This is a genomic window from Mycobacterium sp. E802 (assembly GCF_001666875.1).
GTDB lineage: Bacteria > Actinomycetota > Actinomycetes > Mycobacteriales > Mycobacteriaceae > Mycobacterium.
Map to the genome: position 1 here is coordinate 1 of NZ_LZJD01000118.1, position 45,585 is coordinate 45,585.

The 45,585-nt window shown below is 68.0% G+C and carries 45 protein-coding genes and 2 pseudogenes; 16 read left to right on the top strand and 31 right to left on the bottom strand.

Going from position 1 to position 45,585, the window contains the following annotated elements; all coding sequences use genetic code 11:
- The 3 genes and pseudogenes from A5699_RS17770 to serA form a co-directional block, all read right to left on the bottom strand.
- A pseudogene (locus A5699_RS17770) lies at positions 1-381 on the bottom strand (hypothetical protein); the annotation flags it as partial.
- A gap of 65 nt (positions 382-446) precedes the next feature.
- The gene (locus A5699_RS17775; RefSeq protein WP_067771513.1) at positions 447-1,457 is read right to left on the bottom strand and encodes a 3-isopropylmalate dehydrogenase; all 1,011 of its coding nucleotides are present in this window, start codon (positions 1,455-1,457) and stop codon (positions 447-449) included.
- Positions 1,454-3,040 carry a phosphoglycerate dehydrogenase gene (gene serA / locus A5699_RS17780; protein WP_067771515.1) on the bottom strand — a complete coding sequence of 529 codons (1,587 nt, stop codon included), beginning with the start codon at positions 3,038-3,040 and terminating at the stop codon, positions 1,454-1,456. Before serA ends, A5699_RS17775 begins: the two co-directional genes overlap by 4 nt.
- A 60-nt stretch (positions 3,041-3,100) precedes the next feature.
- Between serA and A5699_RS17785 the strand changes: the two genes are divergently transcribed.
- The 3 genes from A5699_RS17785 to A5699_RS17795 all read left to right on the top strand — a co-directional run bounded on the left by A5699_RS17785 (position 3,101) and on the right by A5699_RS17795 (position 5,580).
- Complete coding sequence (locus A5699_RS17785; protein ID WP_067771618.1) at positions 3,101-4,531, top strand: NAD(P)/FAD-dependent oxidoreductase; 1,431 nt, start codon at positions 3,101-3,103, stop codon at positions 4,529-4,531.
- A complete protein-coding gene (wrbA, locus tag A5699_RS17790; protein WP_067771518.1) occupies positions 4,528-5,139 on the top strand; it encodes an NAD(P)H:quinone oxidoreductase in 612 nt (203 codons plus the stop codon). The genes A5699_RS17785 and wrbA overlap by 4 nt, the downstream gene beginning before the upstream one ends.
- A 69-nt stretch (positions 5,140-5,208) precedes the next feature.
- Positions 5,209-5,580, top strand: coding sequence for a hypothetical protein (locus A5699_RS17795; protein WP_157561317.1), 372 nt, complete (start codon positions 5,209-5,211; stop codon positions 5,578-5,580).
- A 77-nt stretch (positions 5,581-5,657) separates the two neighbouring features.
- Here the strand turns inward: A5699_RS17795 and ilvC are convergent, their stop codons facing one another.
- The 3 genes from ilvC to A5699_RS17810 form a co-directional block, all read right to left on the bottom strand.
- Positions 5,658-6,659 carry a ketol-acid reductoisomerase gene (ilvC, locus tag A5699_RS17800; RefSeq protein WP_197508326.1) on the bottom strand — a complete coding sequence of 334 codons (1,002 nt, stop codon included), beginning with the start codon at positions 6,657-6,659 and terminating at the stop codon, positions 5,658-5,660.
- Between the two features lie 65 nt (positions 6,660-6,724).
- Positions 6,725-7,240 (bottom strand): acetolactate synthase small subunit, encoded by a 516-nt coding sequence (ilvN, locus tag A5699_RS17805; RefSeq protein WP_067771528.1) that lies wholly within the window; start codon positions 7,238-7,240, stop codon positions 6,725-6,727.
- Positions 7,240-9,102, bottom strand: coding sequence for an acetolactate synthase large subunit (locus tag A5699_RS17810; protein ID WP_067771532.1), 1,863 nt, complete (start codon positions 9,100-9,102; stop codon positions 7,240-7,242). The genes ilvN and A5699_RS17810 overlap by 1 nt, the downstream gene beginning before the upstream one ends.
- Before the next feature lie 370 nt (positions 9,103-9,472).
- On the opposite strand from A5699_RS17810, the gene A5699_RS17815 reads away from it, so the two are divergent.
- The gene (locus A5699_RS17815; protein ID WP_142253831.1) at positions 9,473-9,814 is read left to right on the top strand and encodes a PH domain-containing protein; all 342 of its coding nucleotides are present in this window, start codon (positions 9,473-9,475) and stop codon (positions 9,812-9,814) included.
- A gap of 3 nt (positions 9,815-9,817) precedes the next feature.
- On the opposite strand, the gene A5699_RS17820 is transcribed toward A5699_RS17815, so the two are convergent.
- Entirely contained in the window at positions 9,818-10,663 is an 846-nt protein-coding gene (locus A5699_RS17820; protein ID WP_067771535.1) for a DoxX family protein, read from the bottom strand.
- 134 nt (positions 10,664-10,797) lie between these two features.
- On the opposite strand from A5699_RS17820, the gene A5699_RS17825 reads away from it, so the two are divergent.
- Both A5699_RS17825 and A5699_RS17830 read left to right on the top strand, forming a co-directional pair.
- A complete protein-coding gene (locus A5699_RS17825) occupies positions 10,798-11,919 on the top strand; it encodes a PQQ-dependent sugar dehydrogenase (RefSeq protein ID WP_197508324.1) in 1,122 nt (373 codons plus the stop codon).
- Positions 11,920-12,050: 131 nt separating this feature from the next.
- On the top strand, positions 12,051-12,680 hold the full coding sequence (locus tag A5699_RS17830; RefSeq protein WP_067771537.1) for a TetR/AcrR family transcriptional regulator: 630 nt from the start codon (positions 12,051-12,053) through the stop codon (positions 12,678-12,680).
- Between the two features lie 18 nt (positions 12,681-12,698).
- On the opposite strand, the gene gatB is transcribed toward A5699_RS17830, so the two are convergent.
- The 4 genes from gatB to gatC all read right to left on the bottom strand — a co-directional run bounded on the left by gatB (position 12,699) and on the right by gatC (position 17,185).
- Entirely contained in the window at positions 12,699-14,210 is a 1,512-nt protein-coding gene (gene gatB, locus A5699_RS17835; RefSeq protein WP_067771539.1) for an Asp-tRNA(Asn)/Glu-tRNA(Gln) amidotransferase subunit GatB, read from the bottom strand.
- A gap of 103 nt (positions 14,211-14,313) precedes the next feature.
- Positions 14,314-15,345 (bottom strand): ATP-dependent 6-phosphofructokinase, encoded by a 1,032-nt coding sequence (locus A5699_RS17840; RefSeq protein WP_067771626.1) that lies wholly within the window; start codon positions 15,343-15,345, stop codon positions 14,314-14,316.
- A gap of 54 nt (positions 15,346-15,399) precedes the next feature.
- A complete protein-coding gene (gatA, locus tag A5699_RS17845) occupies positions 15,400-16,881 on the bottom strand; it encodes an Asp-tRNA(Asn)/Glu-tRNA(Gln) amidotransferase subunit GatA (protein ID WP_067771542.1) in 1,482 nt (493 codons plus the stop codon).
- Between the two features lie 4 nt (positions 16,882-16,885).
- The gene (gene gatC / locus A5699_RS17850) at positions 16,886-17,185 is read right to left on the bottom strand and encodes an Asp-tRNA(Asn)/Glu-tRNA(Gln) amidotransferase subunit GatC (protein ID WP_067771544.1); all 300 of its coding nucleotides are present in this window, start codon (positions 17,183-17,185) and stop codon (positions 16,886-16,888) included.
- Positions 17,186-17,313: 128 nt separating this feature from the next.
- Between gatC and A5699_RS17855 the strand changes: the two genes are divergently transcribed.
- Positions 17,314-17,973 (top strand): amino acid-binding protein, encoded by a 660-nt coding sequence (locus tag A5699_RS17855; protein WP_067771629.1) that lies wholly within the window; start codon positions 17,314-17,316, stop codon positions 17,971-17,973.
- 7 nt (positions 17,974-17,980) lie between these two features.
- Here the strand turns inward: A5699_RS17855 and ligA are convergent, their stop codons facing one another.
- A complete protein-coding gene (gene ligA, locus A5699_RS17860; RefSeq protein ID WP_197508327.1) occupies positions 17,981-20,056 on the bottom strand; it encodes an NAD-dependent DNA ligase LigA in 2,076 nt (691 codons plus the stop codon).
- Positions 20,057-20,140: 84 nt separating this feature from the next.
- Between ligA and A5699_RS17865 the strand changes: the two genes are divergently transcribed.
- The gene (locus A5699_RS17865) at positions 20,141-20,542 is read left to right on the top strand and encodes an MmcQ/YjbR family DNA-binding protein (RefSeq protein ID WP_067771550.1); all 402 of its coding nucleotides are present in this window, start codon (positions 20,141-20,143) and stop codon (positions 20,540-20,542) included.
- 12 nt (positions 20,543-20,554) lie between these two features.
- Positions 20,555-22,132 carry a 4-coumarate--CoA ligase family protein gene (locus A5699_RS17870; RefSeq protein ID WP_067771554.1) on the top strand — a complete coding sequence of 526 codons (1,578 nt, stop codon included), beginning with the start codon at positions 20,555-20,557 and terminating at the stop codon, positions 22,130-22,132.
- 19 nt (positions 22,133-22,151) lie between these two features.
- Here A5699_RS17870 and A5699_RS17875 read toward each other — a convergent pair whose 3' ends face one another.
- The 10 genes from A5699_RS17875 to A5699_RS17920 all read right to left on the bottom strand — a co-directional run bounded on the left by A5699_RS17875 (position 22,152) and on the right by A5699_RS17920 (position 31,106).
- On the bottom strand, positions 22,152-23,162 hold the full coding sequence (locus tag A5699_RS17875; RefSeq protein WP_067771557.1) for a methionine synthase: 1,011 nt from the start codon (positions 23,160-23,162) through the stop codon (positions 22,152-22,154).
- 24 nt (positions 23,163-23,186) lie between these two features.
- Positions 23,187-24,257: a tRNA 2-thiouridine(34) synthase MnmA gene (mnmA, locus tag A5699_RS17880; RefSeq protein WP_067771560.1), complete on the bottom strand. Its 1,071-nt coding sequence runs from the start codon at positions 24,255-24,257 to the stop codon at positions 23,187-23,189.
- Complete coding sequence (locus A5699_RS17885) at positions 24,254-25,480, bottom strand: cysteine desulfurase family protein (RefSeq protein WP_067771563.1); 1,227 nt, start codon at positions 25,478-25,480, stop codon at positions 24,254-24,256. The genes mnmA and A5699_RS17885 overlap by 4 nt, the downstream gene beginning before the upstream one ends.
- 47 nt (positions 25,481-25,527) lie before the next feature.
- Positions 25,528-26,379: a 1-acyl-sn-glycerol-3-phosphate acyltransferase gene (locus A5699_RS17890; RefSeq protein ID WP_067771566.1), complete on the bottom strand. Its 852-nt coding sequence runs from the start codon at positions 26,377-26,379 to the stop codon at positions 25,528-25,530.
- On the bottom strand, positions 26,376-27,239 hold the full coding sequence (locus A5699_RS17895) for a GNAT family N-acetyltransferase (RefSeq protein WP_067771569.1): 864 nt from the start codon (positions 27,237-27,239) through the stop codon (positions 26,376-26,378). The genes A5699_RS17890 and A5699_RS17895 overlap by 4 nt, the downstream gene beginning before the upstream one ends.
- Before the next feature lie 88 nt (positions 27,240-27,327).
- The gene (locus A5699_RS17900; RefSeq protein ID WP_067771572.1) at positions 27,328-27,987 is read right to left on the bottom strand and encodes a nitroreductase; all 660 of its coding nucleotides are present in this window, start codon (positions 27,985-27,987) and stop codon (positions 27,328-27,330) included.
- A complete protein-coding gene (locus A5699_RS17905) occupies positions 27,987-28,397 on the bottom strand; it encodes a cupin domain-containing protein (protein WP_067771575.1) in 411 nt (136 codons plus the stop codon). The genes A5699_RS17900 and A5699_RS17905 overlap by 1 nt, the downstream gene beginning before the upstream one ends.
- On the bottom strand, positions 28,397-29,140 hold the full coding sequence (locus A5699_RS17910; RefSeq protein ID WP_067771578.1) for an SDR family oxidoreductase: 744 nt from the start codon (positions 29,138-29,140) through the stop codon (positions 28,397-28,399). Before A5699_RS17910 ends, A5699_RS17905 begins: the two co-directional genes overlap by 1 nt.
- 177 nt (positions 29,141-29,317) lie before the next feature.
- Positions 29,318-30,274: an electron transfer flavoprotein subunit alpha/FixB family protein gene (locus A5699_RS17915; protein WP_067771581.1), complete on the bottom strand. Its 957-nt coding sequence runs from the start codon at positions 30,272-30,274 to the stop codon at positions 29,318-29,320.
- A gap of 40 nt (positions 30,275-30,314) precedes the next feature.
- Complete coding sequence (locus A5699_RS17920) at positions 30,315-31,106, bottom strand: electron transfer flavoprotein subunit beta/FixA family protein (protein WP_067771584.1); 792 nt, start codon at positions 31,104-31,106, stop codon at positions 30,315-30,317.
- A 227-nt stretch (positions 31,107-31,333) separates the two neighbouring features.
- On the opposite strand from A5699_RS17920, the gene A5699_RS17925 reads away from it, so the two are divergent.
- From A5699_RS17925 to A5699_RS17945, 5 genes are all read left to right on the top strand, one after another.
- The gene (locus A5699_RS17925) at positions 31,334-32,119 is read left to right on the top strand and encodes a bifunctional 2-polyprenyl-6-hydroxyphenol methylase/3-demethylubiquinol 3-O-methyltransferase UbiG (RefSeq protein WP_067771587.1); all 786 of its coding nucleotides are present in this window, start codon (positions 31,334-31,336) and stop codon (positions 32,117-32,119) included.
- Positions 32,116-33,666, top strand: coding sequence for a glycoside hydrolase family 57 protein (locus tag A5699_RS17930; protein ID WP_067771589.1), 1,551 nt, complete (start codon positions 32,116-32,118; stop codon positions 33,664-33,666). Before A5699_RS17925 ends, A5699_RS17930 begins: the two co-directional genes overlap by 4 nt.
- A 91-nt stretch (positions 33,667-33,757) precedes the next feature.
- A complete protein-coding gene (locus tag A5699_RS17935; RefSeq protein WP_067771591.1) occupies positions 33,758-34,999 on the top strand; it encodes a glycosyltransferase family 4 protein in 1,242 nt (413 codons plus the stop codon).
- A 210-nt stretch (positions 35,000-35,209) separates the two neighbouring features.
- Positions 35,210-35,968: a helix-turn-helix transcriptional regulator gene (locus tag A5699_RS17940; protein ID WP_067771594.1), complete on the top strand. Its 759-nt coding sequence runs from the start codon at positions 35,210-35,212 to the stop codon at positions 35,966-35,968.
- Positions 35,969-36,097: 129 nt separating this feature from the next.
- Entirely contained in the window at positions 36,098-36,634 is a 537-nt protein-coding gene (locus A5699_RS17945; RefSeq protein ID WP_157561318.1) for a hypothetical protein, read from the top strand.
- Positions 36,635-36,640: 6 nt separating this feature from the next.
- Here A5699_RS17945 and A5699_RS17950 read toward each other — a convergent pair whose 3' ends face one another.
- The gene (locus tag A5699_RS17950) at positions 36,641-37,384 is read right to left on the bottom strand and encodes an acetyltransferase (RefSeq protein WP_067771597.1); all 744 of its coding nucleotides are present in this window, start codon (positions 37,382-37,384) and stop codon (positions 36,641-36,643) included.
- Between the two features lie 130 nt (positions 37,385-37,514).
- On the opposite strand from A5699_RS17950, the gene A5699_RS17955 reads away from it, so the two are divergent.
- Positions 37,515-38,798, top strand: a complete 1,284-nt coding sequence (locus A5699_RS17955; RefSeq protein WP_067771635.1) for a PQQ-binding-like beta-propeller repeat protein — start codon at positions 37,515-37,517, stop codon at positions 38,796-38,798.
- 3 nt (positions 38,799-38,801) lie between these two features.
- Here the strand turns inward: A5699_RS17955 and A5699_RS17960 are convergent, their stop codons facing one another.
- From A5699_RS17960 to A5699_RS29645, 8 genes are all read right to left on the bottom strand, one after another.
- A complete protein-coding gene (locus A5699_RS17960) occupies positions 38,802-39,491 on the bottom strand; it encodes an esterase (protein WP_067771600.1) in 690 nt (229 codons plus the stop codon).
- A 75-nt stretch (positions 39,492-39,566) separates the two neighbouring features.
- Complete coding sequence (locus tag A5699_RS17965; protein ID WP_197508328.1) at positions 39,567-40,817, bottom strand: class I SAM-dependent methyltransferase; 1,251 nt, start codon at positions 40,815-40,817, stop codon at positions 39,567-39,569.
- Positions 40,751-41,707 (bottom strand): class I SAM-dependent methyltransferase, encoded by a 957-nt coding sequence (locus A5699_RS17970; RefSeq protein WP_142253840.1) that lies wholly within the window; start codon positions 41,705-41,707, stop codon positions 40,751-40,753. The genes A5699_RS17965 and A5699_RS17970 overlap by 67 nt, the downstream gene beginning before the upstream one ends.
- A gap of 91 nt (positions 41,708-41,798) precedes the next feature.
- On the bottom strand, positions 41,799-42,470 hold the full coding sequence (locus tag A5699_RS17975) for an enoyl-CoA hydratase (protein ID WP_067771606.1): 672 nt from the start codon (positions 42,468-42,470) through the stop codon (positions 41,799-41,801).
- A complete protein-coding gene (locus A5699_RS17980; RefSeq protein ID WP_067771607.1) occupies positions 42,467-43,324 on the bottom strand; it encodes an NUDIX hydrolase in 858 nt (285 codons plus the stop codon). The genes A5699_RS17975 and A5699_RS17980 overlap by 4 nt, the downstream gene beginning before the upstream one ends.
- A gap of 2 nt (positions 43,325-43,326) precedes the next feature.
- Complete coding sequence (locus tag A5699_RS17985; RefSeq protein WP_067771641.1) at positions 43,327-44,166, bottom strand: ABC transporter ATP-binding protein; 840 nt, start codon at positions 44,164-44,166, stop codon at positions 43,327-43,329.
- Complete coding sequence (locus A5699_RS17990) at positions 44,127-44,843, bottom strand: YitT family protein (RefSeq protein WP_067771610.1); 717 nt, start codon at positions 44,841-44,843, stop codon at positions 44,127-44,129. The genes A5699_RS17985 and A5699_RS17990 overlap by 40 nt, the downstream gene beginning before the upstream one ends.
- Positions 44,840-44,986: a hypothetical protein gene (locus A5699_RS29645; RefSeq protein WP_197508325.1), complete on the bottom strand. Its 147-nt coding sequence runs from the start codon at positions 44,984-44,986 to the stop codon at positions 44,840-44,842. Before A5699_RS29645 ends, A5699_RS17990 begins: the two co-directional genes overlap by 4 nt.
- Before the next feature lie 64 nt (positions 44,987-45,050).
- Between A5699_RS29645 and A5699_RS29270 the strand changes: the two are divergent.
- A pseudogene (locus tag A5699_RS29270) lies at positions 45,051-45,334 on the top strand (GntR family transcriptional regulator); the annotation flags it as partial.
- Positions 45,335-45,585 lie beyond the last annotated feature (251 nt).

The window sequence follows — 45,585 nt, forward strand, 5'->3', positions numbered from 1 at the left end:
TTTCGGTGACCACAGGCCCACGGCAGCCACCGCCAGCACCCCACTGATCAGAAACGCCAAGGACCCGGTGGCGTCGGGTACCCACACGAACCGACGCTCGGCCAGAACGGCGTGCGCCCACACCGACGCCCCGGTACTCACGTTGAACAGCAGGGTGCCGGCGAATTGAGTGGCGGCCGACCACCATCCGGCCCCGCGGTCGGCCAACACCAGCTGCATCCACGCCGCCGTCGTGAAGAACCAGGAGCCGAGGAAGCACAGCACATTTGTCGTACCTGCGCCGGCCACCATCGGGAACCCGGGCATGGTGGCGACCGCGAAGAACGCCGACCCGATCGCGAACAGCCAGCACTGACGGGTCAGCGTGGCGAACCGGTCAATCACGGCGAACCTCGCTGGGCACTCGGCTGGTAGGCGATCGAGTCGGCGCGCAGACTCACAAAGAACTACAGCAGCGACAGGATCCGCTCGCCGACCTGCGAGGTGGACAGTTTGGCGTCCCCACGGGTCGCGAGGTGCTCGGACACCGCCTTGTCGACCCGGGCCGCCGCATCGGTCTCACCGATGTGGCCGAGCAGCAGCGCCACGCTCATCACGGCGGCGGTCGGATCGGCGATCCCCTGCCCCGCGATGTCGGGTGCACTGCCGTGGACGGGTTCGAACATCGACGGATTGGTCCGGGTGGCGTCGATATTGCCGCTGGCCGCCAGCCCGATGCCGCCGCACACCGCGGCCGACAGATCGGTGATGATGTCGCCGAACAGGTTGTCGGTGACGATCACATCGAACCGGCCGGGATCGGTGACCATGTGGATGGTCGCGGCGTCGATGTGCTGATAGGCCACCTCGACGTCGGGATACTCCGCGCCCACCTCGGCCACAACACGCGACCACAGCGAGCCGGCGAAGGTCAGCACGTTGGTCTTGTGCACCAGGGTCAGATGCTTGCGGCGGGACTGCGCGCGAGCGAACGCATCGCGCACCACCCGCTCGACACCGAACGCGGTGTTGACGCTGACCTCGGTGGCCACCTCGTGCGGCGTGCCGACACGCAACGCGCCACCATTGCCGGTGTAGGGACCCTCGGTACCTTCACGCACCACGACGAAGTCGATGTCGGTGACACCCGAGAGTGGGCTGCTGACACCGGGATACAGCCGACCCGGCCGCAGGTTCACATGGTGATCGAGGGCGAACCGCAGCTTGAGGAGCAGGCCGCGCTCGAGGACACCACTGGGCACCGACGGGTCACCGATGGCGCCGAGCAGGATCGCGTCGTACCCGCGCAGTTCCTCGATGGTCTCGGTGGTGAGCAGTTCGCCGGTCGCGTGGTAGCGCCGCGCGCCCAGGTCATATTCGGTGCGGTCAACGCCGGGCAGCACCGCATCGAGCACCTTGAGCGCCTCGGCGATGACCTCGGGTCCGATGCCGTCACCGGCAATTACGGCGAGTTTCATGACAGGTCAACCACTTCCAGCGTCGTGGCGTCGACCGCGGCGGCGAGCGCGGAACGCACATCCTCGGGCACATCGGTATCCAGGCGCAGCATCACGATGGCGCTGTCACCCTCGACATCCTGACTCAATTGTGCGGCCAGGATGTTGACGTTCGCCCCACCCAGCAGGGTGCCGATCTTGCCGAGGGCGCCCGGCTGATCGTTGTAGTGGACGATGAGGTTGTACCCTTCGGCGCGCAGATCGAAGTTGCGACCGTTGATCTGGACGATCTTCTCCACCAACTGCGGCCCGGACAGCGTGCCGGCCACGTTGATCGCGGAGCCATCGGCGTGCACCACGCGCACGTCGACCACGCTGCGGTGGTTGGGGCTCTCGGTGGCGGTGCTGATCTCGGCGGTCACGCCACGCTCGGCGGCCAACGTCGGAGCGTTGACGAACGTCACCTGCTCGTCGACCACGGCGGAGAACAACCCGCGCAGCGCCGACAGCTTCAGGATCTCCACGTCCTCGGAGGCCAGCTCGCCACGCGCCTGCACGCTCAGCGACACCGGAGCGGCATCCGACAGCGCACCGGCCAGCAGGCCGAGCTTGCGCACCAGGTCCAGCCAAGGCGCGACCTCTTCACCGACGGCTCCGCCGCCCACGTTGACGGCGTCCGGCACGAACTCGCCGGCCAGGGCCAGCTTCACGCTCGCGGCCACGTCGGTGCCGGCCCGATCCTGCGCCTCGGCGGTCGACGCGCCCAGATGCGGGGTGACGACGACCTGGGGCAGCTCGAACAGCGGGCTGTCGGTGCACGGTTCTGTGGCGAACACGTCAAGGCCGGCGGCGCGCACATGGCCGCTGGTGATCGCGTCGGCCAGCGCCTGTTCATCGATCAGGCCACCGCGGGCAGCGTTGACGATGACAACGCCCGGCTTGGTCTTGGCCAGGTTCTCCTTGCCGAGCAGACCGGCGGTCTCCTTGGTCTTGGGCAGGTGCACCGAAATGAAGTCGGCGCGGCCGAGCAGCTCGTCCAGCGGCAGCAGTTCGATGCCCAGCTGGGCCGCGCGGGCCTGGGACACGTAGGGGTCGTACGCCACGATGTGGGCGCCGAAGGCAGCGAGACGCTGGGCGACCAGCTGGCCGATGCGACCGAGGCCGACGACGCCGACGGTCTTGTCGAAGATCTCGACGCCGGAGAACGACGACCGCTTCCAGGTGTGCTCACGCAGGGTGGCATCGGCGGCCGGGATCTGGCGGGCCGCAGACAGCAGCAGCGCCAGCGCGTGCTCGGCGGCGCTGTGAATGTTCGAGGTCGGCGCGTTGACGACGAGTACGCCGCGGGCGGTCGCAGCGTCGACGTCGACGTTGTCCAGGCCGACGCCGGCGCGGGCGACGATCTTGAGTTTGGGGGCCGCGGCGATGACCTCGGCGTCCACCGTCGTCGCGGAACGCACCAGCAGCGCGTCGGCGTCCGGTACCGCAGCGAGCAGCTTTTCGCGGTCCGGGCCGTCGACCCATCTGACCTCTACCTGGTCACCGAGGGCGGCAACGGTCGATTCCGCGAGCTTGTCGGCAATCAAAACAACGGGAAGACTCACGCGGACAGCCTAGTGTGTGGGCCTTACCACAGCCGAACCGCGTGCGGTGTACTGGTGGGCGTGGACGTCACAATCGTCGGCAGCGGGCCCAACGGTCTGTCCGCCGCTGTCATCTGCGCCAGGGCCGGACTTGCCGTACGTGTGATCGAAGCCCAGTCGACGGCGGGGGGCGGCGCCCGTACGTTGCCCGACCCGGAGTTCGCCGGGGTCAGCCATGACATCTGTTCTGCGGTGCATCCGTTGGCGTTGGCGTCCCCGTTTTTCGCCGCCTACGACCTGACCGCCCGCGGTGTGCAACTGGCCGTGCCCGAGATCGCCTATGCCAACCCGTTGCCGGAGCGGCCGGCGGCCATCGGGTACCGCGATATCGAGCGGACCTGTGCGGAACTGGAGTTCGGCGACTCATGGCGACGGCTGTTGGGGCCGTTGGCCGCCGATTGCGATGGCGTTGTCGGGCTCATCCTCGGGGACAAACGGTCGATACCCCCATCGCTGGGTGCGGCGGCACGCGTCGCGCCACGGCTCCTGGCCCAAGGCACACCGTTGTGGCGCTCCCTGGCGGGCGACGACGCCCGTGCGTTGTTCAGCGGCGTTGCCGCCCATACGATTTCCACGATGCCGTCGTTGGTCTCGGGCGGGGCAGGGTTGATGCTGGCGACGTTGGGACATGCGGTGGGGTGGCCGATTCCGGTCGGCGGCTCCCAGGCGATCCCAGATGCGCTGATCGCCGATCTTCTCGCCCACGGCGGCGAACTGATACTCGGACAGGAAGTCACCGAGCCGCCCGCCGGCGTCGTGCTCTACGACACCGCACCCACCGCCCTGTTGTCGATCTATGGCAAGTCTCTGCCCGCCCGCTACGCGCGAGCCTTGAGCCGATACACCTATGGCCCCGGCGTGGCGAAGGTCGACTTTGTGTTGAGCGACGAAATCCCTTGGGGGGATGGACGTCTGGCTCAGGCACCGACGCTGCATCTCGGTGGTGGACGCGCCCAGATGGCCTTGGCCGAGCGCGAGATCGCCGCGGGACGCCACGCTGAGTGGCCCATGGTCTTGGCGGCGCTCCCACACCTTGCCGACCCGTCGCGCATCGACGAGGCCGGGCGGCGGCCGCTGTGGGCCTACGTTCACGTGCCCAACAACTCCACGGTGGACATGGCCGAGACCGTCACCGAGATCTTCGAGCGATTTGCCCCGGGTTTCCGTGACATCGTCGTCGCGGTGCGCAGCGTGCCCGCGTCCCGGATGGACGAGCACAACGCAAATCTGGTCGGTGGCGACATCGGCGTCGGCGGCAACAACATGGCCAGTGCACTGTTGGGGCCCACTCCCCGACTCGACCCGTGGACCACGCCGATACCGCGGGCCTACCTGTGCTCGTCGGCCGCCCCACCCGGCGGCGGGGTGCACGGGATGGCCGGGTTCTACGCCGCCCGTACCATGCTCAAACGCGAGTTCGGGATCCGTGATCTACCTAAGCTGGCACCATGACCAACTCTGCCCCCAAGGTCGCCGTCATCTACTACTCCGCCACCGGCCACGGCACCACCATGGCCAGGCGCGTCACCGCCGCCGCGGAATCGGCCGGAGCCGAGGTGCGACTGCGCCACATCGCCGAAACCCAGGATCCGGAGTCCTTCGCCCACAACCCGGCTTGGACCGCCAATTATCAAGCGACCAAAGACCTTCCGACCGCCACTGGTGAGGACATCGTGTGGGCCGACGCGGTCATCTTCGGCTCCCCCACCCGTTTCGGGTCTCCGACCGCCCAGTTCCGCGCGTTCATGGATTCACTGGGCGGTCTGTGGGCAGAGGGCAAGCTCGCCGACAAGGTGTACGCGGCGTTCACCTCGGCGCAGACCGCGCACGGCGGTCAGGAGGCGACGCTGCTGAACCTGTATGTGTCGCTGATGCACTTCGGCGGGATCATCGTGCCGCCCGGCTACACCGATCAGGTGAAATTCGCCGACGGCAATCCCTACGGCGTGAGCCTGACTGCCAACCGCGAGAACATCGAGCACCTCGACGACACGACGAACGACGCGTTGGATCACCTGGCCCGGCGCGTGGTCAGTGTGGCCACGCGGTTGAACGCATAGCTGGCCGATGTGACGCACGCCACTTAAAATGGGGGCTTGACCATTCGGGCCAGGCTCAGGGGGCTGACGATGAGGCACCGAAAGACGACGCAACTGAAGATGCTGTTCGGTGGAATCGCTGCGGCGGGGGCGCTCGCATTCACCGGGCTGTCGCTACCGGCCCAGGCATTCGCCGCACCGGGCGATCCGGGCGGCGGGGGCTACATCAACAACCACGCCGGCGGGGCATTCTCGCGCGGCGACGCCGGTGGCGGTTATGCCACGGGCAGCGCCGGTGGGGCGTTCTCACGCGAAGGCGCGGCCGGTGGCGGCTACGCGCGCGGTATCGCCGGTGGCGGGTACTTGACCGGGGACGCGGGCGGCGCCTGGTTCAGAGAAGCGTGTGCGAATGCCAAGGCCTCGAACGGGCAGATCCCCATCCCCATCGGTTGCGCCAGCTGATCTGAAACGCCGAAAGGCCAGTTATCGCACGCCTTTTCGAAGCTTGCGTGCAATAACTGGCCAGTCGTCGTCAGAAACTAAGCCGTTTCGGTGATCGGCCGGTCGACCCAGCTCATCAGGTCGCGCAGCTTCTTGCCGGTGACCTCGATCGGGTGCTCGGCGTTGGCCTTGCGCAGGCCTTCGAGCTCCTTGTTGCCACCCTCGACGTTGGCGACGAGGCGCTTGACGAAGGTGCCGTCCTGGATGTCGGTCAGGATGTCCTTCATGCGCTTCTTGGTGTCGGCGTCGATGACCCGCGGGCCCGACAGGTAGCCGCCGAACTCCGCGGTGTCGGACACCGAGTAGTTCATGCGGGCGATACCGCCCTCGTACATGAGGTCGACGATCAGCTTGAGCTCGTGCAGCACCTCGAAGTAGGCCATCTCCGGGGCGTAGCCCGCCTCGACCATGACCTCGAAACCGGCCTTGACCAGCTCCTCGGTGCCACCGCACAGCACGGCCTGCTCACCGAACAGGTCGGTCTCGGTCTCTTCCTTGAAGGTGGTCTTGATGACGCCGGCGCGGGCACCACCGATGGCCGCCGCGTACGACAGCGCCAGGGCCTGGCCCTCACCCTTGGGGTCCTGGTCGATGGCGATCAGGCACGGCACACCCTTGCCGTCGACGAACTGACGGCGCACCAGGTGGCCGGGGCCCTTGGGGGCGACCATGCCGACGGTGACGTTGGCCGGCGGCTTGATCAGACCGAAGTGGATGTTCAGCCCGTGGCCGAAGAACAGCGCGTTGCCGTCTTCGAGGTTGGGCTCGATGTCGTTCTTGAAGATCTCGGCCTGCGCGGTGTCAGGTGCGAGCACCATGATCACGTCGGCCCACTTGGCCACCTCGGCCGGGGTGTCGACCTCAAGGCCCTGCTCCTCGACCTTGACGCGGCTCTTCGAGCCCTCCTTCAGGCCGACCTTGACCTGCACGCCCGAGTCGCGCAGCGAAAGCGAATGCGCGTGCCCCTGGCTGCCGTAGCCGATGACGGCGACCTTGCGACCCTGAATGATCGACAGGTCCGCGTCGGCGTCGTAAAACATCTCAACTGCCATGCGAAACTTCTTCCTTCTCTTCCTAGCTGTTCAGCGCTATGCGGCGAATAACGCTACTTGACGGCACTGATGCCACGCGGACCGCGGGACACCGAGACCATGCCCGACTGTGCGATCTCGCGGATACCGTACGGCTCCAGGACCCGCAACAGGGCCTCGAGTTTCTCCGGCGTACCGGTCGCCTCGACCGTGAGGGACTCGGTCGACACGTCCACGACCTTGGCGCGGAACAGGTTCACCGCTTCGATGACCTGTCCCCGGTTGCTCGCGTCGGCGCGCACCTTGATCAGGGCGAGCTCACGGGAGACGGAGTTGTCCTCCTCCTGCTCGACGATCTTGATCACGTTGATCAGCTTGTTGAGCTGCTTGGTGATCTGCTCGAGCGGTGATTCCTCGACGCTGACCACGATCGTCATACGTGACATGTGCTTGTGCTCGGTGGCACCGACCGCCAGCGACTGGATGTTGTAGCCGCGGCGAGAGAACAGCGAGGCCACCCGGGCCAGCACGCCGGGTTTGTCCTCGACCAGCACCGACAGGGTGTGGGTGGGGGTGGTGTTGCTGCTCATCAGGCATGCCCCTCGTCGTCGTCCTCATCGAACAGCGGCCGGATATCGCGCGCTGCCATGATCTCGTCGTTGCTGGTACCGGCGGCCACCATCGGCCACACCTGGGCGTCCGCACCGACGATGAAGTCAATGACCACCGGGCGGTCGTTGATCGCGCGGGCCTGGTTGATGACATCCTCGACGTCCTCGGCCCGCTCGCAGCGCAGCCCCACACAGCCCAGCGCCTCGGCCAGCTTGACGAAGTCGGGAATCCGACGCGAGTGCGTGGCCAGATCGGTCTGGCTGTAGCGCTGGTCGTAGAACAGTGTCTGCCACTGCCGCACCATGCCGAGGTTGCCGTTGTTGATCAACGCCACCTTGATGGGCGCACCCTCGATGGCGCAGGTGGCCAGCTCCTGATTGGTCATCTGGAAGCAGCCGTCGCCGTCGATGGCCCACACCTCGGCCTCGGGCCGGGCGAACTTGGCACCCATGGCCGCCGGAACGGCGAAGCCCATGGTGCCCAGGCCACCCGAGTTCAGCCAAGTCTTGGGATTCTCGTACTTGACGAACTGTGCGGCCCACATCTGGTGCTGGCCCACCCCGGCCACGTACACCGCGTCCGGACCGGCGATCTGTCCCAGCTTCTCGATCACATATTCGGGGCTCAGGCTGCCGTCACTCTGCGGGCCGTAGCTCAACGGGTAGGTCGCCTTGAGACCGGACAGGTACTCCCACCAGCTGTCCAATTTCAATGTGGCACTGGTGGTGTCGTCACGGCGCAGCACCTCGATGAGGTCGGCGATGACGGCCTTGACGTCACCGACGATCGGCACGTCGGCGTGCCGGTTCTTACCGATCTCGGCGGGGTCGATGTCGGCGTGGATCACCTTGGCCTCGGGCGCGAAGGACGACAGCTGACCCGTCACCCGGTCGTCGAAGCGGGTGCCCAGGGCGATCAGCAGGTCGCTGCGCTGCAGGGCGCCCACCGCGGCCACGGTGCCGTGCATACCCGGCATCCCGAGGTTCTGCTGGTGGCTGTCGGGGAACGCGCCGCGCGCCATCAGCGTGGTGACGACGGGGATGCCGGTCAGCTCGGCCAACTCGAGCAGTTCGGCACTGGCCTCACCGCGGATGACGCCGCCGCCGACGTAGAGCACCGGCTTGCGTGCCGCGGCGATCAGCTTGGCCGCCTCGCGCACCTGACGGCTGTGCGGTTTGGTGTTCGGCTTGTAGCCGGGCAGGTCCAGCTGCGGCGGCCAGGAGAACGTGCACTGACCCTGCAGGATGTCCTTCGGGACGTCGACCAGCACGGCGCCCGGGCGGCCCGAACGTGCGATATGGAACGCCTCGGCCATCACCTGCGCGATGTCGTCACCGGTGCGCACGAGGAAGTTGTGCTTGGTGATCGGCATGGTCATGCCGGTGATGTCGGCTTCCTGGAAGGCGTCGGTGCCGATCAGGCTGCGGCCCACCTGCCCGGTGATGGCCACCACGGGAATGGAGTCCATCTGGGCGTCGGCCAGCGGGGTGATCAGGTTGGTGGCGCCGGGACCCGAGGTCGCCATCATCACGCCGACCTTGCCGGTGGCGTGGGCGTAGCCGCTGGCCGCGTGGCCGGCACCCTGCTCATGGCGGACCAACACGTGGCGCAGCTTCTGTGAATCGAAAAGCGGATCGTAGACCGGCAGGACCGCGCCGCCGGGGATGCCGAAGACGACGTCCACGCCGAGCTCTTCCAGCGACCGCACGACGGCCTGCGCCCCGGTGAGTTGCTGGGGCGCAACCCGATTGGGCTGTCCCGAATCTGATCTGGTCTTTGCCGCGCCGTTGGCGGGCGCGCTTGCCGACCGGGTTGTCGGTCGCGTTGTCGGTGCGCTCACGATGTCCTCTTCACGGTCTTCGTCACATTCCTATTCAGAAAGTCTTCAACTTTTTCACTGGTGGCGACGTGCTTTGTGGCAAATAAAAAACCCCCGACAGCCGGTAGCTGTTCGAGGGTGGCGCGTCGATGCGGTTGGCTATGCCCGGCAGAGGGCCAGCGCGGCATCAACGCGCCAACCAATTACTACGAGCATTCCGGGGGTCTGCATAGCACCCGACGGTAGCTGCCGTACAGGTTAAAGGTCAAATTGCCCCTGCCCCGGCACGGCTATCGCGGTGACGCCGGCAGGTCCGATGCCTGCGGTGGTGCAGGATGAAAGGGTGAGCGCACGATCGGCAACCGCCCCTGTCGTAGTCCGGATATCGCCCATGGCGCACCTGGCAGTCGGCTTCCTGACCCTCGGCCTGCTGACACTGGTGCTCAGCAACCCGGCCTGGTTCGGAATTCTTCTGGTGATCCCAATTGCCTTGTCCACCGCGATCATCCGCTATCGCACCACCGCCGACGCCGACACCGTGACCGCACGGACGCTCACCGGCGCCCGCACCGTGGCGTGGGGCGACATCAAGGGCTTGCGATTCGACCGGTCGTCGTGGGCGCTCGCCGAACTCGTCGACGGGACCGGCCTGCGATTGCCCGCGGTGACATTCGCGACATTGCCGCGGCTCACCGAGGTGAGCAATGGTCGCGTGCCGAATCCGTACGCCTGAGCGTCAGCCGAGTGGGTTGCCGCCGTTGAGCAACACCCAGATTGCGATGCCGCCGCCGATGCCGAGCAGCAGAGCCACGAACGATCCGACGAAAGGCCGCCGGGCCCAGCCTCGGCCGGCGTCGAATCCATAGCGGCCCGGGCCGGTCAGGATGAGCGCGGCGGCAGCCGCGACGACGATGAGCCGGTATTCGGTTCCGTCGGTGAGCAGCTCCGAGAGCCGGGCCTCTTCGTGGGCGGCCATCGCCGCGGCGAGCACCCCGTTGATCAGGTAGGCCAGTGCACCGGCCGCCGCGATGGGCGTGAACAGCCCCAGCACCAGCAGCACCCCGGCGGCGATCTGTCCACCGGTGGCCGCGTAGGTGAGGATGTCGGCGTTCTTGTAACCCATCTCGCCCAGTGAGGCGTTGAACCCGTCCAGTCCCGGCCCGCCCCACCAACCGAAGGCCTTCTGCAGGCCGTGGATCACCATCAGCCCACCCAGGGCCACCCGCAAGATCAGCAGACCAAGATCCTGGGTGCCGCGCCGCCCGGCCGCTTTGATGCGGTCGTCGACGAACTCGTCACGTTCGATCTCTGCCGGTTCCGCCGAGAACGGCCCCACCGGGCCGGGCGCGCCCGGCTGCAGGTAGGGCAGCGGCTCAGGGTCGGAGACCAGGCTGAACGCCGACTGATCCTCCGGCTTGGCGGAGTCGTAGCGCGGGATCGCGGTGGTTTCGAAGTCGCCGCCGTAGGTCGCCGACGGCAGATCGTCTTCGGGGTCGACCAGGCTGGCCCCGGCCGGCCTGGCGGAATCGTCCGAGTAACCCGGTCGTTGCCAGGCTTGAGGGTCCTGCGGGTGACTGGTCACAGCTGCCAGGGTAAGTGCAAGTTCGGTCCGATCCGGGTATTTACCCCGGCGCTTCCACCTGGTATCGGCACGGATGAGCACGCCGGGCGGTCCCGACGTGGCGCGCACTGCCGAGCGATCCGTAATCTGGCGGCATGAAATCGCGTCGGCGGATGACGGGGGTGGCCGCCGTTCTGTGTGCCGCGATGCTGGTCGGCTCGGGATGTGCCCGGTTCGACGCGGCCCAGTCCGAGCCCTTCACGACCGAACCCAAGATGGCGCCGGGGCCGACGACCACGCCACCGCCGCCGCCACCGCTGCCCGCCAAACCGTTCCCCAAGGAATGCAAGGCGCAGGGGGTGATGCAGGGCTGCCTGGACAGCACCAGCGGTTTGATCATGCTGCCGGACAGCCAGTCGGCGCTGGTGGCCGAGCGTCTCACCGGCGCGGTCAAGCAGGTGTCGGTCAAGGCCGAGCCGAAGGTCAAGGTGGTCCTCCCGGTCGATCCGTCCGGAGATGGCGGCCTGATGGACATCGTGCTGTCGCCGACCTACAGCCAGGACCGGTTGATGTACGCCTACGTCAGCACACCGAGCGACAACCGGGTGATCCGCATCGCCGACGGCGACGTGCCGAAGCCGATCCTGACCGGCATCCCCAAGGGCGCTGTCGGCAATACCGGCTCTTTGACGTTCACCAGCAAGACCACGCTGCTGGTGCAGACCGGTGATGCCGGGAATCCGGCGGCCGCGGCCGATCCGGCCTCGTTGGCCGGCAAGGTCCTGCGCATCGAACAGCCCACCACAGTCAACCAGGCGCCGATCACCACGGCGCTGAGCGGTCTCGGCGCCGGCGGCGGCATGTGCGTCGACCCGTCGGACGGCTCGCTGTACATCACCGACCGCACACCGACTGCCGACCGTCTGCAGCGGATCACCAAGGATTCGAAGGTGTCGACGGTGTGGACGTGGCCGGATCGGCCGGGCGTGGCCGGGTGCGCCGCGCTGGAGGGCACGGTGTTGGTCAACTTGGTCAACACGAAGATGACCGTCGCTGTGCGGCTGGCGCCGGATACCGGCGCGGTCACCGGTGACCCCGAGGTGGTCCGCGAGAACGTGCGCGGGCACGCCTGGGCGTTGCAGGTGTCCCCCGACGGCAACGTGTGGGGAGCGACGGTGAACCGGACCGCCGGAGATGCCGAGAATTTCGACGACGTCGTCTTCCCGCTCTTCCCGCAGGGCGGCGGCTTCCCGCGCAGCAGCGCCGACAAGACCTGACGGACAACAGATTCCGCGCTAAGCCGGCCGGCGAGGATGTGGCTGGTCGACCGCCGCGGGCGCGTCACCATGAATCCAAAGAGCCTGCGGTGAGTATCACGATCAGATAACGATGACGTAGCATTGGCCGGGTGCCTGACCGCCAGCGCCGCAGATATGCACCGCGGCTACCGCGTGAAGAACGGCGCGAGCAACTGCTCGACGCAGCGTTGACCGTGCTCCATGACTGTCCCCTGCACGAGTTGCGGATGGAGGCGGTGGCCGAGGTGGCCGGCGTCGGCAAGCCCGTGCTCTACACCGCGTTTCGCACGCGCGCCGAACTCGTCACCGCCCTGCTCATCCGCGAGCACCACCACGGCCTGAACCAGGTGATCGCCGCCCTGCCCGCGGACCTGTCGGCTTCCGGACCGACGGACGCCTATACCGCGACGGTCACCGCATTCCTGCGTTGCGTGCTGGAGAGCCCGACCCGCTGGCGCCTCATCCTGACCGTGCCCGACAGTGCACCCCGCGACTACCGCGCGGCGGTCCGCAACGCCCGCAGTCAGATCCTCACGCACGTCGAGCAAATGGCGAAAGCCGGCATCGCGGTGGATCCGCGCCTGTCGGCGCTCGACCCGGAGTTACTGGGCCATACGTTGCTGTCGTTCGCCGAGATGCTCGGCCGGCTCGCCGCGCACGACCCGGACAGCTACCCGCGTGAGCGCCTGGAGCAATATGCCGCCGCGGCGATGACCATGTTCGCCGGAGCCGTCAAATAGCGCGCGAATAGCGCGCCGTCACCCGCTCTGGCCGCAGGCGGCCAGGACCAACTCACGGACGCGGGCCGCGTCGGCCGAGCCCTTGGTCGCCTTCATGACCGCACCGACGATCGCGCCGGCGGCCTGGATCTTGCCGCCGCGGATCTTGTCGGCGACGTCCGGGTTGGCGGCCAGCGCTTCGTCGACGGCAGCCTGGATCACCGAGTCGTCGCGCACCAGCGCCAGACCGCGATCGGTCATCACCTGCTCGGGTTCCCCCTCGCCGGCGAGCACCCCCTCGACGACCTGGCGGGCCAGCTTGTTCGACAGCTTGCCGTCGTCGACCAGTTTGACCACCGCGGCCACCTGCGCCGGCGTGATCGGCAATGCCTCCAGTTCGACCTCGGATTCATTGGCCTTCTGCACCAGGAAGTTGCCCCACCAGGCCCGCGCGGACTCGCTGGAGGCACCGTGCTCCACGGTGGCCGCCACCAGCTCGACGGCCCCGGCGTTGACCAGGTCGCGCATCACCTCGTCGGAGATGCCCCACTCTTGCTGAATCCGCTTGCGCGACAACCACGGCAGCTCGGGAATGGTCTGACGCAACCGCTCGACCAGCTCGGCGCTGGGGGCCACCGGCTCCAGGTCGGGCTCGGGGAAGTAGCGGTAGTCCTGCGCGGTTTCCTTGCTGCGGCCGGGCGAGGTGTAGCCGTCCTCGTGGAAGTGCCGCGTCTCCTGGGTGACTGTGCCGCCGGCATCGAGAACGGCGGCCTGGCGGCGCATTTCGTAGCGGACGGCCACCTCGACGCTCTTGAGCGAGTTCACGTTCTTGGTCTCGGTGCGGGTGCCGAATTCGGCGGCGCCGATGGGCTTCAGTGACAGGTTCGAGTCACACCGCATCGATCCCTGGTCCATCCGCACGTCTGACACACCCAGGCCGCGCAGCAGGTCTCGCAGTGCCGTGACGTAGGCCCGGGCGATTTCCGGTGCCCGCGCGCCGGTGCCTTCGATCGGCTTGGTGACGATCTCGATCAGCGGAACGCCGGCCCGGTTGAAGTCGGCCAACGAGGTCGTCGCACCCGCAATGCGGCCGGTGTCGCTGCCCAGGTGAGTCAGCTTGCCGGTGTCCTCTTCCATGTGCGCACGTTCGATCTCGACGCGGAAGGTGGTGCCGTCATCGAGCGGCACGTCGAGGTAGCCGTTGATCGCGATCGGCTCGTCGTATTGCGAGATCTGATAGTTCTTGGGCTGGTCGGGATAGAAGTAGTTCTTCCGCGCGAACCGACCCCAGGGCGCGATGTCGCAGTTGAGCGCCAGACCGATGCGGATCGCCGACTCGACGGCCGCCTCGTTGAGCACCGGCAGCGAGCCGGGCAGGCCCAGGCACACCGGGCAGACCAGCGTGTTGGGCTCGGCGCCGAACCGGTTGGCGCAGCCGCAGAACATCTTGGTGGCCGTGGACAGCTCGACGTGCACCTCCATGCCCATCACGGGCTCGTAGGTGGCGATGACGTCGTCGTAGTCGACGAGTTCAGCGGTGGCGACAGACATGCCGTCGATCCTAGTTGGGTCCGATTCTCCTCGGCGAGCAGACGCAGATGTACCCGTTATCGCAGGTGAACGGGTACATCTGTGTCTGTTCGCCGGTGTGAGATCAGCCGAAGAACTCCGCGGCGTCGTCGTAGCGGGACTGCGGCACCAGCTTGAGCTGACGCGTCGCGTCGGCCAGGGACACCCGGCCGATGTCCTGGCCCCGCAGTGACACCATCATCCCGTACTCGCCGGCATGGGCGGCGTCGGCGGCGTTGACTCCGAACCGGGTGGCCAGCACCCGGTCGTAGGCCGTCGGCGTACCGCCCCGCTGCACATGCCCGAGCACGGTCACCCGCACATCCTTCTTGATCCGCTTCTCGACCTCGAGCGCCAATTGCTGTGCGACGCCGGTGAATTTCTCATGTCCGAACTCGTCCATCCCGCCCTGGCGCAGCTGCATCGTCCCCTCCGCGGGCTTGGCGCCCTCGGCGACCACGCAGATGAAGTGCGCCGATCCATGCTGGAACCGCTTCTTGACCAACCGGCACACCTCCTCGACGTCGAAGGGCTGCTCGGGGATCAGCGTCATGTGGGCGCCGGAGGCCAACCCGGCGTTCAGCGCGATCCAACCGGCATGCCGGCCCATCACCTCGACCAGCATCACCCGCTGATGCGACTCGGCGGTGCTGTGCAGCCGGTCGATCGCCTCGGTCGCCACCTGCAGGGCGGTGTCGTGGCCGAAAGTCGCGTCGGTGCAGTCGATGTCGTTGTCGATGGTCTTGGGCACCCCGACCACCGGCACGTTCTCCTCGGACAACCAGTGCGCGGCCGTCAGCGTGCCCTCACCACCGATCGGGATCAACACGTCGATCCCGTTGTCTTCCAGCGTCTGCTTGATCTGGTCCAGCCCGGCCCGCAGCTTGTCGGGGTTGACGCGCGCGGTGCCCAACATGGTGCCGCCCTTGGCCAGCAGCCGATCGTTGCGATCGTCGTTGGCCAGCTGGATGCGCCGATCCTCCAACAGGCCGCGCCAGCCGTCGAGAAATCCGACCACCGTCGAGCCGTACCGCTGGTCACAGGTACGCACCACCGCCCGGATCACCGCATTCAGGCCAGGACAGTCACCGCCGCCGGTGAGAACTCCGATGCGCATGGGCACCATCTTGCCTCGCCTGACAGGACCGTGCCGTGGATAAGGGCGTGCGGGCTACAAAGCGCTGGGCAGCGGTCCGCGAGCCGCCTCGTAGGCTGCGCCGACGCGGTAGAGCCGGTCATCGGCCAAGGCGGGCGCCATGATCTGCAGACCGACGGGCAGGCCGTCGTCGGGTGACAGACCCGACGGCACCGACATGCCGCAGTGCCCGGCCAGGTTCAGCGGCAGCGTGCACAGGTCGAACAGGTACATCGACAGCGGATCGTCGACCTTCTCCCCCAGCCGGAACGCCGTCGTCGGGGTCGCCGGAGACACCAGCACGTCCACGCTCTGATAGGCCCGCTCCAGGTCGCGAGCGATCAGCGTCCGCACCTTCTGGGCCTGGTTGTAGTAGGCGTCGTAGTAGCCCGCCGACAGTGCGTAGGTGCCGATCATGATGCGGCGCTTGACTTCTGGTCCGAATCCGGCCGCCCGGGTCAGCGCCATGACCTCTTCGGCGCTGCGCGTGCCGTCGTCGCCGACGCGCAGGCCGAACCGCATCGCGTCGAAGCGGGCGAGGTTGCTCGACACCTCTGACGGCAGGATCAGGTAGTAGGCATCCATCGCGTGGTCGAAGTTCGGGCAGTCGACCTCGGTGACTTCGGCACCGAGCGCGGTCAGCTGGGCGACGGCGGCGTTGAACGACTCCAGCACGCCGGGCTGGTATCCCTCCCCGCGCAGCTGCTTGACCACGCCAACCCGCACGCCCTTGAGATCGCCTGCCGCACCGGCCTTGGCGGCACCGACCACATCGGGCACCGCGGCATCGACGGAGGTGGAATCCCGCGGATCGTGGCCGGCGATCACCTGGTGCAGCAGCGCCGTGTCCATCACGGTCCGAGCGCAGGGGCCGCCCTGATCGAGGGAGGACGCACAGGCGATCAGGCCGTAGCGCGAGACCGTGCCGTACGTCGGTTTGACGCCGACGGTCGCGGTCAGCGCGGCCGGCTGCCGGATCGACCCGCCGGTGTCGGTACCGATGGCCAGCGGCGCCTGGTAGGCGGCCAGTGCGGCGGCACTGCCGCCGCCCGAACCGCCGGGCACCCGCTCGGTGTTCCACGGGTTGCGGGTCGGGCCGTAGGCCGAATTCTCCGTCGAGCTGCCCATGGCGAACTCGTCCATGTTCGTCTTGCCCAGGATCGGGATGCCGGCGGCGCGCAGCTTGGCGGTCACCGTCGCGTCGTATGGCGCACGCCACCCTTCGAGGATCTTGGACCCCGCCGTGGTCGGCATGTCGGTGGCGGTGAAGACGTCCTTGAGCGCCAGGGGCACGCCGGCCAGCGGTGAGGGCAGTGTCTCACCGGCGGCCACGGCGGCGTCGATGCGGGCGGCGGCGGCCAGCGCGGCGTCCGCGGCCACGTGCAGGAACGCGTTGAACCGGTCATCGGTGTCCGCGATCTGGTCCAGGTGGGCCTGGGTCACCTCGGTCGACGAGACTTCCTTGGCCGCGATCTGGGCGCCCAGGGTCGCCGCATCACGACGGATCAGCTCACTCATGCTCTTATTCACCCTCTCCCAGAATCCGCGGCACGGCAAAGCGTCCATCTTCAGCGCGCGGCGCCGCGGCCAGCGCCTCGTCCTGCGTCAGGCAGGGCACGACGGTGTCGGGCCGGGTCACGTTGACATCCTTGAGCGGGTTGTCGGTGGCCTCGACGCCGGTGACGTCGACGGACTGGATCTGGCTGACGTGGCCGAGGATGGCATCCAGCTGGCCGGCGTAACTGTCCAGTTCGTCATCGGTCAGCGCCAGACGCGCCAGACGCGCCAGATGGGCAACCTCGTCTCGGGAGATCTTCGACACGACAAAGCAGCCTAGTCACGCCACCAAATCGTTCGGCGGGCAGGAGCGCAGCGACCCGGGGAATCGACATGCGTCGTCGGCAGTGCACCGGCATGCTCATCCCCGGCCCCTGTGAAACAGTGATGCGCGTGTCTTCGTATCTGCTGCGGGTCCAGCTTGAGGACCGACCAGGCAGCCTCGGCTCGCTCGCCGTGGCGCTCGGCTCGGTCAACGCCGACATCCTGTCGCTCGACGTCGTCGAGCGGGGCGCCGGCTACGCGATCGACGATCTCGTCGTCGAGCTGCCGCAGGGCTCGATGCCGGACACACTGATCACCGCCGCCGAGAACCTGTCCGGGGTCTACGTCGACAGCATTCGCCCGCATACCGGGCTGCTGGAAGCGCATCGTGAACTTGAGTTGATCGACCACGTCGCCGCGGCCCACTCCAGGGCCGGTCGCCTGCAGGTGCTCGCCGAGGAGGCGCCTCGGGTGCTCCGCGTCGGTTGGTGCACGGTGGTCCGCTCCATCCCGGCGGGCGTGGAGCGCCTCGCCGCCAGCCACGGCGCCCCCGAGACGCGGGCCGAGTCTGCGCCCTGGTTGCCGCTGCAGCGGGCCACTGCGCTCGACGGCACCGACGACTGGGTGCCGCAGGTCTGGCGCGACATGGACACCAGCCTGGCGGCCGCACCGTTGGGTGACCACGACACCGCCGTCGTGTTGGGACGGCCCGGCGGACCGGGCTTCCGTCCCTCGGAGGTGGCCCGGTTGGGTTATCTGGCCGGGATCGTCGCGACGATCCTGCGCTGAGACCGGGTCAGTCCCCGGCCGCCGGCGGGCCGTCGGCCAGCAGTGTCCGGAAGCCGTCCTCGTCGAGGATCGGAACACCGAGCTCGACGGCCTTGTCGTACTTGGATCCGGGCGCATCCCCGGCCACCACGTACGCGGTCTTCTTCGACACCGAGCTGGCGGCCTTGCCACCGCGGCTGATGATCGCCTCTTTGGCCTCGTCACGCGAAAACCCGGGCAGGGACCCGGTCACCACGATCGACAAGCCCTCCAACGTCCGCTCGATGCTGGCGTCGCGCTCGTCGGCCATCCGCACCCCGGCCGCGCGCCATTTGTCCACGATGGCGCGATGCCAGTCCACGGTGAACCAGTCCACCACCGCGGCGGCGATCGTCGGGCCCACCCCTTCCACCGCGGCCAACCGCTCCTCGGACGCCGCGACGATAGCGTCCAGACTGGCGAACTCAGTGGCCAGCGCACGGGCCGCCGTGGGACCGACATGGCGGATCGACAGCGCCACCAGAACCCGCCACAGTGGCTGGGCCTTGGCTTTGTCCAGGTTCGCCAGCAGGCGCTTGCCGTTGGCCGAAAGCTCACCCTTCTTGGTGGTGAACAGCTCGGTGCGCAGCAACTCGTCGGCGGTCAGGGTGAACAGATCGCCCTCGTCCGCGATCACCCCGGCCTGCAGCAGCGCGGTGGCCGCCTCGTAGCCCAGCCCCTCGATGTCGAACGCACCGCGGCCCGCGACGTGAAACACCCTCTCCCGCAACTGCGCCGGGCAACTACGGGTATTGGGGCAGCGGATGTCGGCGTCGCCCTCCTTGGCCGGGGCCAGCCGGGTACCGCATTCGGGGCAGTTGGTGGGCATGACGAACGGGCGCTCGGTGCCGTCGCGCAGGTCGACCACCGGGCCGAGCACCTCGGGGATGACGTCGCCGGCCTTACGGATCACGACGGTGTCGCCGATCAGCACGCCCTTGCGCTCGACTTCGGTGGCGTTGTGCAGGGTGGCCAGGCCGACGGTCGAGCCGGCCACCTTGACCGGTTCCATGTAGGCGAACGGGGTGACCCGGCCGGTACGGCCCACACTGACCCGGATATCGAGCAGCTTGGTGGTGGCTTCCTCCGGTGGGTACTTGTAGGCCACCGCCCAGCGCGGCGCGCGTGATGTCGAGCCGAGCCGACGCTGCAGCGCCACCTCGTCGACCTTGACCACCAGCCCGTCGATCTCGTGGTCGACGTCGTGACGGTGCTCGCCCCAGTAGGCGATCCGTTCGGCGACCGCGGCGACGCCGGAAACCTTGGCGGTGTGGGCGGACACCGGCAGGCCCCATTGGCCCAGCGCGCGGTAGGCGTCGTGCAGCGAGGTGAACGGAAACCCACCGGCACTTTCGATGTGACCGAGCCCGTGACAGATCATCCGCAACTTGCGGCGCGCGGTGACCGCCGGGTTCTTCTGTCGCAGCGAGCCTGCGGCACTGTTGCGTGGGTTGGCGAACGGGGGCTTGCCCTCGGCCACCAAACCGGCGTTGAGGTCCTCGAAGTCGGCGACCCGGAAGAACACCTCCCCGCGCACCTCAAGCACCGCGGGCACCGGGAACTCGTCCGAGGGCGTCAACTGTTCGGGGATGTCGGCGATCGTGCGGGCGTTGAGCGTGACGTCCTCACCGGTGCGCCCGTCGCCGCGGGTCGCGGCCCGGACCAGCCGGCCCTGCCGGTAGACCAGCGCCAGCGCGACGCCGTCGATCTTCAGCTCGCACAGGTAGTGAGCGGCGTCGCCGATCTCCCCCTTGATGCGTGCCGCCCAGGCCGACAGCTCGTCGGAGTCGAACACGTTGTCCAGGGACAGCATCCGTTCCAGATGCTCGGCCGGAGCGAAGTCGGTGGCGAATCCGGCCCCGCCGACCAATTGGGTGGGCGAGTCCGGGGTGCGCAGTTCCGGAATGGTGGATTCGATGTCCTGCAATTCCCGCAGCAAGGCGTCGAACTCGGCATCTGAGATGATCGGCGCGTCCTTGACGTAGTAGCGGAACTGATGTTCACGCACCTCGTCGGCAAGCTCCTGCCAGCGGCGGCGCAGGTCGGCGTCAGGCTGTTCGGGCAGCGCGGCCTCGGCATCTCCGGTTGGCTTCTCACTCACTCTGAGCAGGCTAGTCGAGCGAACCGACAGGCCCACTAATCTGGCAGGATGCCGCACCCGATCATGTTCAGCGACGACGACTTGGGCCTGGCCGATCTGCGCACCATCGCGCTGGGTTTTCCCGAGGCCTTCGAGAAAGTCTCGTGGGGCCGGCCGGTGTTCTGCGCACCGAAGATGTTCGCCATGTACGGCGGCAATGTGAAGCCCGAACGCGGCGGTGAGATGGTGCCGTTCCCGCATTCGCTCCTGATCAAGGTCGACGAGAGCGATCGCCGGGCCCTGGAACAGGACGACCGATTCTTCTTCCCGGCCTACATGGGGCCCTTCGGCTGGCTGGGTCTGGATTTCACTGCCGCCAAGGTGGATTGGGTCGAAGTGCGCGAACTCGTCGATGCCTCGTTCCGGTTGGTCGCCTCACGCCGGCTCATCAAACAACTCGACGAGAACTGATCGGAGTCAGCCATGAGTATCGCCAGCCCCTTCCCCGACGTCGAGCTGCCGACCGTCAGCATCTACGACTATCTCTTCGCCGACATGTCCCCTGCCGATGCCGACCGGATCGCCCTGGTGGACGCCAAGTCCGGCATCGAGACCAGCTACGGCGATCTGGTGCGACAGATCGATGCGTTCGCCGGCGGGTTGGCCGCTCGCGGGATCGGCGTCGGCGATGTGGTGGCCCTGCTGTCCCTCAACAGCTCCGGTTTCGCGATCGCGTTCCACGGCATCCTGCGTGCCGGGGCCACCGCCACCACCGTCAACGCGTTGTTCACCGCACGCGACATCGCCAAGCAGCTCAAGGATTCGAAGGCGCGCCTATTGGTCACGGTGAGCGCACTGCTGCCGCAGGCATTGGAAGGAGCCGCCGCCGCTGGCTTGGATACCAAGGACCAAGTGGTGGTACTCGACGACGTCGGCCTCGGGGGTGACGGCCCGGCACCGGAGGTGACCTTCGATCCGGCCACGCACCTGGCCGCGCTGCCATACAGTTCGGGCACCACGGCCAACCCCAAGGGCGTCATGCTCACGCACGCCAACCTGACCGCCAACGTGGCCCAGATCCGCCCCTTGCAGGGCCTCACCGCCGACGACCGGCTGCTGGCCGTGCTGCCGTTCTTCCACATCTACGGCATGACAGTGCTTCTCAATGCCGCTCTGCATGCCCGGGCGCGGCTGGTCATCATGCCGTCGTTCGATCTCGGTGAATTCCTGGGCAACATCGCCAACCACCGGTGCACGTTCGTCTACATCGCCCCGCCGGTGGCCGTCGCCCTGGCCAAGCATCCGCTGGTCGACTCCTATGATCTGTCTTCGCTGCGGGCCGTTCTGTCCGGTGCGGCATCGCTCGACGCCGACCTCGGCCGCGCGGTGGCAGAACGATTGGGTTGCACGGTGTCTCAGGGTTACGGCATGAGCGAACTGAGCCCGGTCAGCCACATCACCCCGCACGACGGTGGGCTGGCGACAGTCGGCACGGTCGCACCTTTGGACTCGTGCGGCTGGACCGTGCCCAACGGTGTCAGCAAGCTTGTCGATCCCGACACGGGTAATGAAATCGGTATTCCGGCAGAAGGTTTGAGCGCAACCGGCGAACTGTGGTTCAAGGGGCCGAACGTGATGGCCGGCTACCTCAACAACGAGGCGGCAACGCAGGAGACCATCGACGCCGACGGATTTCTGCACACCGGGGATCTGGCGCAGGTCGATTCCAACGGCTGCGTCTACGTCGTGGACCGGCTCAAGGAACTCATCAAGTACAAGGGCTACCAGGTGCCACCGGCCGAGCTGGAGGCCGTGTTGCTGGGCCACCCGAGTATCGCCGACGCTGCGGTGATCGGTGTGCAGGACCACGAATCCGGTGAAGAAGTTCCCAAAGCCTTTGTGGTCAAACAACCTTCCTGCGAGTTGAACGCCGACGAGGTGATGACGTTCGTGGCCGGGCTGGTCGCACCGTACAAGAAAGTACGCCAGGTCGAATTCATCGATGCCATTCCCAAGTCGTCGGCAGGCAAGATCCTGCGCCGGGAGCTGCGAGACCGCTAGCGCGCGTCCGCTGCGTTGGTCAGATGGCGTCGGGATCCTCGGCGAACGCATCGGCCGCCTTCTGCGCGAGTTCGACTGCGGTGCGCGCCCACTGAGCAGTGGCTCCGGCCAGACCGCAGGCCGGGGTGATGCCGATACGGTCGCGCAGCACAGACCGCGCGAAACCCAGGCGGTCGGTCAGCGTCACCGCCGTCTTGGCGATCTCTTCGACCGAGGGCCGACCGTCGGGGGCCGTGGCGGGCACCACGCCGAGCAACACGGTCCGGCCCGAGTCGACGAATTCCCCGATGCCGTCCAGATCGGCTGGCGTCAGGGTCGACACGTCAACCGACACTGCCTGAATTGCACTGCGCAACAGCGCCTTCCATGGCAGCTCGGGCGCGCAGCTGTGCAATGCGACGTCCGAGCCGGCCGCCGCCACACACGCGTCCAACAGGTTCATCGCCACCGGCTCGTCCACGGGATGCACCGGGGTGAAGCTGGTGACCCCGGACAGTCGCCCGGCCAGGGCGGCAGGCAGCGACGGTTCATCGAGCTGCACCACCACCGAGGCCTCCAGCCGCCGAGCCACCTCGGCCCGGTGGGACGCCAACCCCTCGGCCAGGGACGCCGAAAGATCCCGCAGCGCACCCCGGTCGGTGATGGCACGATGCCCGTTGGGCAGTTCTAATTGGGCGGCCAGCGTGATCGGGCCTGGCGCCTGCACCTTGACCGCACGGCCGCTGCCGCGCAAACCGGCGCGCTCCCAAGCCTCTTCGAGTGCGTCGATGTCCTCACCGAGCAGGCTGACCGCCCGGCGCCGGGCAGCGCTACGCCCTCCGGCGATGCGATACCCCCGCGGCACGGTGTCGATGCCGATGTCGACCAGCAGAGCCCCGGCCCGGCCGATCAGGTCGGCGCCGATACCCCGGGCCGGCAGCTCCACGAGATGCGACAGGTGGTGGAGTTCACCGACGACGACTTCGGCGGCGGCTCGTGGGTCGGTTCCGGGCCAGGATCCGATACCGGTGGCCGTCGAAAACGCACTCATGCGACAACACTCATGCGATGGCGTTCACGCGCGTGCGATCGTCGCGCTGGCGATGACCTCGTCACCGTCGGCGTCGGGCCGGTACAGCACCATCGTCTGGCCGGGCGCGACGCCGCGCAGCGGAGTCCGCAGGGACACCACCAGCCGGCCGTCGCGCAGTTCGGCCACCGCGTCGGTGATCCCGCCGTGGGCCCGTACCTGGACCTGGCATTCCACCGGGCCGGCCAGCGGGGTCCCGCTGGTGAACACCGGCTTGTCGCCGGTCAGCTCCCGGATTTCGAGGTCTTCGACAGATCCGACGCGCACCGTGCCCGTCTCGGCATCGATGCCGGTGACGTAGCGCGGGCGGCCGTCTGCGCCCGGCCCGGCGATACCGAGACCCTTGCGTTGCCCGATGGTGAAACCGTGCACGCCATCGTGTTCGGCGAGCACGGTGCCTTCGTTGTCGATCACCGAACCGCGGCGCACCCCGATACGGGCGCCCAGGAAGGCCTGGGTGTCTCCGGACGGGATGAAGCAGATGTCATGACTGTCAGGCTTTTTCGCGACCGCCAGTCCACGCTCGGCGGCTTCGGCGCGGATCTGCGGCTTGGGGGTGTCACCGATCGGGAAAATCGCATGCGCCAACTGCTCGGCGGTGAGCACACCGAGCACGTAAGACTGGTCCTTGTCGGCGTCCACAGCGCGACGCAGCCGGCCGTCGACCAGGCGCGCATAGTGACCGGTGGCCACCCCGTCGAACCCCAGCGCCAGGGCGCGGGCGGCCAACGCCGAGAACTTGATCCGCTCATTGCACCGCACGCACGGATTCGGGGTTTCGCCGCGGGCATAGGACTCGACGAAGTCGTCGATCACGTCGTCCTTGAACCGATCGGCGAAATCCCAGACGTAGAACGGGATCTCGAGGATGTCGGCCACCCGGCGGGCATCGCCGGCGTCCTCCTTGGAGCAGCAGCCGCGCGATCCGGTGCGCAGCGTGCCCGGCGCCGTCGACAGCGCCATGTGCACGCCGACGACGTCGTGGCCGGCGTCCACCATGCGGGCGGCGGCCACCGAGGAATCGACCCCGCCGCTCATCGCGACCAGCACCCTCATGAGAACGTCCTACCCGCGCTGGCCAACGCCGCCTGCCGGGCCCGCTCCACGGCTGCCGGCAGCACCTCGAGCACCGCGTCGACATCGGCTTCGGTGCTGGTGTGTCCCAGAGAAAAACGCAGTGACCCGCGTGCGGTGGCCGGGTCGGCGCCCATCGCGATCAGAACGTGCGACGGCTGCGCGACCCCGGCGGTACACGCCGAGCCAGTGGAGCATTCGATGCCCTTGGCATCCAGCAGCATCAGTAGTGAGTCGCCTTCACAGCCACGGAAGGTGAAGTGGGAGTTGGCCGGTAGCCGGCCGGCCAAGCGCGGCCCGTTGAGGAAGCTGTCCTCGATCGTGGCGAGCACGCCGTCGATCAACCGGTCGCGCAACGCCTGCACCCGCGCGCTGTAGTCGGCCAGGCCACCGATGGCGACCTCGGCGGCCGCGGCCATGGCCACAGCGCCGGCCACGTCGGGCGTCCCCGAGCGCACATCACGCTCCTGGCCGCCGCCGTGCAGCAGCGGCACACAGGCCGTGTCACGACGCAGCACGAGCGCGCCGACCCCCATCGGACCGCCGAACTTGTGCGCGGCCACGCTCATCGCCGAAAGCCCTGTGGCGGCGAAATCCACGGGGATCTGCCCCACGGCCTGGATGGCGTCGCTATGCACCGGCACGCCGAACTCGGATGCGATCGCGGCCAACTCGTCGATCGGCATGATCGTGCCGACCTCGTTGTTGGCCCACATGATGCTGATCAGCGCCACGTCAGCGGGGCCGTCACCGGCCTCAAGCGCCGAGCGCAATGCCTGCGGCGCCACCATGCCCTCGGCATCGACCGGTAGCCAGGTGACCTCGGCATCCTCGTGATCGACCAGCCACTGCACGGCATCGAGCACGGCGTGGTGCTCGACGGCGGTGGTGATGATCCGGCGCCGCGTGGGCTCCTCGTCACGACGGGCCCAGTAGATGCCTTTGACGGCGAGGTTGTCACTCTCGGTGCCGCCGGCTGTGAAGATCACTTCCGACGGGCGGCATCCCAACAGGCGGGCCAGCGTTTCGCGGGCCTCCTCCATCCGGCGCCGGGCCAGACGCCCCGAACCGTGCAGCGAAGAGGCGTTACCCACGGTCGCGAGCGCAGCCGTCATCGCATCGATGGCGGCTGCATGCATCGGCGTGGTGGCGGCGTGATCCAGATAGACCTGCCCGCCTGGGGACGCCGTCGGGATAGAGGTCATAACCTCTCCAGGATAGCCGTCGGCAGCGGCCCCGCCTTCCAGCCGCCTCAGGCCGCCAGGACATGCGCAGGTGCGCCGGCACGCGGCCGGTGCACGGTCCGGTCGGAACGCACCACCGCTTCGCAGCGCTCTGCCAGCGCCCGCCGGTCAACTCCGGGCAGCTGCAGCGACCCGACGTGGACGTGGCACACCGTGCGACGTGCGGTGATCACCCGCCGCACCGACCGCAACAGGGTGTCGTCCCCTACGAAGGCCGGAACCGTCGAGGGCCGGCCGTCGCGGTGCCGGTAGTCCAGCCGCAGCGGTTGCACCGGGCGGGCCGCGTCGATCGCGGCCTGGAACATCGCGGGCCGGAACTGTCCGTGTGCCAGCCCACACCAGGTGGTGCCTTCCGGGAAGGCCACCACGGTGTGTCCGGCACGCAATCGTTCGGCCACGGTGTGCACCACCGCGGGCAGCCGGCGCAGGCTGCCCCGGTCGATCGGGATCACCTTCATCACCCGGGCCAGCCGGCCCACCGCGGGCCATTCCACCAGATCTGCGCGTGCCACGAAGGAGCCCGGCAACACCGCACCGATCGTGAAGATATCCAGCCATGACACGTGGCCGCTGACCACGAGCACGCCCTTCAGATTACGAATCGGGCCGCCCGACAGGGAGATTCGGACACCGAAGCAGCGCAGCATCAACCGGCAGTAAAACCGCTGCACGTGCGAACGGCCGGGCATGGGGACCGCCAGCAGCGGCACTCCCGGCGCCAGGACCACGGCCATGGTGACCCGCACCGTGGTGCGAATCCAGACCAACAACCGACGGCCCGCATCGGCGCCGCCGGCATGGACGCAACTGGCGTCGCACGAGGCCTTCGGCAGCCAGGAATGCTCACAGGCGATGGTCACGATGCGCCCCCGGCCAGATCGGCTGCTGCCGAGACGGAGCGAAGGCGCTTGAGGTACCGCACGTCGGCACGGCGCTTGTCCAGCAGGGCCGGAAAATCGCCGACCCCGAAGTCGGGATCGTGGGCCGGTTCCCCGCACACCTGCGCCCCCAGCCGCAGATAGCCGCGCATCAACGGCGGCACCGTGGTGCGCGAGGGCGGGTCAATGTCGTCGAGCCCTCTGCCGTCTAGGACCACCGGCCGGTAGGGGTAGACCGTGTGTTCGGCGGGCGCCGCGTGGCGGCGCCGCACGAAGTCACGGACTCCGCGGATCGTCGTTCCCGGCGGGCCGTCGGCATTGCCGGCGACGGGCACCGACACGCAGCCGGTCACGTAGTCGTAGCCGGAGTGGTCGAGGTAGGCCAGGATGCCCGCCCACATGAGCAATACGACGGCGCCGTTGCGGTGGTCCGCTCGTACCACCGCGCGGCCCATCTCGACCAGGGACGGCCGCAGGGCGTCGAGACCGCGGACATCGAACTCGGTGGCGGTGTAGAGCCCGCCCGCGGCGATCGCGCCGGGCGGCGGCAGCATCCGGTAGCAGCCCACCAGTTCACCGGTGCGGTCCTCACGTACCAACAGGTGGTCGCAGTGCTCATCGAATCGGTCGGCGTCACGTCCGTCTGTGGCACCGGCAAGTGCGAATCCGGGTTCCGAGGTGAATACGTCGTGCCGGAGCCGCTGGGCGGCTTCGATCAGTCCGTGGTCGGCGGCCCGTGCACGCGACGAGCGAAATGGATGAAGCAGGAGGGTGTAGCGCGGCGCATCGGGCGCCGCGCTGTCGGTGTGATCAGCGGCGATGAGTACAGATGCAGTGCTCATAGCCAGCACGGTCGCCCAGTCGGGTCGCCGTACGGCATCGCCCGTGTGACATGTCTGTGAGCGCCAGGTGACGTTTTGCCGCGCTGCGTCAGCTGTCGAGGAACACCACGTTCTCACTGAGCGGATTGCGGGGCGTGTCCAGGTGGTTGGCCGGGAAATCGGGGTCGGCGTAGCCGATCGACACCCCACACAGGACGATCAGGTCGTCCGGTATGCCGAGTTGTTCCCGCAGCACGCCCGGGTAGAACGAGATCGACACCTGAACGCAACTGCCGACTCCGCGTTCGTTCAACGCCAACAGCAGGGTCTGCAGGAACATCCCCACCCCCAGGGCGTCGACGTGGGTGAAGTCGCGATGCATGCACACCACCCCGGCGACGGGAGCGTGGAAGAACCCCCAGTTCCGAAGCTGGGCGGCCCAGCGGCCTTCGGCATCGTCGCGGGCGATGCCCATGGCCCCGTAGACCAGCGCCCCGCTCTCCCTGCGCAGATGCGCGAAGCGGGGCGGCAGGCCCGCGGAGCCGATCGCCGGCGGGGCCGCCTCGACCGCGGTGAGCAGCGCGTCAACCAGTCGATCGCGCCGCTCACCGGTGGCGAAGAAGACATGCCACGGTTGAGTGTTTGAGTTCGACGGCGCCCGGATCGCCAGCTCGAGTGCCTCGTCGAGCAATTCACGCGGAACGGGCTTGTCGGCCAAGAACATCCGCGCGGACCGGCGGGACCGGACGACGTCTGCGAACTCACTCATCACGCCACCCGACGGTCCTTCCGGGCCTCGAGTTCCTCGTCCTCGACGATCACGAGCATCGGCTCCCCGGGCACGCACAGCATGTTGACCAGGAACCGCAGCGGAATGTCGTCGTGGTTGTTGGCGTCCGAGTAGTGGATGACGTCGCCGCCGGGCTCCCAAAATGCCTCACCGGCCTTGACCACCCGCGGTGCCTCACCTTCGAGTTCGAAGAGCATCTCCCCCTCGAGCACGTAGCCGAAGGCGGGTCCGGCCGGATGCCGGTGTGGCGGCGCCCCGGGCGATCCTGCCGGCCACTCGATGATCGTCGTCATCACTTCCGCATTCGGTGGGATGTAGGGCGGCTTGACGCTGCCGATCACCGTCATCGCATCGTGAAGCGCCTTCTCACGCTCAGCCGACACGGGCATCAGTGGGCCCCGATCCGGTCGGCGAAGCGGATGGTTCCCAGGATCGCGTCGTCACCGGTGACCAGGCTGTTGTCATCGACGGCCGTGCCGAAATAGGTGGCCTGCGGATCGATCACCACCGGCTTGTCGTCTCCCTGCGCGGCCAGGACCGTGCGCGCCATGTCCGCGAACGAAAACTTCTCGGGCCCACCGATGTTGATGATCCCGTTGACCGGTGCGGCTGAAGCGGCGTTGGCCACCTCGGCAGCGACATCGTCGACCGAGATCAACTGGATGCGCGCATCAGGGACCCGCACCTCGTCACCGACCACCAGCGATGCGGTGATCGCCTCCGCGAATTCCTGGAACTGCGTGGCCCGCACGATCGTGTAGGGCAACCCGGAGTCGGTGATGATCTTCTCCTGGGCCACCTTGGCCCGCATGTAACCGCTGTCCGGCAGTCCGTCGGTGCCCACGATCGACAACGCGACGTAGTGGCCGACGCCGGTCTCGGTGGCAGCGGCCACCAGGTTCTGTGAGGACGCGGTAAAGAAGTCCATCACCGGGCCGTCCTCGAACGAGGGCGAGTTGACCACGTCGACGAGCACGTCCGCTCCGGTGAGCGCCGCCGCCAGGCCGTCACCGGTGAGAACGTTGGCCCCGCTGGACAGCGAGGCGGCGACCACCTCGTGCCCGGCCTCGGTGAGCAACCGCACGACCCGCGAGCCGATCTGCCCGCTGGCACCTATCACTGTGATCTTCATTGTGCGAATACCTTTCTCGACGTGCTGACAAGATCAACACTGGCACCTCGCCCCGAGGATCAAACCCTGGAAAGTCCGTAGTCGGCACGCTGTCCGGGGCAACCCCCACACAGCACAAAACCCCGGCGCACCAGGTGCACCGGGGTTCTGCGTTGACGCGTTGTCGACGCCGGGGATCTATCCCTTGCGGGCCTTGATCGCCTCGGTCAGCTGCGGGCTGACCTTGAACAGGTCACCCACGATGCCGAGGTCGGCGATCTCGAAGATCGGCGCTTCCTCGTCCTTGTTGACGGCGACGATGGTCTTCGACGTCTGCATGCCGGCCCGGTGCTGGATCGCGCCGGAGATGCCCAGGGCGATGTACAGCTGCGGCGACACGGTCTTGCCGGTCTGGCCGACCTGGAACTGGCCCGGGTAGTAGCCCGAGTCGACCGCGGCACGGGAGGCACCCACGGCGCCACCCAGCGAGTCGGCCAGCTCCTCGACCACCGAGAAGCTCTCGGCGCTGCCGACGCCACGGCCACCGGCGACCACGACGCTGGCCTCGGTGAGCTCGGGGCGATCGCCGGCGACGGCGGGCTCCCGCTTGGTGATCTTGGTGGCGTTCTCGGCCTGGGCCGGAACCTCGACCTTGACGACCTCGCCGGCACCGTCGGCCGGGGTGGCCTCGATCGAGCCGGGACGCACGGTGATCACCGGGGTGTCGCTGGTGACCTGGGCCTCGACGGTGAAGGCGCCACCGAAGATGCTGTGGACGCCCACCGCACCCTCCTTGACGTCGACCACGTCGACCAGCAGGCCCGAGCCGATACGGGCGGCCAGGCGGGCGGCGATCTCCTTGCCGTCCGCGGTGGCGGCCAGGACCACACCGGCGGGGGCGGCCGACTCGGCGAGCCCGGCCAGCACGTCCACCACGGGGGTGATCAGGTAGTTCTCTGCGTCGTCGGACTCGGCGACGTAGATCTTGGCCGCACCGGCGGCCTTCAGGCCGTCGACCAGCGGGTCCGCGGTGCCCGGCTTGCCCACCACGACAGCGGCAGGCTCACCCAGCACACGGGCGGCGGTGATGAGCTCGGCGCTGACTTTCTTCAACGCGCCTTCGGAGTGCTCAACGAGCACAAGTACTTCAGCCATGAGTTCTCGTTTTGTCTTTCGCTCGAAATCGAATCAGCTGCTAGATCAGCTTCTGGGCGACCAGGTACTCGGCGATCTTGGTGCCGCCGTCGCCTTCGTCGGTCACCTTCTCACCGGCGGTCTTCGGCGGCTTCGGGGTCGAAGACAGCACCTTGGAACCGGCATTGGCGACGCCGACCTCATCGGCTTCCACACCGATCTCGGCGAGGGTGAGCACGGTGACTTCCTTCTTCTTCGCGGCCATGATGCCCTTGAAGGACGGGAAGCGGGGCTCGTTGATCTTCTCGTTGACGCTGACCACGGCCGGCAGCGACGCCTCGAGGGTGAACACGCCCTCGTCGGTCTCGCGCTCGGCGGTGACCTTGCCGCCCTCGACGGTCAGCTTGCGCACGTGGGTCAGCTGGGGCAGGCCCAGGTACTCGGCGATCACGGCCGGAACCGCGCCGCCGACGCCGTCGGTGGCCTCGTTGCCGGCGATGACCAGCTCGGTGCCTTCGATGGTGCCCAGCGCGCGGGCCAGCGCCCACGCGGTCTGCACCACGTCAGACCCGTGCAGGCCGTCGTCCTTGAGATGCACGGCCTTGTCGGCGCCCATCGACAGCGCCTTGCGGATCGCCTCGGTGGCACGCTCAGGGCCGGCGGTCAGCACGGTGACAGTGCTGTCCCCGCCCTCACGCTCCTTGATCAACAGCGCCTCTTCCACGGCACGCTCGTTGATCTCGTCGAGCACGGCGTCGGCGGCCTCCCGATCGAGGGTGAAATCGCCGTCGGACAGCTTGCGCTCCGACCAAGTGTCTGGGACCTGTTTGATCAGGACCACGATGTTCGTCATGACTCTGGTTCGTCCTCCTCGATGAGACCGGTGGCCCGGCCCATATCACGTTCTAAGCAACTAGCACCATGTTACCGGGCGGTAACTTATGGTGGTTCGCAGGAACACCATAACCGGTCGGACTTAGGATTCCGGCCTCCCCTACCACACCTCCGAGGTATCCGAACGTCGGTCGATTCACCACCGACCCCTTCACCCTGGATAAGGCTGGGTTAGCCTGCCTTCCAATGAGCGCATTCGTAGACGATCCGGCCGGCGACCCGGATCACGCCTTGCCCCTGACCGGCGAGCGGACCATTCCCGGCCTGGCCGAGGAAAACTACTGGTTCCGCCGCCATGAGGTGGTGTATCGACGACTCGCCGACCGCTGCGCCGGCCGTGACGTCCTCGAAGCCGGCTGCGGCGAGGGTTACGGCGCCGATCTCCTGGCCGACGTCGCACGCAAGGTGATTGCGCTGGATTACGACGAGGCGACGGTGGCCCACGTGCGGGCCCGCTATCCCCGGGTCGAGATCCGGCACGGCAACCTCGCCGAGCTTCCGCTGGCCGACCAGTCCGTCGACGCGGTGGTGAACTTCCAGGTCATCGAACACCTGTGGGATCAAGGCCAGTTCGTGTCGGAGTGCTTCCGCGTGCTGCGGCCCGGCGGCGTATTCCTGGTCTCCACCCCCAACCGGATCACCTTCTCCCCCGGTCGCGACACCCCGCTCAACCCGTTCCACACCCGTGAGCTCAATGCCGCGGAGCTGACCGAACTACTGCACGACGCCGGATTCCAGATCGAAGGGGTCTACGGCGTTTTCCATGGCGCCGGGCTGCAAGAGCTCGACGCGCGGCACGGCGGCTCGATCATCGAAGCGCAGGTGCACCGCGCCGTGGCCGACGCGCCGTGGCCCGAACAGCTGCTTGCCGACGTCGCCGCGGTCAGCATCGACGACTTCGACCTCACCTCCGCCGACGAGCGTGACATTGACGACAGCCTCGACCTGGTGGCGATCGCGGTGCGGCCGTGACGCATTCCGCCGACGAACCCGACCCCGTACCCGGGCTGTTCACCCTGGTCCTGCACACCCACCTGCCCTGGCTGGCCCACCACGGCCGCTGGCCCGTCGGCGAGGAGTGGCTGTATCAGTCCTGGGCGGCGGCCTACCTGCCGTTGATGCGGGTACTGCGCGGCCTGGCCGCCGAGGATCGCCGCCACGTGATCACCCTGGGCATGACACCGGTGGTCACCGCACAGCTCGATGATCCCTATTGCCTGACCGGCATGCATCACTGGCTGGCCAACTGGCAGCTGCGCGCCCAGGAGGCGACGACACTGCACGGCCAGAAGTCCCTGCAACAGTTCGGGATTCGTGAGTACGCCGAGGCCGGTACGGCCATCGAGGAGTTCACCACCCACTGGCGCCACGGCGGCAGTGGCCTGCTGCGCGCGCTGATCGACGCCGAAACCATCGAACTGCTCGGCGGCCCGCTGTCGCATCCGTTCCAGCCGCTGCTCAACCCGCGGTTGCGTGAGTTCGCGCTGCGCGAGGGCCTGGCCGATGCGCACCAGCGCTTCGCCCATACCCCGGTCGGGATCTGGGCGCCCGAATGCGCCTACGCCCCGGGCATGGAGACCGGATATGCCGCCGCCGGCGTCGGTCACTTCATGGTGGACGGCCCGTCCCTGCACGGTGACACCACGCTGGGCCGGCCGGTGGGTGAGACCGACGTGGTCGCCTTCGGGCGCGACCTGCAGGTCAGCTATCGCGTGTGGTCGCCGAAGTCGGGCTATCCCGGCCACGCCGCCTACCGCGACTTCCACACCTATGACCACACCACCGGCCTCAAGCCGGCCCGCGTCACGGGCCGCAACGTCCCGTCCGAGGAGAAGGCGCCCTACGATACGCAGCGCGCCGACCGCGCGATCGACGAACACGTCGCCGACTTCGTCGAGGTGGTCCGCCGGCGTCTGATCAGCGAGAGTGAACGGATCGGCCGCCCGGCGCATGTGGTGGCCGCCTTCGACACCGAGCTGTTCGGGCACTGGTGGTACGAGGGCCCCGAGTGGCTGGGCCGGGTACTACGGGCCCTGCCGGCGGCCGGTGTGCGCGTGGGGACGCTGTCCGATGCCAAAGCCGATGGATTCGTCGGCACGCCAGTCGAATTGCCGCCTAGCTCTTGGGGTTCCGGCAAGGATTGGCAGGTCTGGAACGGGGAGAAGGTGACCGATTTCGTCCAGCTCAACAGCGAGGTGGTCGACGGCGCCCTGAGCACCGTGGACAAGGCGCTGGCCCAGCAGGCGGCGGTCGGTGTGCCGACCCCGCGCGACCGGGTGGCCGACCAGATCCTGCGGGAGACGCTGTTGACGGTGTCCAGCGACTGGCCGTTCATGGTGAGCAAGGATTCGGCGGCCGACTACGCGCGCTACCGGGCCCACCTGCACGCCCACGCCACCCGCGAGATCTCCGATGCACTGGCCTCGGGCCGTCGCGACCACGCCGAGCGCCTCGCCGACGGCTGGAACAAGGCCGACGGCCTGTTCGGTGCCCTCGACGCCCGGCGGCTGCCAAAATGACCTGCACCGCGAGCGTGCGTGTCTGCACCACGACACGCCGCCAAATCCCAGCATTATCCGCACATTCGCACCGGCACGAAGGCACGCAGTCATGAAGATCCTGATGGTGTCATGGGAGTACCCGCCCGTCGTCGTCGGCGGCCTGGGCCGGCATGTGCACCATCTGGCCACCGCGCTGGCCGAGGCGGGTCACGAGGTCGTGGTGCTCAGCCGCAGGCCCACCGACACCGATCCGAGCACTCATCCGTCCACCGACGAGATGAGCGAGGGCGTGCGGGTGGTGGCCGCCGCCCAGGATCCGCACGAGTTCGTGTTCGGTACGGACATGATGGCCTGGACGCTGGCGATGGGGCACTCGATGGTGCGCACCGGCCTTGCCGTCAAAGACAATTCGGGTGATCGCTGGATCCCCGACCTGGTCCATGCCCATGACTGGTTGGTTGCCCACCCGGCGATTGCTCTGGCCGAATTTTTCGATGTACCACTGGTTTCCACGATCCATGCCACCGAGGCCGGTCGGCATTCCGGCTGGGTCTCCGGGCCGATCAGCCGCCAGGTGCACGCCGTGGAGTCCTGGCTGGTGCGCGAATCCGATTCGCTGATCACCTGTTCGGCGTCAATGAGCGACGAGATCACCGAGCTGTTCGGACCGGGACTGTCGGAGATCAGGGTGATCCGCAACGGGATCGACGCCGACCTGTGGCCGTTCGCGCCGCGGCGTCCGCGCCAGGGCCCACCCCAGCTGCTCTACGTGGGCCGGTTGGAGTACGAGAAAGGTGTCCAGGAGGCGATCGCCGCGCTGCCGCGGATCCGGCGCGCACATCCCGGCACCACCCTGACCGTCGCCGGTGACGGCACCCAACTTGACTGGCTGCTCGAACAGGCCCGAAAGCACAAGGTGCTCAAGGCAACCCGATTTGTCGGTCGCCTCGGCCACGACGGCCTGGTACAGGCCTTGCAAGCTGCCGACGCCGCGGTGCTGCCCAGCCACTACGAACCCTTCGGAATCGTCGCGCTGGAGGCTGCGGCCACCGGAACTCCGCTGGTGTGCTCCAACGTCGGCGGCCTGGGCGAAGCGGTGATCGACGGCGAGACCGGAATGTCGTTCGCGCCACGGGATGTGGCCGGCCTGGCGGCGGCGGTGCGAGCGGTGCTCGATGACCCCGAGGCCGCCCAGCGGCGCGCGATCGCCGCCCGCGAGCGGCTCAGCGCGGATTTCGATTGGCACACCGTGGCCGCCGAGACCAGCCAGGTCTATCTGGCCGCCAAACGCGCCGAACGCGAACCGCATCCGCGTCGGCCGATCGTGGAGCACGCGCTGCCCGACCGCTGATTCGACCGGCGTCGAATCATTCCGCACTTAGCGTGCGGATATGGCACCACAACGCTCCCCTGTCGTCACGCTGATCGCCGCCTACCTCGGGCTGTTCGTCGGCCTGATCGACGCCAACGCCGTCAACCTGGCGCTACCCGCCATCGGTGACGACCTCGGCGGCGACGGCACCGGTGAGACGATGCGGCGCCGTCGGGAAGGAGTCCTGCCATGCGTGAGGCACAGGAACTGGCCACCGCATCCGAGGTGGACATCGCCGCGGTGGCCGCATTGCTGGCCGATCCGGCCCGCTGCAAGGTGCTGCTGGCGCTCGACGACGGACGAGCGCTGCCGGCCAGTGTGCTGGCCGAAGAGGCGGGCATCAGTCGCCCCACGGCCAGCAGTCACCTGGCCAAGCTGACCGATGCCGGTCTGCTCACCGTCCGCACCCAGGGCCGTCACCGCTATTACCAGCTGGCCGGGCCAGAGGTCGGGGCGCTCATCGAACAACTCGGCCGGCTGGCGCCGACACGACCGGTCACCTCCCTGCGGGAGGGCACCCGCGCGGCACGGCTGCGGTCTGCCCGAACCTGCTATGACCACATCGCCGGCCGGCTCGGCGTGGCACTCATGGGCAGTTTGCTCGACCACGACGTGCTCACCGGCGGTGACGGCCAGTTTCACCCCGGTGGCACCGACCGGCTGAGCAGCCTGGGCCACGACGTGGCTTATCAGCTCACCGATACCGGCCGAGGCGTGCTGCGGCAGGCGGGTGTCCAATTGCCCACCGGCTCAAGGCCTCTCGTTCGGTACTGCCTCGACTGGACCGAACAGCGACATCACCTCGCCGGCGCGCTGGGCCGCGCGCTGCTGGATCACTTCGTGGCCGCAGACTGGGTTCGGCGCACACCACGCCACCGGGCACTCACCGTCACCGACGCCGGCCGCACTGCGTTGGCCGAGCGCTTCGGTATCGACTGGACCGGTTGACGCTGCGCCAGATCAGCCGATTGGCAGTCATCTGCGGCGGACACGAAGCAGAATCGAGGCGTGGTCCAGATTCGCCCGCATCTGAAAACCGTGTGCGCTGCACTCGTCGGCGCCACGCTCAGCCTCGGCATGTCCGCACCGGCGGCTGCCGAACCCAACGGCACCGCCCCCAGCCTGCCCGTGTTTGTGCCGCATCCCTCGAACTGGGCGCCGGACTACACGGTGTTCCCGTACAACCTGTGGCAGGTCCGCGTCACGCCCCAGCAGATCGACGCCCAGCGTGAGTCCTGCCAGTGGTTCAACGCCCAGTACGGCACCTTGATGACCCAGATCGTGGGATTCCAGCATTATCTGGGCGAGCATGACGACTACTGGACCGCGCCCGGGGTGCAGGCGGCGGGCAACGCGGTGAAGGCCAACGTCGATCAGTCGGCGGCGTTCCTCGATCCCCGGGCCCACACCTTGTACATCACCAATTACCCGGACCAGAGCCAGTATTCACCGCTGTACAACGGTGATTCGATCTATCACCTGTGGTATCAGCTCACCCAGATCAGCGACAAGATCGCACAGAAGCAGCCGTCGGGCTTCATCAACGCCAACATCGCCACCGCCAACGTCTACGGCAACGTGATCCGCGACTCCGCAGTGTGCAACGGGGCCTGAGCCTGCTCAGTTGCTGTTGGCGGCTTTCTTTCGTTCGATGTCCGCCAGTGCCGCGGCCAGTTCGGCGCGCTCGGCTGCCGAGGTCTCCCAGTCCAGTTTGCGGTTCTTGACCACCTTGGCCGGAGCTCCCACGGCGATGGAGTAATCCGGGATCTCGCCTTTGACCACGGCGTGGGCACCCAGCACACAACCGCGCCCGACCGAGGTGTTGCGCAGGACGGTGACCTTGGCGGCGATCCAGGTGTCCGGCCCGATGCGCACCGGGCCTTTGATGATGCCCTGGTCCTTGATCGGCATGTTGACGTTGTCCATCTTGTGGTCGAAGTCGCACACATAGCACCAGTCGGCCATCAGCGCGGAGTCGCCGAGTTCGATGTCGAGGTAGGTGTTGATGACGTTGTCGCGACCCAGCACCACCTTGTCACCGATGCGCAACGAACCCTCGTGGCAGCGGATGGTGTTCTTGTCACCGATGTGCACCCAACGGCCGATCTCCATCTGGGCCAGTTCGGGTGTGCACTGGATCTCCACACCCTTGCCGAGGAAGACCATCCCCCGGGTGATGATGTGCGGGTTGGCCAGCTTGAACTTCAGCAGCCGCCAGTACCGCACCAGGTACCACGGGGTGTAGGCACGGTTGTCGATCACCCATTTCAGCGAGGCCTTGGTCAAGAAATCGGCCTGGCGCGGGTCACGCAGGCGTGACCCCCGCCAGCGCTTGTGGATCGGGGCCCCCCACATCGTCGTCATGGCCGGACAGCCTACGCGAGGACTCGCGACGCTTCCCAGGTCGCTCTCCTCCTGTACCGCAACCCCGCCGGGTTACCCTCACGTGGGTCACAAAATCGAGCCCACGCGGGTTCGGCGACGAAAGGACATCGTGTTCCGGCGATACCTGGCACTCGTGGTCGCGGTGCTGTTCACGGGCCTGCTCGCCGGTTGCGAGAACACCGATTCGTGGGTGAACGCACACGCTGCAGACGGTTGGCCGGCCCAGTACGGGGACGCGGCCAACAGCAGCTACACCCGGGCCCGCGGTGCCGAGGCACTGCAACTTGAGTGGAGCCGGTCGGTCAAGGGCGAGTTGGGGGCCCAGGTGGCGCTCGGGTCGAGCGGCTACCTGGCGGCGAACGCGCAGACCGCCGGCGGGTGTTCGTTGATGGTGTGGGAGGCCGACAACAACGGCCGCCAGCGCTGGTGCTCACGCTTGGTGCAGGGCGGCGGCTGGTCCAGTCCCCTGTTCGACGGCTTCGACAATGTCTACATCGGCCAACCCGGCGCCATCCTGTCGTTTCCGCCGACGCAGTGGATTCGTTGGCGTCAGCCGGTGATCGGGATGCCCACCACCGCCAGGCTGCTCGAGGACGGCCAGTTGCTGGTGGTCACGCACCTGGGCCAGGTGCTCGTGTTCGACGGCCATCGTGGCACCGTCGAGGGAACGCCGCTGGATCTGGTCTCGGGGGTGGACCCGACCGATTCGCAGCGCGGGCTCGCCGATTGCCAACCGGCCCGGTCCCGCTGTCCGGTGGCGGCCGCGCCGGCGTTCTCCCAGGAGAGCGGCATCGTGGTGCTGAGCGTGTGGCAGCCCGGTGCCGAGGCGCCGGGGTTGGTCGGGTTGCGCTATCACCGCGGTCAGCAGACGTTGTTGACGCCGGCGTGGACCAGCGATGCGGTCGGTGGTGGGCCACTGGCCAGCCCGGTGCTGTCGGCCGACGGCTCGACGGTGTACGTCAACGGCCGCGATCAGAAACTGTGGGCGCTCAACTCGGCCGACGGCTCACCGAAATGGTCGGTGCCCTTGACGTATCTGGCCCAGACGCCACCCTCGGTGTCCCCCGACGGGCTGATCGTCGCCGGCGGCGGTCCGGATGCCAAGCTCACCGCCGTGCGTGACGCCGGAGACCACGGCGAGGTGGCCTGGACCCGTGACGACGTGGTCCCGCTGACCACGTCGAGCCGCGCCGGCAGTGTCGCCTATGCGGTGGCCCGCGAGGGCGGCCATGGACAGACCCTGCTGGTGTTCGATTCCGCCGACGGGCACACCCTCAACACCTATCCGCTGCCCGAGGCCACCGGTTGGCCGGTCGGGGTGTCGATCGGGCATGACCACCGGGTCGTCACCGCGACCAGCGACGGTCAGGTGTACGGCTTCGCGCCGCAGTGACGGTCAGGCCAGGAACGCCTCGACCGCGGACCTCGGCACGTTGGCCTGGCTGGCTCCGGCCGCCTCCGAGAGCAGTTCGCCCTGGCCGAAGAAGAAGATCACCGAATCGTCGGTGATCGCGAAGTTCTGATAGTGCACCGGGTCCAGGCCGACGGCGGGCGGGATCGCCTGCTCGACACCGGATTGCTTCTGCAGTTCGCGCTGCACGATCGGGAAGATCACGTCCAGCGGCCGGGCGCCGGGCTTGAACAGGGTGTCGAACGTGATCGGCGCCCGGGTGGCCAGGTTGTAGTTGAACGCCTTGTACCAGGTCTGCGGGTGCGCGCCACCGACGTTCTGGTACACCTCGAACACCAGGCTCTGGGTGCGCGGCGGGGTGCCGGAACTGTAGGCGGTGCCCTTGGCGTCCAGCACGTAGGGCTGGTCGCGGAATCCGGGCATGCTCGAGACGTTGACGAAGCCGTCGCGGGTCTGGGTCAGGTAGGCCGCGACGGCCTGCTGATCGGGGTAGTCGACCGGAAAGGTGTAGTCGAGCGTGTAGGTGGCATTGGCGGTGTGCACCTGGCACGTCTGGTCGGCGTCGACGGTGCCGCCGAGGTCGGCGCAGGCCGACTGCGCAGCTGCCACCGGCAGGCCGAGCCAGCCGAGCAGCACACCGGCTGCCAGCAGCGCTGTCACAGGGGGAATTCGCATCGTCAGTCGTCCTCGCAGGCGATCAACTCACACCGGTCGACATGCCGGTGTGCTCGGATTCAGGATACGTGCCGGTCATCGCGACGGCCGACAAATGAATGCCGCCGGCCGCCCGGCCGCACCGGAACCGAGCCGGGTGATCACCACGGCCAGCGCTCGGGTGCCGCGCAACCGCATCCGGGAACGCAACGCGTCGGGATCCACATTCACCCCGCGCACCAGGATCTCCAACGCGCCGGCCGAATGATCGGCCAGCGCCGACCGCAGCCGGCGCTCCTGAAACGGCAGCTGGTCGAGAACTTCGAAACCACGCACCCCGGCGGGCAACTCGTCACCGGACAGATAGGCGATGTCAGGGTCGAGCTGCCACAGGCCATGGCGGGCCGCATAGTGGCGCACCAGCCCGGCCCGCACCACTGCGCCGTCGGGGTCGATGATCCAGCGTCCGGCCGCAGCGACGGCGCATTCGTCGGGTTCGGCGTCGGTGAGTTCTTCACCGGTTTCCAGCAGGCTGGCGCGGCGGCGCACTCCGGGCTCGGTCAGACCCGGTGACCACAGGCAGGCTTCCCGGACGCTGCCGCCGACCGAGGTCACCTCGATCTCCCCGGCGAACCCCATCTTGGCGAGCTCGTCGAAATCGATTCCGGGAGCACACTTCACCACCAGATCGCGATCGCGGTAGACCTCTAGCACCGCGTCGAGTGCCGGGGTGTAGGCCCGCGGATCGAACCGGCGCCGTCCGCCGGCCCGCCGGGCCGGGTCGATGATCACCACCGCGTCGCGGGTGATCGGCGCCAGCGCGTCGGCTCGGCACAGTGGGACGGCCGGGCCGCCGTCCTCAAGATTGTTGGCGGCCATCGCCAGCCGCACCGGGTCGAGATCACTGCCGACCAGCTGAGAAGTGCAATCACGCAGGGCCACAAGCTCACTGCCGATCGAGCAGGTGGCGTCGTGCACCCGGGCCCCGGTGAGTCTGCGGGCCCGGTGCGCGGCCACGGGTGCGGCAGTGGCCTGTTGCAGCGCCTCGTCGGTGAACAACCAGCGCCCCGGGTCGCCGAATTTGGCCTGCGCCCGCCGGCGCAACTGCACGGTTTCCACCAGCACTGCCGCGTGGTCGCCGAATTGCCCTCGGACCGAAGCGATGTCGCTGACCAGTGAGGCACCGGACAGCGACATCGTGGCGACCTGACTCAACGCCCGGCGGCCCGCATCTGAGCGCAGATACGCGACGTGCGAGAGATCGAAATCTACCCCACCGCTCAGGACGGCTTGACCCCCGTGACCATCACGTTGTAGAACCAGCCCTTGGGCACCACGTGACGCCAGACGTTGGCGTCCACCCAGCTCAAGCCGATCCAGCTGTTGAACGCGAACTTGGCCCAACCCCAGCCCAGGCGTCCGGGCGGCACCGCGGCTTCGAAGGTCCGCACCGGCCACCCCAGCATGGCTGCGGTGAATTCCTCACTGGCGGTGCGTACTTCGACCGCACCGGCGTTGGTCGCCATGCGCTCCAGGTCGGCGGGGTCGAACGTGTGCAGGTCCACCACGGCTTCCAGCGCGGCGGCGCGCGAAGATTCGTCGAGCTCTTCCTGCGGCCGGCGCCAACCGCTCAACCACGGCAGCTTGGTGAGGTTCGTGGTGGCGTGCCACGTCAACGTCGACAGCTCGCGGGCGTATTTGTTGCCGACCGTGGTGGGCTCACCGGCGAAGACGAAACGCCCGCCCGGCTTGAGCACCCGCACCACCTCGCGCAGCGAGAGCTCGACATCAGGGATGTGGTGCAGCACCGCGTGCCCGACGACGAGGTCGAAAGTGTTGTCCTCGTACGGGATGCCCTCGGCGTCGGCGACCCGACCGTCGATGTCCAGGCCGAGGCCCTGCCCGTTACGGGTGGCCACCTTGACCATGCCCGGCGACAGGTCGGTCACCGAACCGCGCCGCGCCACCCCGGACTGGATCAGGTTGAGCAGGAAGAAGCCGGTGCCGCAGCCCAGCTCGAGGGCCCGGTCGTAGGGCAGTTCACGCTGCTCGGACTCGGGGACGATCGCGTCGAACCGGCCACGGGCGTAGTCGATACAGCGCTGGTCGTAGGAGATCGACCACTTCTCGTCGTAGGTTTCGGCTTCCCAGTCGTGGTAGAGCACCTGCGCGAGCTTGCTGTCGTGCATCGCGGCCTCGACCTGTTCGGCCGTGGCGTGCGGGTTAGGAGTCGGCATGCCAGCCAGGTCGACCGACGCGTCAGCCTCGGTGCCGGAATCCTTGATGTCAGTCATGAAGGGCAGCCTAACGGCCCGCCTCCGGCGTCTGTCAGGGCCGGTCCGCCAGTCCGTCGACAGCGGCCTTGGCCGCCGCCAGCACGTCGACCGGATGTTCGACGAAGCGCTGGGCCCAGGCCAGCGCCTCGTCGTAGACGTGGTCGGGTGCCACCATCTGGTCGATCAGACCCAGTTCCAGGGCCTCCTCCGCGCCGACGAATCGGCCGCTGAACACCAGCTCCTTTGCCTTGCTGGCCCCGATGACCTCGGCCAGCCGGGTGCCGCCGCCGGCCCGCTGCGCCAGGCCGGCCAGGATCTCGGTCGACCCGAACTTCACGTTGTCCCCGGCCACTCGCCAGTCTGCAGCCATCGCCAGGGACAGACCGCTGCCCAGCGCATAGCCGGTGATCGCGGCCACGGTGGGCTTGGGGATGGCGGCCACGGCGTCGATGCATTGGCGCAGCGCGGCGTCGGCCGCGGCGGCCTCGGGAGCGTTCAGCGTGCGGAGTTCGGGAACGTCGTCGCCGGCGCAGAAGATCTCATGTCCGCCGAACAGGATCACCACGGCGATGTCGGTGCGCTCGCCGAGCGTGTGCGCGGCCGCGATGATCTCGCGGTACATCTGCCGGGTCAGGGCATTGGTGGGCGGACGGGACAGCATGAGCGTGCCGATCCGGTCCTGCTCCGGCGTCGCCCCGGTGATCACGTTGACGAACTCGTTCACCGGTCTGCCCCCGGAGACCGGTGGTTGCGCGCGGCGTTGTAGCGCTCGCCGTCGAAGAACTCGATGTCCCAGTTCCCCCCGCCCAGGGCGAGGTTGGGTTCGATGGGCACGATCGTGCGTTCGGTCGCCAGCACGTCGGCGACGGAGCGTCCGTTGAGCGAGTTGAGCTGGGTCCAGGTCGGCGGGAGCAGGAACGAGTTGCCCTGCTCGAAGTCGTCGAGCCCGGCCTGCGGGGTGCTCCAGAACGCGCGGTCGCTTTCGGTGTTCTCCCCGTCGGCCCGCTGTCCTTCTGGCAGGGCACCGACGAAGAAGAAGGTGTCGTAGCGCCGGGTGCGTTCCTCTTTCGGGGTGATCCAGTTGTCCCAGGGCCGCAACAGGTCGGCTCGCAGCACGAGTTTCTCGTCGCGCAGGAAGTCCGCGAACGACAGCGAGTGGTTGGCCAGGGCGGCCCGCGCCTCGCCGTAGACCGACGCGTCGGAAATGATGCCCGGGGACCCCGATCCACCGGCCGGCCCGGCGAACAACACCCCGGATTCCTCGAAGGTTTCGCGGGCGGCGGCACAGACAAGCGCTTCGGCCAATCCGGTGTCCACCCCGAGACGTTGCGCCCACCAGTCGGGTTCCGGACCGAACCAGGCGATGTCGGCATTGCGGTCCCGATCGTCGACCCCGCCGCCCGGGAACACCATCACCCCGGCCACGAACTCCATCGCCGCGTGCCTGCGCATCATGAAGACCTCGATGTCGGCCGCGCCGGGACGCTGCACGTCTCGCACGAGCATCACCGTGGCCGCCGGTCTGGGCACCAGTGGCTTGCTGGTCGGCTCCTCGTGCAAGCCCTCGTCGGCTGTCATGCTCATTCTCGCCTCCTGTGCGCCGCACGGCTCCTGGTCCGCCGGGCGAAATAGCGCCCGTCGATCACGTCCAGCGCGATCGACTGACCGAACGCCTTGGACAAGTTCTCCGCAGTCAACACCTCGGTCAGCAGACCGGAGGCGACGGCCTTGCCCTCGGACAGGATCAGCGCATGGCTGAATCCCACCGGGATCTCCTCGACATGATGGGTGACCAACACCATGGCCGGCGCGTCGGGGTCGGCAGCCAGGTCGCTGAGCCGCGCCACCAGATCCTCGCGGCCGCCGAGATCGAGGCCGGCCGCGGGCTCGTCGAGCAGCAGCAGTTCCGGATCGGTCATCAGCGACCTGGCGATCAGCACACGTTTGCGTTCACCTTCCGACAGTGTCCCGTAGGTCCGTTCGGCGAGGTGTTCGGCGCCGACGCTTTCCAGCATGTCGATGGCCTGGACGTAGTCGACGTCCTCGTAGTCCTCGCGCCAGCGGCCCAGCACGGCGTAACCGGCCGACACCACCAGATCGCGCACCACCTCGCTGTCGGGAATCCGTTGTGACAGTGCCGAACTGCTGAGGCCGACGCGGGCCCGCAACTCGGACATGTCGGTGCGACCGAGCCGTTCTCCGAGTACGTAGGCGGTGCCCGACGACGGATGTTCGGTGGCCGCGGCGATGCGCAGCAACGACGTCTTGCCTGCACCGTTGGGCCCGATGACCACCCAGCGCTCGTCCAGCTCGACGGTCCAGGTGATGGGCCCGACCAGGGTGTTGCCGCTCCGGCGCAGGGTCACCCGCGCGAAGTCGATCAACAGGTCGGGGTCGGTTCCGTCGTCGTCATCGTTGATTGTCGAGTCGGTGCGTTCCCCTGCGGCCACTCGCTCATCGTAGTGACCGGATCGCGATCGGCTCGGGCACGCCCGCCGCTGAAATCGTGGAACAACAACGATCGTGGGAACAGCCGCAGGAACAGCTGCACCAGCGGGCCGATCCCAAAGGCGTAGACCACCGTTCCGATACCGATCGTTCCGCCCAGCAGCCAGCCGATTGCCAGCACGGTCGCCTCGATCGCGGTGCGCACCAACCGCACCGACAGCCCGGTGCGGGCCACCAGTCCGGTCATCAGACCGTCACGGGGCCCCGGACCCAGGCCGGCGCCGATGTAGAGCACGGTGCTGACGGCGTTGAGCACGACGGCGCCGATCATCATGGCGATACGCACCGGCATCGCCGACGCATCCGGCAGAACCGCCAGCGTGGCATCCACCGTGACGGCAATGACGATGACGTTGGCGACGGTGCCGATCCCGGGCCGGTTACGCAACGGGATCCAGGCCAGTAGCACGACGACACCGGTGACGGCCGAGGCCATGCCCAGACTCAGCGGGGTGTGCCGGGTGAGTCCCTGGTGGAAGACGTCCCACGGGTCGAGGCCGAGCCCGGCGCGCACCATCATCGCCATCGACACGCCATAGCCGCACAGGCCGATCAGGAGCAGGGCGGTGCGGGTGAGTGCGGTCCTCATGCGTGGTCGGGGAATCGGACGCGGATGGCGTCGAGCTCACTGCGCACCCGGCGAGCGTCCACATCGCGGACACCGGCGTAGTTGCCGGGATCGTGCAGACGGCGGAGATTCTGCGCCAATCGGGAAATCCAGTTCCGTGCCATGCCGCCATGATCCCGGCCAGGTGGCTTGTCCATCAATAGCCAGTTAGCGCATACTGGCCTCATTATGTCGACGGATATGGCCTACCGCGCCCTCGATGTGGACCTCTTGTCCCGCGAGCTTGGCAACTGGCGCACGTCCAGCCAGAGTGGCCCGGCCTATCTCGGTCTGGCCGACGCGATCCGGCTGCTCATCGTGGACGGCCGGGTTCCGGTCGGGTCTCGGCTCCCCAGCGAGCGCGCGCTCGCCGAGTCGCTGCGGGTGTCGCGCACCACGGTCACCGCAGCCTTCGCGCAGCTACGCGACGACGGCTACCTGCATGCCCGCCGCGGCGCGCAGCGGCACCACGCCCATCACCTCGTGCCCGGGCTCACGCAGATACGGCGCGATGTCGCGGGCGGCGTCGGCGAACGCTTCGAGCACCGCGGTGCCGGGCGCGGCCATCGCCGCCTCGGCCAGGCTGACCGTGGGCGTGGTGGCCTCGGTCGGAATGGGGCCGGCGGCGGGCAGGGCAGTGGTGCTGCGCGCGCCGCGGCGGGCATGCAGGTAGCCGTCGTCGCGTAGCTGCGCGAAGGCTGCGGTGACCGTGGTGCGCGACACC

Coding starts and splice junctions, on each gene's coding strand:
- A5699_RS17775 (WP_067771513.1), bottom strand. CDS start 1,457: ATGAAACTCGCCGTAATTGCCGGTGACGGCATCGGACCCGAGGTCATC.
- wrbA (WP_067771518.1), top strand. CDS start 4,528: ATGACCAACTCTGCCCCCAAGGTCGCCGTCATCTACTACTCCGCCACC.
- A5699_RS17795 (WP_157561317.1), top strand. CDS start 5,209: ATGAGGCACCGAAAGACGACGCAACTGAAGATGCTGTTCGGTGGAATC.
- ilvC (WP_197508326.1), bottom strand. CDS start 6,659: ATGTTTTACGACGCCGACGCGGACCTGTCGATCATTCAGGGTCGCAAG.
- ilvN (WP_067771528.1), bottom strand. CDS start 7,240: ATGAGCAGCAACACCACCCCCACCCACACCCTGTCGGTGCTGGTCGAG.
- A5699_RS17815 (WP_142253831.1), top strand. CDS start 9,473: ATGGCGCACCTGGCAGTCGGCTTCCTGACCCTCGGCCTGCTGACACTG.
- A5699_RS17825 (WP_197508324.1), top strand. CDS start 10,798: ATGAAATCGCGTCGGCGGATGACGGGGGTGGCCGCCGTTCTGTGTGCC.
- gatB (WP_067771539.1), bottom strand. CDS start 14,210: ATGTCTGTCGCCACCGCTGAACTCGTCGACTACGACGACGTCATCGCC.
- A5699_RS17840 (WP_067771626.1), bottom strand. CDS start 15,345: ATGCGCATCGGAGTTCTCACCGGCGGCGGTGACTGTCCTGGCCTGAAT.
- gatA (WP_067771542.1), bottom strand. CDS start 16,881: ATGAGTGAGCTGATCCGTCGTGATGCGGCGACCCTGGGCGCCCAGATC.
- A5699_RS17865 (WP_067771550.1), top strand. CDS start 20,141: ATGCCGCACCCGATCATGTTCAGCGACGACGACTTGGGCCTGGCCGAT.
- A5699_RS17870 (WP_067771554.1), top strand. CDS start 20,555: ATGAGTATCGCCAGCCCCTTCCCCGACGTCGAGCTGCCGACCGTCAGC.
- A5699_RS17875 (WP_067771557.1), bottom strand. CDS start 23,162: ATGAGTGCGTTTTCGACGGCCACCGGTATCGGATCCTGGCCCGGAACC.
- mnmA (WP_067771560.1), bottom strand. CDS start 24,257: ATGAGGGTGCTGGTCGCGATGAGCGGCGGGGTCGATTCCTCGGTGGCC.
- A5699_RS17885 (WP_067771563.1), bottom strand. CDS start 25,480: ATGACCTCTATCCCGACGGCGTCCCCAGGCGGGCAGGTCTATCTGGAT.
- A5699_RS17895 (WP_067771569.1), bottom strand. CDS start 27,239: ATGAGCACTGCATCTGTACTCATCGCCGCTGATCACACCGACAGCGCG.
- A5699_RS17900 (WP_067771572.1), bottom strand. CDS start 27,987: ATGAGTGAGTTCGCAGACGTCGTCCGGTCCCGCCGGTCCGCGCGGATG.
- A5699_RS17905 (WP_067771575.1), bottom strand. CDS start 28,397: ATGCCCGTGTCGGCTGAGCGTGAGAAGGCGCTTCACGATGCGATGACG.
- A5699_RS17910 (WP_067771578.1), bottom strand. CDS start 29,140: ATGAAGATCACAGTGATAGGTGCCAGCGGGCAGATCGGCTCGCGGGTC.
- A5699_RS17915 (WP_067771581.1), bottom strand. CDS start 30,274: ATGGCTGAAGTACTTGTGCTCGTTGAGCACTCCGAAGGCGCGTTGAAG.
- A5699_RS17920 (WP_067771584.1), bottom strand. CDS start 31,106: ATGACGAACATCGTGGTCCTGATCAAACAGGTCCCAGACACTTGGTCG.
- A5699_RS17925 (WP_067771587.1), top strand. CDS start 31,334: ATGAGCGCATTCGTAGACGATCCGGCCGGCGACCCGGATCACGCCTTG.
- A5699_RS17935 (WP_067771591.1), top strand. CDS start 33,758: ATGAAGATCCTGATGGTGTCATGGGAGTACCCGCCCGTCGTCGTCGGC.
- A5699_RS17940 (WP_067771594.1), top strand. CDS start 35,210: ATGCGTGAGGCACAGGAACTGGCCACCGCATCCGAGGTGGACATCGCC.
- A5699_RS17945 (WP_157561318.1), top strand. CDS start 36,098: ATGTCCGCACCGGCGGCTGCCGAACCCAACGGCACCGCCCCCAGCCTG.
- A5699_RS17950 (WP_067771597.1), bottom strand. CDS start 37,384: ATGACGACGATGTGGGGGGCCCCGATCCACAAGCGCTGGCGGGGGTCA.
- A5699_RS17960 (WP_067771600.1), bottom strand. CDS start 39,491: ATGCGAATTCCCCCTGTGACAGCGCTGCTGGCAGCCGGTGTGCTGCTC.
- A5699_RS17970 (WP_142253840.1), bottom strand. CDS start 41,707: ATGCCGACTCCTAACCCGCACGCCACGGCCGAACAGGTCGAGGCCGCG.
- A5699_RS17980 (WP_067771607.1), bottom strand. CDS start 43,324: ATGACAGCCGACGAGGGCTTGCACGAGGAGCCGACCAGCAAGCCACTG.
- A5699_RS17990 (WP_067771610.1), bottom strand. CDS start 44,843: ATGAGGACCGCACTCACCCGCACCGCCCTGCTCCTGATCGGCCTGTGC.
- A5699_RS29645 (WP_197508325.1), bottom strand. CDS start 44,986: ATGGCACGGAACTGGATTTCCCGATTGGCGCAGAATCTCCGCCGTCTG.